Origin of the sequence: Robiginitalea marina, assembly GCF_024006985.1 — a bacterium.
Taxonomy (GTDB): Bacteria; Bacteroidota; Bacteroidia; order Flavobacteriales; family Flavobacteriaceae; genus Robiginitalea; species Robiginitalea marina.
Genome location: NZ_JAMXIB010000001.1, coordinates 57672 through 115342, shown reverse-complemented (window position 1 = coordinate 115342; position 57671 = coordinate 57672). Strand labels below are relative to the sequence as shown.

The following is a 57671-nucleotide window of genomic DNA, read 5'->3' as shown; positions in this document are numbered from 1 at the left end:
AACAATGGCTACTTTCATGGGCTAAAGGTACGGTTTTTAGCCCTTCCTACTGCCCCAGGGAATCAGAAATTGCCTGCTGGATACGCGACCGCAGGCTGCTGCGCACCAGGAGGTTGTTCGAGGAAGAGGGGTAGGTGCGGTTAGAAAGGAAGACGTAAAGCACCCCCGAATCGGGGTCGGCCCAGGCAAAGGTGCCGGTAAACCCGCTGTGCCCGAAACTCCGGGGCGAGACGCATCCACAGGTAGGCCCGGGCTCTTCGAGCTGGGGCTTGTCAAACCCCACCCCCCGGCGGACGTTTTCGTTGCAGAAATAGCACTTGTTGAACTTCTCCACGGTGCGGGAGCGCAGGTACCGCTTCCCCCCGTAGTACCCCCCCTGCAGGTAAAGCTGCATGATTTTGGCCACGTCGTTTGCGTTGCTGAACAACCCGGCGTGCCCCCCTACCCCGCCCTGCATGGCGGCCCCCATGTCGTGCACATAGCCCTGGACAACCTGGTACCGGTAGTAATTATCGATTTCCGTGGGGATAATCTCTTCCCTCGAAAACTGGTCCAGCGGGTTGTACCCGGTGCGGGTCGCCCCCAGGGGGGCATAGAAATACTCCCGGGCCAGGGCGTCGAGGGAACGGCCGAACTGTGTTTCAATGTATCGTTTAAATACATAATAAGCCACGTCGCTGTACCGGTACCGGTTCGATTTCAGGGATTGCCTGCCGATGCGGTTGTAGATGGAATCGGTATAGGCATCGGACAGGTAGAGGCGGTCTGCCACCCGGATGGAATACCCCTCGGCCGGATTGGCCCGGTAAAAATCGGGGGAAGGCTTGCGCTGCTTGTTCAGGGTGTCGAGGTAAAAGGCAATCCAGGCCGGCAGGCGGCCATAATGGCTCAGTGCCCGCAGCACGGTTACATCGCGCAGCTCGGTGTCGGCGTACTCGGGGTGGAGCTCCCCGAAGGTGGTGTCGAAACTGATCTGCCCATTCTCCTCCATCTGCATGAGCAGCGGCAGGGTGGCCAGGATCTTGGTCAGGGAGGCCAGGTCGTACAGGTCGGTAAGGGCTACCCCCCGCTCCGATTCATAGGTGGGCTTTCCAAAGGCCTTGTGGTACACCACCTGCCCGTGGCGGGCAATGAGTACCTGGGCGCCGGGATACATCAGGGAATCGAGGCCCCGCTGCACGAGGGTATCGACCATGGCGAGGCGGGTACGGTCCATCCCCACCCGCTCGGGAAAGGAATACCCCAGGCGGTTCAATGATGGGGTATCGAGGCCGCTGCCCCTGGGGAAGCTGGGGTGGCCCGATACCGGCAGCCTTCCCGAGGCAGGGAATGCACCGAAAAGCAGCTCGGCGGCCGTTTCCTGGGCGATCGGGCTGTTCTGATAGGCCATCACCACGGCATCCACACTCTCATAGGAAAGGATGTCAGAAAGGATGTAAGGCCGGGCAAAAAGGGTAAGGATGGTATTGGAGGTGCCCTGGCGGGCAATTTCCTCTAGCCAGAAAACTTCATTTTCACTGAAGGTATGGGCTTTCCAGGGGCTGTCGTTAGCCTGGTGCATGCCGATAATCACCAGGTTGTAGTCCCTTAGCTGGCGGTTGAGGGTGCCAATATCCTTAGCGGTAACCTCGGTAACCTCGGCATAGAGGCGGAGGCGGTCTAGGAAGGGCCGGTGGTCGGCCTCCCCGAATTTCACGTAGGCGATCTTTTTGTTTTCGAGGTTCTTAATACCAATCAGTTCGGCCCGGTTCTTCAACACCGTGAGGGCGCCCTCCATGGCCTCTTCGTAAAGGAGGTCGTTTTCTGGGGCATGGAGGTCCTGCTCGAGGCCTTCCAAAGGTACCGGCTCATAGCGATAGAGGCCTGCCCGGTATTTGGCCATCAGGATTTTTTTCACCGAACGTTCCAGGCGCCCCTCGCTGACCTCCCCGTTGCGGTAGGCCTGTAGCAATGCGGCGTGGTCCCTTTCCAGGTCTTCCGGCATCAGTAAAAGGTCGTTTCCGGCCAGGAAGGCCTCCAGGGAAGGGTTCCGCCCCGTGGCGTAGCCCGTAACCCCTTTCATGTTCAGGGCATCGGTGCAGACCAGCCCCCTGAAGCCCAGTTCTCCCTGCAGCACCCCTTCAATGAGCCGGGGCGAGAGGGAACTGGGCCGGCCCGCTTCCCTGGTCAGGGCCGGGACGTCCAGATGGGCCACCATTACGGCGGGCATCCCGTTCTCGATCAGGGCCCTGAATGGGGCCAGCTCCACGCTGTCGAGGCGTTCGCGCCCGAACAACAGCTGGGGCAGGGCTTTGTGGGAGTCCACGGAAGTATCCCCATGGCCCGGGAAATGTTTACCCGTGCCCAGCACCCCGGCCTGCTGCATCCCCTGCAGGAAGGCCGTGCCCTGGCGGGCCACCCAGGTGGGGTCCTCGCCGAAGGAACGGTTCCCGATAATAGGGTTCTCCGGGTTGGTATTGCTGTCCAGAACCGGGGCGAAGTTCAGGTGCACCCCGAGGCGAGCCGCATGGGTGCCCACCTGCTGCCCTACCCGGCGGACCAGGGACGTATCGGCAATGGCGCCCAGGGTGGTATTCCAGGGGAAGGCGTAAGTGGAATCGAGCCGCATGGCAAGGCCCCATTCGGCATCCATGGCCACCAGCAGGGGGAGCGGGGACGCCTCCTGCAGGGCATTGGTCATCCGTGCCTGGGTGCGGGGCCCGCCCCTGGAAAAGATCACCCCCCCAATGCCGTAGGTTTCAATCCACCTTTTGATTTTTTGGGTTTCCGCAGCTTCCTGCCCGGGCTGGGAAGCCGCCATGACCATAAAAAGCTGGCCGATGCGCGCCTCAGGGCTGAGTTGTGCATAACGGGCTTCCACCCATTGGGCCTGGGCCGTGCTGTCGGGGGCCAGCAGGGGATCGCGCTGGGCAAAACCCGTCCCAAGGCTTAAAAAAATTGCGAAGGTGCAAAAAATCCACTTCATAGTCTGCCTTTCCATCCAATCCGGCCATCGCGGCCGGCATGCATAATCCGCGTCCCGGGCTTCAGAAAAAGCGGCTGTGCCAGCTTTCCGCGGCGGGGACTTCCCAATTTTCGTCGTATTCCTTTTTGTTGGCCACCAGGTTGTTGAAGACGATGGTGTTTCCCGAAACAGAGCGGGCCCGGGCCATCTTCCGGAATTCCTCCAGGGACTTGTAGGTAATGTAGGGGCCCTGCTTGAAGGAGACGTTCATCCGGTCGAGGAGGGAAAGCTGGTATTGGGCTTCCAACTGCTGGATAAACCGGACTGAAGTATCGATAGAGCACCCTGAGGCCTGGGCCTGCTCCTGGTCGAGCCCGATGACGATAAACCGGTTATAAGGCATGTCGTACCCCGCCCTGAGGTCGGCCCCGTGGGCGGTCCACTGGGTGAGGAAAGCGTCCAGGGCCTCCCGGACCGCGGGCAATTCCGCCTCCGAGAACGGGCGGCTGGCCGGGTAGATCCAAATTCTTGCAGTTTCGGGAAGGGTATCAAAGGGGACGAGCATGCCGCTTTAGGGTTTTAAGTTATTATTCCGGATCGTCCTGGAGCAGTTCAGCGATGTCCAGGACCTGGATGTGGTGTTCTTTTTCTTTGTTCTTTACCCCGTCGGTCATCATGGTATTGCAAAAGGGGCAGGCCGCGGCAATCACTTCCGGCTGGGTCTCCAGGGCCTCCTCAGTCCGTTTGATGTTGACTTCTTTGGTTCCCTTTTCCGCTTCCTTGAACATCTGGGCGCCTCCCGCGCCGCAACACAGGCCGCGTTGCCGGCAGTTCTTCATCTCCACCAGGTCGGCGTCGAGCTCGCGGATGATTTCCCGGGGGGCTTCATAAACCCCATTGGCCCGGCCGAGGTAACAGGGGTCGTGGAAGGTGATCCGCTTGCCGCGGAACGACCCGCCCTCCACGCTAAGCCGGCCTTCACGGATCAAATCGCGCAGCAGCTGGGTATGGTGGACCACCTCATAGTCGCCCCCCAGCCCGGGGTATTCATTCTTCAGGGTATTAAAGCAGTGGGGGCAGGTGGCGACGATTTTGCGCACCCCATAGGCGTTGAGCACCTGGATGTTCGTGGCGGCCTGCATCTGGAACAGGAATTCGTTTCCCGCCCGCTTGGCCGGGTCGCCGGTGCAGCTTTCCTCCGTGCCGAGGACGGCAAAGGATACCCCTGCCTTTTGCAGGAGTTTTACAAAAGCCCTGGTGATTTTTTTGGCGCGGTCGTCGAAGCTCCCGGCACATCCCACCCAGAAGAGCACTTCGGGTTGTTTTCCGGCTGCGGCCATTTCGGCCATGGTGGGCACGCCCTGGCCCTGCCCTGTGGTCGATTCTTCCATTGACTATTCCTCCTTCCAGTTAAGGCGGTCCATCTGGTTAAAAGGCCAGGGGGCGCCGTTGTTTTCAATATTGCTCATCATCACATTCAGTTCCGAAGGGGCCGCAGACTGCTCCATGACCAGGTACCGGCGCAATTCCATGATAATCGACAGCGGGTCGATGCTCACCGGGCAGGCCTCCACGCAGGCATTGCACGAAGTACAGGCCCAGAGCTCTTCCCGGCTGATGTAGTCGTCGAGCAGCTGCTTGCCGTCCGGTTCCCAGGTGCCCTTGTGGGCATCGAGGTGCCGACCCACTTCCTCGAGGCGGTCGCGGGTGTCCATCATGATTTTCCGGGGGGAAAGTTTCTTTCCCGTCTGGTTGGCGGGGCATTCGCTCGTGCAGCGCCCGCACTCGGTACAGGTGTAGGCTGCCAGGAGCTGTACCTGGCTCAGGTCCATGACGTCGGACGCCCCGAACTTCGCCGGGGGACCCTCCTCCCCTGCCGGGGCCGCGGCAAACGGGTCGGCATTGGGGTCCATCATCAGGGCCACCTCCTGCTTTACCGATTCCAGGTTGCCCATGTCGCCTTTCGGGCGCAATTTGGCAAACCAGGTATTGGGGAAGGCCAGCAAAATATGCAGGTGCTTGGAGTAATACAGGTAGTTCAGGAAAAAGAGGATCCCCAAAATATGCAGCCACCAGGCCACCCGTTCCACAGCGATAAGGCTCGCCTCGGAGAGGCCCTGCATCCAGCCGGCAATCACCTGGCTCACCGGGAAGGCCCCGGCCAACGGGTAGTGCTCCGCCCCCAGGAGTTGCAGGCTATAGTCTGCCGCATTCATGGTCAGGAAGAGCGACATCAGGATAAGTTCGATATACAGGATCCAGTCGGCGTCCTTTTTGGGCCACCCTTTCATCTCCGGTTTCCAGAACCGTTGCAGGCGGAGGACGTTGCGTCGCAACCAGAACACCACCACCGCCACGATAACCCCCAACGCGAGGATTTCAAAAGCGCCAATCAGGAAATCATAGGGCCGACCCAGGAAGGCAAATACCCGGTGGGTGCCAAAGAGGCCATCGATAACGATCTCCAGAACCTCGATATTGATGATGACAAAGCCCACGTAAACGATAATGTGCATAAAGCCCGATACGGGGCGCACCACCATCTTCCCCTGTCCGAGGGCGATGCGGGCCATGTTCTTCCAGCGCTGCGAACGGGGCCCTTCCAGGGCTTCCTCCCTGCCCAGGCGGATATTTCGGATGAGCCTGCGGACATTGCGCGCAAAAAAACCAATCCCGGCCACCAGGGCCAGCAGAAAAAGGAGGTTGGGGAGGTATGCCATCAGTTTGGATCCTTGTTTTTGGCCGGGTCATCCTCCGGCACTGTATATTCCTTTTGTTTCTTCCCGAAAACGGACACATTCACGTACCGCTTCGGATTCAGGCGGAAGTCCTGCAGCAGCAGGTCGAGTTCCCGGGAGGCCTCCGCGAGGTTTTCATACAGGGCCTCATCCTTCATCAGGCGGCCCATGGTGCCTTCCCCGTTGGCGATCCGGCCCAGGAGGTCATCGAGGCGGGCCAGGGACGATTCCATATTCCGCACCGCCTGGCTCAGCCCGGCCTGTGCCAGGGAATCGGAGATTTTCGAAAAATTTGCCGTGATTTCGCTAATATTCCCGATGGCGCTGTCGAGTTGCGACTGGTTGGCCTCCAGGAAGCGGTCTAAACGGCCTGAGGTCGTTTGAAGGCTGGCGATCAGCTGGTTCAGGCCCTCTACGCTTTCCCGCAGGTTGCGTTTGGTCGGCTCGTCGAGCACCTGGTTGAAATTCGCCAGCAGGGAATCGGCATTAGTTACGGCATCCTCCACCTTGAGCTGCAGGGGGGAGAGTTTCTGCTGCACCAGTTCGGTAAGGCCGGGGCGGATCTGTGTGGGGAGGGTATCGCCGCTGCGGGCCATCTCGGCGCCGTCGAGGACGGGTACGATTTGTATCCCCTTACCCCCGATTATGCCGGTATCGTAAAGTTCCGCAATGCTGTTGCGGGAGAACTCAAAATCCTTGTCTACGGAGAAAGTAACCAGCAGCCGGCCTGTGGCATCCTGGAAGCGGATGTCCTGCACCTTGCCCACGGAAAACCCGTTAATGCTGACCTGGGTACCCGGCTGTAAACCCCCGATGTGGGTATACACCGCGTAGAAGGTTTTGCTGTTGTCGAAGAGGGGGGACGATTTGAGGTACGAAAACCCCAAGATAAATAAAAGGATCCCACCGATGACGATGATCCCTGTTTTGATTTCCCTGGAAAGTTTCAAAGGCTTCGTTTTGGGTTGTAAACAAAATTAGAAATAAATTCCGAAGGAACTCCCCTTAGTTGGCAAGGGATTGCAGGGCTTTTTCAACCGGGACGCGTTCCCCGTTCACATAGGCCACCACATACGCCTGGGCATACCCCTTCTGGCGGGCCACGGCCTGCAACCGGCGGGCTTCCTCATAGGAGGGGGTATCGCCGTACAGCACCCGGTGCATCTTGCCCACGGGTTCTTTGGACAGGGGGCTGAGGCCTTTGTAATTGGCCGGGGTCAGCGATACATCCCCGGTTACGGCCATCAGCTGGACCCTAAAGCGTACCCCGCCTTTTGCGGCTGCGCCTTCAGGGGTCCCCTTTTCTGGTGCCGCATCTGCCGGTTTGGCCGGGGTTTCCCCCGCGCCTCCTGCAGGCTGTCCTGTCCCCTGAGGAACCTCCTTTTCAGGGGCCTTCTCAGCTTCGGCTGCCGCCTGCTTTTGCTCAGGGACCAACCCTTCATCCTTAGGTTCCGGCTTCGTTTCCGCGGGTTTTTCCGGGGTTTGCTTTGGCAACCCGGCGGTAAGGGGCGTGCTGTTGCCCCTCACCTGGCGCTTGTAATCGAGGATGGCGTCTGCGATCGCCTGGCCCATTTCCTGTTGGCCTTTGGCTGAATTCAGGTACCGGCCTTCATCCCGGTTGGTCAAAAAGCCGGTTTCGATCAACACGCTGGGCATAAAGGTCTGGTGGAGTACGATAAACCCGGCCTGCTTTACCTTCCGGTCCTTTCGCTTCAACTGACCGGTAAACCGGTCCTGTACCAGTTTCCCGAGCAGGATGCTTTGGTCGAGGAACTCTTCCTGCATTATGGTGAGCCCAATAACGGATTCCGGGGAATTGATGTTGTAATCCGCATACCGGGTCTCGTAGTTGTCTTCGAGGTAGATGACGGAGTTCTCCTTTTTGGCCACCTCAAAATTCTGCTTGTTGGCGTGTAGGCCGAGTACAAAGGTGCCCGCTCCGTTAGCATCGGAGGAATGCGAATCGCAGTGGACCGAAACAAAGAGGTCGGCCTTTGCCTTGTTGGCGATTTCGCCCCGTTTAAAGAGGTCTACAAAGGTATCATCCTCGCGGGTATACAACACTTTGACCTCCCCGGTCCCTTTCAGGATTTTTCCGGCCTGCAATACGATTTTCAGGGCAATGTCCTTTTCCAGGAACCCGTTGCCGAGGTTCCCCGGGTCGTGCCCCCCGTGGCCTGCGTCGAGCACCACGGTAAATGGGGCTTCATCCGGGATACCTCCCCGCGCAGCCTGCGCCTGTAGTTCCACACAGGCCAACCCCATCAAACAGGCTGCCAGCCCCGCCAAATATCCATTCATTCCGCTCCGCTTTTCCAGTTCCATGCAGGGTTAATTTTGCCTAAAGGTACACGCCGCCGTGGGAAAAATATGTAAGTTTGATCCCTGAATTCCAAGCGGACTCCGGACAAAAATAGAATATATCGCCTTGCAATCAAAGATACATCGGGGACTTTTCCTGGGCTTGTTGCTATTGGGCATTGGGGCGATGTCGGCTCAGGAAGACCTGGCCATCCCCCTGCCCATAAAGGCGGTGGGCGATACGCTGAAAGCCCCCTTGCTCACTGACCTGCCGGGAAAACCCGATTCGGTACGCACCGATACCGTAGCCCCTGCCGGGGGGGCGCTCACCGACAAGATCAAGTACAAGGCGAAGGATTATGTGCGGATTGACCAGAAGGCGCAGAAGATCTACCTGTATGACGAGGCGGAAATCTATTACCAGGACACGGAACTGAAAGCCGGCATTATCGTCCTCGATTACGTGACCAATGAAGTGTATGCCGGGCGGATCCGCGATTCGCTGGGGAATTATTCCCAGTTGCCCTTTTTCAAGCAGGGCACCAATGAAGTCATCCCCGATTCCATCCGCTTTAATTTCGACACCCAGAAGGCCATCATCTGGAATTCCCGGACCGAGCAACAGGCCGGCCTGGGGCAGCTGGGCAGCGACGCCATGAAGGTGTATGCCCAGCGGACCAAAAAGGAGAATGACTCGGTCTACTTCCTGGGCGAAGGCAAGCTCACCACGTCAAAAGACACCCTGGACCCCGATTATTACATCCGCATCCGAAAGGCGAAGTTTGTGCCGGGAAAAAAGGTGATCGCGGGGTTTAGCAACCTCTACATCGTGGATGTGCCCACCCCCATTGCCCTGCCGTTTGCATACTTTCCGCTGACCACCGGGCGTACCGCGGGCATTATGATGCCCACCTTCGGGAACGACCCCAACCGGGGGTATTTTTTGCAAAACGGGGGCTATTACCTCCCCTTCAGCGACTACGCAGACCTCACGGTGACGGGGGATTTATACGCCAACGGGAGTTATGGGCTCAGGGCACAGTCGGTGTATGCCAAGCGATACAAATTCAGGGGGAACATCAACCTGCGGTACGAAAACCTGATCACCAGCCAGAAAGGGTTTGACGACTATACGCGCACCACCATCTACAACATCCAGATTTCGCACAACCAGGATGCCAAATCGAACCCGAATTCCCGGCTTTCGGCCTCCGTAAACCTTGGGAGCAGCCAGTTTTTCCGGAATTCCCTGGTGCAGCAAAACGTGCCGAATACCCAGGTAAACAACCTGTCTTCATCCGTTTCCTATTCCAAGACATTCCCGGCTTATCCCTCCGTGAACCTAAGCCTTACTGCCACCCACAACCAGAACACCAATACCGATGTGGTGGATGTAACCCTGCCCACCCTGCAGGCCAGCATGGAGCGGATCTTCCCCTTTGCCCGGCGCGACGGGATTAAAAAGGGTGCCTTCCAGAACATCAACTTCCAGTACGATGTAAACGGGCGGTACAGCGTGCGGACCACCACGGACGACTTCCTGACCGGGGCCATGTTCGACGATGCCCAGCTGGGGGCGCGCCACCGCATCCCGATCGCCACGAATTTCAAGGTGGCCAAATACTTCAGCGTAACCCTTGGGGGCACTTACGAGGACGTCTGGACCTGGGAAACCCGACAGCGGCGCTATGACCCGGAAACCGAGGCCATCGTGACCGATACCATCGCCGGCTTCGACCGGTTCAACCAGTACGGCTTCAGTGCCGGCCTGGGGACGACCCTCTATGGGACCTTCGCGTTCGGGGAAGACAAAAAGATCCAGGCCATCCGCCACGTCCTGCGGCCGAACATCACCTATGGGTTTGCCCCTTCCTTCGACCAGTACTATGAAGAAGTCTTAAATGAGGCTACCGGGCAGGTTGAGACCTATACCCGTTTCCAGAACAGCCTGTACGGCACCCCGCGCCTGGGGAAATCCAATGCGGTGAGCTTCTCCCTGGCCAACACCCTGGAGGCCAAGGTACGCGACCGCGACTCCACGGCCACCAAACCGAAAAAAATCATGCTGCTCAACAGTTTGAACCTGAACACGAGCTACAATTTTGAGGCCGACTCCCTGAAGCTCGCCCCGATCAACCTCACCGGGGGTACCAACCTGCTGAACAACAAGATGTCGGTGAACTTCGGGGCCAGCCTGGACCCCTATGCCCTCGACAATGCCGGACGGCGCGTCAATACCCTTAACATCAATGCCGGGGGCGGGCTGGTGCGCGTCACCAATGCCCGCGCCAACATTGGCTATTCCATATCAAGCCGGGACTTCCAGAAAGAGAAGGGGGAGGACGAAGTGGACCCTGACCCATACAGCGGGAGCAATTACGTGGCCTCCAGCGGGGGACGGACCGACGACCTGTTTGGCCGGGCCGACGATTTCAACCGCAGCGCTTTTGAAGGGCGGGACCCAGCTGACGTGGAAAACCCCACATTCGGGACAAAAATCCCCTGGGACCTTCGGCTGCAGTACGCAGTGACCTACAGCAACAACAACGGGCAGGGGGAGATCACCAACAATTCCCTGATGTTTTCGGGCAACGTGGAACTCACCCCCCGCTGGCGGGTGGGGGTTTCCTCGGGGTACGACATCGTCCGCAGGGGCTTTTCCCTCACGCAGTTCCGGTTTGAACGGGACCTGGACAGTTTTGTCCTGAAATTCGACTGGACCCCCTTCGGGCAATTCGAACGCTGGTATTTCTTTATCGGCATCAAGGCAAATATCCTCAAAGACCTGAAGTGGGAAAACCGGAGCCAGCCCCCCCAAATCCGCTAAAACAAACCCTCCTATGAAAAAAATCATCCAAACCGAACACGCCCCAGCCCCTATCGGGCCCTACAACCAGGCCGTCCTGGCCGGCAACACCCTGTATGTGTCCGGGCAAATCGCCCTGGACCCCGCCACCGGGGAACTGGTGCAGGGCAGCATTGAAGCGGAAACCGAACAGGTGCTGAAAAACCTGAAAGCCGTGCTGGAAGCAGCAGGCGCAGGCTTCCCCAACGTGGTGAAGACCAGTATTTTTGTGAAAGACATGGGCCAGTTTGGCCGCATCAATGCCGTGTACGGGCAGTATTTTGACCCCGAGTGGGCGCCGGCCCGGGAAACCGTGGAGGTGGCCAACCTACCGAAATATGTAAATGTGGAGATTTCCGCAATCGCCGTGGTAGGATAGCAGGCAGGTGCCGCGGTTCTTCCCCTTCCGGGGACAGGACAGGCTTTCAGGCTGCAAAGACGGGAGACTACACCCCTGGCCTTAAGCTTTTCCTAAATCGTCTGCTTGTGGAATTCCACCAGCCCTTCGATGGGCCGCTGGCGGATGACCCCCAGCACCATATCGTTGCGCTCAATGACTTCCTTGAGCTCCTCCCGGAGGTACCAGGCGATACTGCCCACAAAATGGATGGGCACCTTGGTCGCCAGTTCAAATTGCATGATGTGGTTGTTGACAAACTGCTGGAAGCCTTTGTCGATCACGCCATTGCAATACGGGTGGTCCTTGTGTTCGACAATGAAGCGGGCAAAGGTGGCCAGGTAGGTGTTGGGGTTGGGCTTCTTGTAAAGATTTTCCTTGATCACGTCTGCATCGAGGTTGTATTCCTTCTCGAATTCGATAGACAGGTCCTGGGGGATCTTATGGTAGAAATAATCGCGGATCAGCTTGCGGCCGAAGAAATTGCCGCTGCCGTCATCCATTAAGATGTAGCCCAGGGAGGTCACTTTCTGGATCAGTTGGTGGCCGTCGTAATAACTGCAGTTCGAGCCCGTCCCCAGGATGCAGACGATGCCCTGTTTCCCGACCTGGGTTGTCGAGTAAATGGCTGCATAGGTATCTTCCCTGACATCTATCTTGGCATTGGGGAAAAACCTGGCAAATATATTTTTAAGGAACTTGCGCATCCGCTCGGTACCGCACCCGGCCCCGTAGAAATGCAGCCGCTTTACTTTGGCGCTGTTGCGGGCCAGCTCGAAATTGTTGGCCAGTCGCTCTTCAATGACCTCACGGGTAAGCACTTCGGGGCTCAGGCCCAGGGTCTGGGTCATGAAGAGCTGTTCCCCTTTGGGGTCCAGGGCAATCCAGTCTGCCTTGGTCGCCCCGCTGTCTACGATCAATACCATTTGACTTCCAGTATTAAGAAAGGACCTTTCCATCGACACCCGGTGCCTGAAAGGTCCTTTCGGTTTTTACTCAGGGTCACCCCTGTTACAGGTTATGGACGTGTTGCGCCAGGTCTACCAGTTTATGGGAATACCCTGCTTCGTTGTCATACCAGGAAACGATCTTGAAAAACCGCGGGTTCAGCTCAATACCGGCATCCGCATCGAAAACGCTGGTGCGCGGCTCGCCCACGAAATCCTGTGAAACCACCAGTTCCTCAGTGTACCCCAAAATGCCTTTAAGTTCCCCTTCCGAGGCTGCCTTGAAGACTTTTTTGATTTCCTCGTAGGAGGTGTCCTTTTCGAGGCGGACGGTAAGATCCACTACGGAAACGTTGGCCGTGGGCACCCTGAAGGCCATCCCGGTGAGTTTGCCCTGCAGGGAGGGGATGACCTTGGTCACCGCCTTGGCTGCCCCGGTGGATGCCGGGATAATGTTCAGCAGGGCACTGCGTCCCCCGCGGAAATCTTTGCGCGACGGGCCGTCCACGGTCAGCTGGGTGGCCGTGGTGGCGTGTACGGTGGTCATCAGCCCCTCGGCAATCCCGAAATGGTCGTGCAGTACCTTGGCCACGGGTGCCAAACAGTTCGTCGTGCAGCTGGCATTGGATACGATGTTATCGGAAGCCCTGGCATCTTTGTGGTTCACCCCCATCACAAACATGGGCGCATCTTTGGACGGAGCCGAGATGACAACCTTTTTGGCCCCGCCATCCAAATGGCTCTGGGCCATATCGAGGGTCGTGAAGATCCCTGTGCACTCGGCCACGACATCGACCCCCACTTCATCCCATTTCAGGTTTTTGGGGTCGCGTTCCGCGGTCACCCGGATGGTCTTCCCGTTTACCAGCAGGTGGCCGTCCTTTACCTCTACGGTGCCGTTAAACCTTCCGTGCACAGAATCGTATTTCAACAGGTAGGCCAGGTGGTCCACTTCGAGCAAATCATTGATAGCCACCACTTCAACGCCTTCGCGTTCCGCAGCAGCCCTAAGCACAAGCCGGCCAATCCTTCCAAATCCGTTAATTCCCAATCGTAATGTTGCCATGGTATTTTGTTTTAAAGTTATATAGTCATAATATCGGAAACGCGGATCAGTTCCCGGTCTATTTTGGTGTGACCCTTGATGGCTTCGTCTATGGGGGTGAACACAATCTGGTTGTCCATGATGCCCACCATCAGGTTGGTCTTACCTTCCAGGATGCCCTCCACCGCCCTCACCCCCATGCGGGAAGCCAGGACGCGATCGAAAGCCGTGGGGACGCCCCCCCGCTGGATATGCCCCAGCACGGAAACCCGGACGTCGTATACCGGGAGGTTTTTCTCCACGTATTCCTTGAGTTCAAAGACGTTTTTTCCGGTCTTGTCCCCTTCGGCCACCACCACGATGCTGGAGGATTTCCCGGATTTCTTGCTCCTTTTAAGGGAGTCGAGCAACCGGTCGAGCCCCAGGTTTTCCTCCGGGATCAGAATTTCCTCGGCTCCGGCAGCCACCCCTGCATTCAGGGCAATATGCCCTACATCGCGGCCCATCACCTCCACAAAAAACAGCCGGCTGTGTGAACTGGCCGTGTCGCGGATCTTGTCGATGGCTTCCACCACGGTATTCAGGGCGGTGTCAAAACCCAGCGTATACTGGGTGCCGAAAATGTCGTTGTCGATGGTCCCGGGGATCCCGATGACCGGGGTGCCGAATTCCTTATGGAAAATGCTTGCCCCGCGGAAGCTTCCGTCGCCCCCGATGACCACAAAGCCGTCAATCCCGGCCCGGGTGAGCTGTTCATGCGCCTTTTTCCGGCCTTCCGGGGTGCGAAACTCCTGGCAGCGGGCCGACTTCAGGATGGTCCCCCCCTTGTTAATGATGTTGTTCACACTCCGGGCATTAAAGAGGACGAAATCCCCTTCAATCATCCCCTGGTAGCCCCGGTAGATGGCCATGACCTCCACATCCATGTAGGCACATGTCCGCACTACCGAGCGTATGGCGGCATTCATCCCGGGGGAATCGCCCCCGGAAGTCAAAACTGCGAGTTTCTTGATCGGGCTTTGCATGCTGAAAGTTCGAAAGCCAAAAGTAACAAACAAAACGCAGAAAAGGAATGGAGTTTGCCCTAAATCCGGGGATTTCCCTGCGAAATCGTTTTCGTTGAACCCGGGGTGCGAAGCCCGGTTGACCCTTTCAGAAGGGCTTTTGGTTTTTGGTGTAGAAGCGGATCAGGCTGTCCTGCCCCATCACCTGGGGGGGGGCGGCGCTTTGGTTTTCCCCTTTCGGTTCGGGAGCCTCCTTGTTGGTGAAAAGCTGCCGCAACAGGTCCCTGAAGCTGTTGAAATCGACTTCGTAGGACAGCCCGAACCCCTGGGTGTATCCCTGCCGGTCTGCCAGGAACTGCTGGATTTCATTCTGGCGGTTGAAGATCCGGGCGCTCAGGGTGCCCTCTTCGTTAAGCAGCAGCTGGATCTCGGCATCCCCGGCCACGGCCGATTCCTCCACCCCGCCCACCGGCACCCCGAATCGGCCGTTGAACAGGATGCGGTCGCTGATCCGGGTCGATACGGTAACCCCTATCCGGTCTTCAGTGGCAATATCGGCATTGGGGTCCTGATAGCCGCTTTCATAGGAAACCCCCAGGTTAAAGACATCGCTGCCCGTGCTGAGGACCTGGTTGAACAGGCTGGAGGCCGTCTGGTAGATATTCCCCGTTACCGCCTGCTGGTTCAGTCCTGTACGGTCGTTTACAAAGGTCCCCTGGGCCAGCAGGAAAAGGGCATTCCGCTCCTCTACGGTCGGGTCCTGCAACCGGTATTCCAGCTCCGATTTCACTACAGAACTGGTGCCGGGGAACTGAATGTCGAAATCGACGGTGGGCTGCTCCAGCTCCTCGCTGAGGCGGACGACCACCTCGGTGGGGATCCTCCGCGTATAGCCCGTGTTGTCGAGCAGGGGGGCGGGGTTCGCATTGAGCTCGTAAACGGCTTCCATGTTGAGCAGGGCCTGGAGGGGGTCCCCGTCCCAGTTGATGGTGCCCCCGGGCCGCACCTTGAAGGTCTTGTCGATGACGCCCCCGTACTTCAGCCGGTACTGGCCGGTGACCACCACAAAGTCGCCCCACATATTGAATTTGCCATCGGTGTTGATCTCCATGAAGATAATGCCTTCCCCCGTACCCTTAAGGGAGCTGCCGGTGCGTTGGTCGACAACGATCTCCACCTCGGCCTCCGGGGTCACCACCAGGTCAAACTTTAATTCCAGGGCCTCGTATTCCTTAAGCGTCCGCCCGGTTGCCACCGAACTGCCCTCCCCTTTCTCCATGAAATTGATAAAGGAATAATCGCCCAGGCTCGCCACGTCGCTGATGGGGATTTTCAGGGAGGTGCCCCGGGCAGAGGCCCCGTCGAATTCGATTTTAAGGGCCGTGGTGGGCCCGTAGATACGCCCTGTCCCCACCACGAAGGCCTGTCCGTAATAGAGGGCTTCTTCCTCAAATTCCGTGTTGAGGATCAGGAAACGGTCCTGGAGGGTTTCGATGTCGAGGTTCAGGGTCCAGTCGGCAAAATACTGGTGGCTGATGGTCCCGTTCAGGTTGGCCTGGGTCCCCGCGGCCGTATCGGTAAGCCGGAAATCCTGGAATTCAATATTCTGGTTGAACAGGCGCACCGCGGCATTGGAGTTCAGGTCGTAATTCACATTCAGGTAGGGGATCCCGAGGCCCGCCCGGTTCAGGTAAAGCATCCCGTTGAGGTCCGGGTTTCGCAAGTCGCCCTGAATGAGGGCAGAGCCGTTGACCTGCCCCCGTACCTCGGAAAGCACCCCTTCGGCCAGAGGGCCAAAGGGTTCCAGGGCAAAGTCCTGGAAACTGGCATTGAGGTTGGCCGTTGGGTACTCGCCCGTATTGAGGATGGTCCCGAACAGGCTGAAGCGTTCCCGCCCCTGGTCGGTGAGCTGGGTGTTTACAGAGAACTCCGAAAGGTCGCGGTTCCCGACGATGCCGATGTCGAGGTCTCCCAGGACCTGCTGGTTGAGCGCAAAATCGGAAATCTCCAGGTTCCCGATGGGCAGGTACACATTGTCTTCCTGCAGCACGTTCAGCACCCCGTTGATTTCCCCACCCAGGGCAAGCCCTTCGATGTCGGGGGTCACCTTCCCCAAAGACACGATCTTAAAGCGCAGCTCCAGGTCTTTGTACGTGGAATCGGCCAACTGGCCCCGCAAGAGGATTTCCTCCCGGTCTTCATTGTTCATGGCGATTTCCTCGATAACCACGCTATCGAGGCCCGGGCTGAGGATCACCTTGTTCCGCGAATTCCCTTCCCGGTTGAGCACCCAGGTATTGCCCTTGAAACTCACATCGGACCGCTTGAGGCCGATAACCGATTTATTCCCTTCTGTGAAGGTATGGTAGAAGTTCAGGTTATAGCGGTCATTATACTGGCTGCCGCCCTTGAATTCAGTTCGGAAAAACAGGGTATCGGCCAGGGTGGTGTTAATCAGCTGGAAGTCCTTGAGGTCGTAATACACCGTGGAGATGTCCTTAACGGAAATATAGGTGTTAAACAGGGGGTTTTTGTTGTCGACCCGCACGTCGATGGTGTCGAGCTCATTCCCATAGGCATATATTCCGGGGGATTTGAAATTCAGCTTGAAATCGCCCTCGTCTGCCACAATTTCGCCCCGGATAAAGGTGTTCGGCCCGAAAGAAACCTCGGGAAAAAACACCTCCACGATCTTGTTGTAAATCCGGAAGTTGAAACTCAATTCCTGGCCGGGGGAAATGGAGTCGGGCTGGTAGTTCGTATAAATGCTCCCCACGGAATTCTTCAGCAGCTTCCCGAGTTCCGCTATGCGGAAGCGCCCCATCACATAGCCCGTAATAATGTCGGGGGAATTGATGTCGATGGTACGGATGGAATCGGCTTCAAACCTGGAGGAAACCTTGAAGTCTTCGAAATAATAGGTGTTGTTGGCGTTCTGGAAACTGGTTTTGCTAAAGCGGATATCCCCTTCGATGTCGTCAAGGGTGTTGCCGATGATGTCCATGGTCACATCCCCTTTGAAGACGGAAATGCTGTCGTTTACAAAATTCAGGCGGTGCAGGTCGGCATAGGCGACGGAGGCGACGAAATTAAAGGTGTTCTGACGGCTGCCAAAATCGGCAAGCCCGGTGAAATTAAAAATAAAGTTGGGGTCGTTGCTGTTCAGGGACCCGTCGAACAACTGGTCCTTGAGGATGCCGGAAACCGCAACCTCGGTGTATTCATACCCGTTAAAGCCGAAAGAATACACCTGCCCGATGATTTCGGTATTCAGGTTTTCGGGGGAAAACCCCTGCCCCTCCACATTCACGTCCAGGGTGGCCTTCCCCAGGGAGGAATTCCCCGTGAAGCCCCCCAGGTCAAAATCTATCAGGGAGACAAAACCCGTATACTGAGCTTTATTCACATCGTCGAACCCGGTTAGCTGCAGGTCTGCATAGCTGCTGCCGATGGCACTTTGGATGTTCATCTGGGTATCGATGGAGTTTTCGGTCACCGTTGCCTGCCCCCTGAGGGTAAACTGGCCGAGGCGCCGGACGAAATCCGGGAGGGAATTCCCCAGTAACCGCGGCATCAGGCCGCGGAGCTGGTAATAGCTGGTGGTAATGTCACGGATGCCGGCCTCCATTCGGAAGGGCCTGGTGGAATCGAAGAGGTTTTCGAAATCAAAATTCCCCCGGATCCCCGTGTTATCGGTAACCAGGAGCAGGTTTTGAAGCTGCAGGCGGTTGAGCGTGCCCGATACCCCGGTGGAAAACAAGGCGGTTTTCCCCGTGCCAAAGCCGTCGTAAAACGGGTTGATCTCATCCAGCGATATGGTGGACTCCGCAAACTCCGCCGTCACGCGGACGCTGTCGGTAAACTCGGCGAGGTCTTCGCGCCGATAGTCGAACCGGAGCGACCCCTTAAGGCTGGACCCCGGGGTTTCAAGCACCAGGGAATCGAAGGTCATCTGCTCGGGGGAATAGGCAAACCCTGCAGACAATTGCCGCACGTCCACGCCCTGGGAGGTATGCATGGATAACCCCTCGATCCGGGTGCGCACCTCCGGGCCCAGGATGGTAAACTCGCCGGCATCGATGCGCAGGTCTGTAAAGTCGAGCACCCGGGGGGTTTCAAGGTTCTCGTCTACCAGGGCAAACCGGCTGTTGCGGAGTTTGATCTTCCCGGTATGGAAATAAAACGGGGGGGTACCCGGGGCCCGGGGTTGCCCGTCATCCAGCTTGCTGATGAAGATGCCCAGGTTCGTATCCGGGGCGTCACGGTAGGTCTTCATGTTGAGGTAAAGGCCATCTACCGAGATATCCCCAAATTCCAGGGTACCCCCGGCCAGGTCGCGAAGGCTGAGGATGGAGGTTTTCAGCTGGCGGATGTAGGCCAGGGTATCCTGCTGGTAGTCCTCGATGTAAATACCCCGCACGGAGGTATCCCAGGTGATCAGGGAGACCCGGATGCGGTCTATCTGTATGTTTGTGCCAAAGTCGCTGTTGATGCGTTCCACTGCCATACGGGCCAGTCGGCTCTGTACCGCGGGAATGGAAAGCACCACGGTCCCCAGTACGCAGAATACCAGCACCACCAGCAAGAGACGGATGACTATTTTTCGAAGTTTCCTGATACGGCGTATTGTTTACCTTTGTACAACCAAAATCTGTTCCAAAACCCTTGATTTCCCAAGACCTTTACATCCTGGCCATTGAATCTTCCTGTGACGACACCTCGGCGGCCGTTTTGCACCACCGCAGGACGCTGAGCAATGTAGTCGCCACACAGCGTATTCATGAGGAGTACGGCGGGGTGGTTCCCGAACTGGCCTCCAGGGCACACCAGCAAAATATCGTCCCCCTGGTGTACCGGGCCCTGGCCGAAGCAAATATCGATAAAAAACAGCTATCCGCCATAGCTTTTACGAGGGGTCCGGGCCTTCTGGGTTCCCTGCTGGTGGGAACTTCATTTGCCAAGTCCCTTTCCCTGGGCCTGGGCATCCCGCTGATCGAGGTAAACCACATGGAAGCGCACATCCTGTCGCACTTTATCGAGGCCCCCGGAAAAACCCCTCCCCCCTTTCCTTTCCTGGCCCTTACCATCAGCGGCGGCCACACCCAACTGGTGTTGGTAAAGGATTACTTCGACATGAAAATCCTTGGGGAAACCCTCGATGATGCCGTGGGCGAAGCCTTTGACAAAAGCGCCAAGCTGCTGGGCCTCCCCTATCCGGGCGGGCCCCTCATCGACCGGTACGCCTCGCAGGGTGACCCTGGCCGGTTTACCTTTCCCATCCCCAAAGTCCCGGGGCTGGATTTCAGTTTCAGCGGGCTGAAAACCAGTATTCTGTACTTCCTGCAACGGGAAAGCGCCCATGACCCGGAATTCGTGGAAAAGCAGCGCGACCATATCTGCGCCTCCATCCAGGCGACGATCGTGGAAATCCTGATGCGAAAACTCAAAAAGGCGGTCGCCCAAACCGGGGTCCACCATGTGGCCATTGCCGGGGGCGTAGCGGCGAATTCGGGGATCCGGAAAGCCCTTGCAGCAGCCGAAAAGGACCTCGGGTGGGTCACCTATGTGCCCCCCTTTGAGTACTGTACCGATAACGCGGGCATGATAGGAATTGTTGGTTATTTAAAGTATCTTGACGGACGTTTTACGGATTACCGCGTCAGTGCCAGGGCGCGGTATCAGATCGGAAGTTAATCCGTTACGAAACCTTTGAAGCGCCTACAATACAGCGATGAATTATTTTTTCCAACCCACCCTCGACCAGAGCGTTTCGCAGTTCTCGCTTTCCCCGGAGGAAAGCCGGCACATTGTTAAAGTTCTGCGTAAGAAAGAAGCGGATATACTACACGTTACCAACGGAAAAGGATATTTATTTACTGTGGAAATCACCGTAGCTGACCCGAAGGGTTGCAGGGGTCGGATCGTGGGCACCGAAAAAAAGATCCCACCCCGTTTCTCCTTGCACCTGGCAGTCGCCCCCACCAAAAGGCTGGAACGGTTTCAATGGTTTCTCGAAAAGGCCACCGAAATTGGCGTCAGTGAAATCACCCCGATCCTCTGCCATCGGTCCGAACGCCGGAAAGCCCCTGTGGAGCGGCTGCAGCGGGTCGTGCAGGAAGCCATGAAGCAAAGCCTGCGGACCTACCTCCCCCGTCTGAACCCGGAAGTCCGCTTTGCTGACTTCCTCACGCAGCAACACCCGCCCATGCGCTTTATCGCCCATTGCGAGGAAGATGAAAAAATGGACCTGAAACGGCGGGTCGCCCCCGACAAGGATGTGGTGGTGCTCATCGGGCCGGAAGGGGATTTTACCCGTGAAGAAATCGAGGCCGCCTACGCCCGGGGGTTCCTCCCGGTATCGCTGGGGGAAAGCCGCCTGAGGACAGAGACGGCTGCCCTGGTGGCCTGTTCCACCGTAAACCTGATCAATAGTGGCTAACCCTGGAAGACCCCAACACCCTGAGAGCCGCCCCGGCCGGCCATGGCATCGCCGACTCAGGCGCTATGGCTTTGCCGCATTACTGGCGCTGGCCTGTACCCTGCCCGTGCAGGGGCAGAAAATCGGGCTGCTCAAATACAGTGGGGGCGGCGACTGGTATGCCAACCCAACGGCCCTGCCAAACCTGATCCGGTATGCGAATGCGGAAATCGGGACTGCACTCGAAGGCAAGGCGGAAACTGTAGTTGCAGGAAGCACGGAACTTTTCCAGTATCCGTGGATCCACATGACCGGGCATGGAAACGTGGTGTTTTCGGAGTCCGAAGCAGCCAACCTGCGCACCTACCTCCTGGCCGGGGGGTTCCTGCATATCGATGACAATTACGGGATGGCGCCGTACCTCGAAAAGGAACTGCCCAAAATCTTCCCCGACAAGGAACTGGAAGAACTTGGGGCGGACCACCCGATTTTCGCGAAACCCTTTTCTTTCCCCGACGGCCTGCCCAAAATCCATGAGCACGATGGCAAACGCCCCCAGGCTTTCGGGTATTTCCACGAAGGCAGGCTGGTACTCCTGTTTACCTTTGAATCAGACCTGGGCGACGGGTGGGAAGACCCCGCTGTCCACAACGACCCGGAAGATGTCCGGGAAAAAGCCCTTAAAATGGGCGCAAATATCCTGTATTACGCCTTTAACCACTAAACGCCAATGGACTCCAAAACCATTTCCAACGGTATCCTCAGGGCCGTTTTCGCGCTCAGCGGCATAGCGCTGCTGGGGTATTTCCTTTACCTGACCCGTTCGGTAATCGCCTACCTGGTTGCCGCGGCCGTTATTGCCCTTATGGGCAGGCCGGTAGTCCTTTTCCTGAGGAAGCGGCTTAGGTTCCCCAATACCCTGGCCGTGGTGGTGGTCATGATCCTGTTTCTGGGGATCCTTTTCGGGATAGCTTCCCTGTTTATCCCCCTGATTGCCGAACAGGGCCATAACCTTTCCCTGCTCGATATCAAGGCTTTTGAAAAAGACCTTTGGCGCCTTTACGATGAAATCAACGGTTTCCTGGGCCGGACCCCCGTGCCGGCAAAAGACCTCATGGTCGGCAAGGACTGGGGAAAGGACCTGCTGCAGGGTCTGGAGATGGGGTTCATCCCGGATTTTCTGAACAGCCTGGTGGGCACCCTCAGCAACCTGGGCATTGGCCTGTTCTCTATACTATTTATTTCATTCTTCTTCCTTAAAGACAGTAAGATGTTCGAGAAAATCCTGCTGACCCTTGTCCCGGACAACAGGGAAGCGGGGATTGTCAACTCCCTGGAAAGCATCAAAGGACTGCTTTCCCGGTATTTTGTGGGGTTGCTGGCCCAGATTTTTGTCCTTTTTGTGATCTACACCATCACCCTGCTGCTGATCGGCATTGAGAATGCCGTGGTGATTGCCTTCCTGTGCGCCCTTTTTAACATCATCCCGTATATCGGTCCCGTAATCGGGGGTGCCATTATGGTGCTGCTCACCATGACCAGCAACCTGGGCGCAGATTTTACCGGGGTCATCCTGCCCAATGTGGGGTGGGTCCTTTTGGGGATTGCCATAGGCCAGCTGGTGGACAATTTTTTCTCCCAGCCCCTGATCTTCTCCAGCAGCGTAAAATCGCACCCCCTGGAAATATTCCTGGTGATCATCATCGCCGGGTTATTGTTCGGGGTCTTCGGGATGATTGTCGCCATCCCGGGATATACCGCTTTAAAGGTGGTTTTAAAGGAATTTTTTGCCGAAAACAAGATCGTAAAAAACCTTACGAAAAATTTATAGTAAAGGTTTGAATAAAGAATTACTAAATACTGGGGTACAGGAATTTATAAAAAATAATTTCAATACTGACACCTTGTCAGTTTCCCTGGGAAGAAGCCCTTTTCCGGGGATAACGCCCCAGGAGTTGGCCCAGCAGCTAAGCGGCTACCAAAAGGCCGCAAAAAAACTTCCCCTCTGGCATGGTACCCCGGGGATTTATTACCCCCCAACCCTGAACCTGGCCCAGGCCTCTTCGGAGCAAACGGCCCGTTATAAGGCCAGCCTGGTGGAAGGGGAAAGCCTGGTTGACCTGACCGGAGGTTTCGGGGCAGACACCTACTTTTTCAGCAAACGGGTAACCCGTGTGCATTACTGCGAGCAAAACGCCAGCCTGGCGGAAATCGCCACCCATAATTTCCAAAAGCTGGGGGCTGGAAATATCCGGATCCACCCGGGGGACGGGCTGTTGTCCCTCGGGCGGATCAAGGCTGAGGAGGGTCGTGCCGACTGGATTTACCTCGACCCTTCGCGCCGGCGGGAAGACCGGGGTCGGGTCTTTCTCCTGGAAGATTGCCAACCCCCGCTTCCGGACATCCTGCCTCAGCTCTTTCGTGCGGGCCGGAACCTCCTGTTGAAAACATCCCCCATGCTCGACCTTTCCGCCGGGGTCCGGCAGCTGGGAGGCGTACGGGAAATCCATATAGTAGCTATAAACAATGAAGTAAAGGAATTACTCTGGTGGCTGCAGGAAGGCTATGGCGGGGAGGCTACCCTGAAAGCCACAGACCTGGCGTACCCCCTACCCGCCCTGGTGTTTACCGCTTCGGGGGAAGCGTCTGCTTCCGCACCGTATGCCATGCCCCTGAAATACCTCTATGAGCCCAATGCGGCCATCCTGAAAGCCGGTGGGTTCAAAACCGCAGCCCTGGCCTACGGGCTGCTCAAACTCCATCCGCAGACCCACCTGTATACCTCAGACGCCCTGGCCCCCTTCCCCGGAAGGCGTTTTGAAATACGAAGCATTCAGACGTACAAACCCGGGAAGCTTCCCTTTAAAAAAGCCAATGTAAGCGCCCGGAACTTCCCGGAAACGGTGGCTCGGATCCGCCAGAGGAACCGCATTGCCGACGGGGGGGATACCTACCTGTTCTTTGTTCGCTGTATGGACGAGTCCCTGCAGGTGCTCGATGGGGTGCCCGTACCGGTGCAAGACCAGCCCTAAGGCGCACAGGGCCAACGGAAATCGGCCACCGGATATCGGGAGGCAACCCCCAGGTTGTAGTGCCACCATTCGGTACGGACCGGCAGGAACCCATGGCGCCCCAGGGTCTCCCTTAGCAGGGTGCGGTTTTCCAGGACCTCTTGCGGAAGCCCGGTAAAGTCGTGGTAGGCCCGCCTCCCAAAGAAATCAAAATCGGTCCCCATATCGAGGGGCTCGCCCTCCAGGGTTTCCAACGTAAGGTCCACCGCACCGCCCCGGTTGTGGATGGACCCTTTTACCGGGTTGGCCACGTACTGGGGGTTGGGGACTTTTTCCCACATCAGGTACTGCACCGAATTGGGGCGGTAGCAATCAAAAAAACGCAGGCGCAGGCCCTGTTGCAGGAATTCCCGGTTGGCTGCTATCAGGGCCTTTGCAGTCCGAACCCTGGTGTAGCACTCCGGGCATTCGTACACCCGGGCTTTCATGAAATTGTTTTCAGTGGCATAGCGCAGGTCGTAGGCAAATTCACTGCTGTAATCGGCCAGGCGCACAAAGGCAGTGTCGGGCAGGGTTTCCAGGGCCGGCAGGGTTTCCAGGGTGTCGTGTACAGGTTCCTCCGGGGGGGTCGGAAGTTTAGCTGGTTCTTCAGGGACCGGGTCGGGGGCCTGCCCGGGTTGCTCCCTGCAGGAGAAGGCCCCCAGGAGGGCCACACACAAAGCCAAAACCAAATGCCTCATAACGCCTTTTTTCCGTTGGGTCCGTTGCCCTAAATATAAGGATTTGGGGCGACCTTCGGGCCGTAAGGGCCAATGTGCGTATCTTTGGGAGGAACCCCTGAGCCCGGTACCCATGACACGCCTTTCCTTATTGCCCTTTCTTTTCTTTTTCGTGGCAGTGGTGCCCCTGCACGGGCAGGAGCCATGGCTGCTGGGCTTTGAAAAACCCAGCCAGAACCCCATCCTGACAGCCGATTCCACCTATGTGTTCCATTGCCCGGTACGGGATGAACCGGTACGCTGGCAGCGGGCCGACGTCTTCAACCCGGCGGCCGTGGTCCGCAACGATACCCTATTCCTCCTCTTCCGGGCCGAAGACAACCCCCAGGCCCGGCTGGGGGAACGCACCTCCCGCATCGGGCTGGCCTGGAGTACAGACGGCCTGAACTTCACCAAATACCCTGAGCCCGTCCTCTACCCGGATAAGGATGCCTTCCGGCAATGGGAATACCCCGGGGGGGTGGAAGACCCGCGGGTCGTGGAACTGGAAGACGGCACCTACCTGATGCTCTATACGGGCTGGAACCAGCAAACCGCCCGCCTTTGCAGCGCCACCTCCCCCGACCTGGTCCACTGGACCAAACACGGGCCCGTCTTTGAAACCGCCCACAGCGGGGCCTTCCTGGACCAGTGGAGCAAATCGGGCTCCGTGGTTACCGAACGAATTGGGGACCGGCTGATTGCCCGAAAGATCGATGGGAAGTACCATATGTACTGGGGTGAGCTGTTCGTGAACGTCGCCACCTCCCCGGACGGGAAGGACTGGATCCCGGCGGTAGACCCCAAGGGCAACCTCCTGCACGCCTTTACCCCCACCCGGGGCGATTTCGACAGCCACCTGGTGGAACCAGGTCCCCCGGCCCTGCTAACCGAAGCCGGGATCCTGCTGATCTACAATGGAAAAAACCTGAGCGGGGAAGGTGCCGGGAGCAGCACGCCGCAAGGCACCTACTGCGGGGGGCAGGTGCTTTTTGATGCCAAACAGCCCGGACGCTTCCTTGGCAGGCTGAATGTGCCCTTCATCTGCCCCAGCCTTCCCCATGAACGCACCGGGCAATACCAGGCGGGGACGACCTTTGCCGAAGGCCTGGTGGTTTACAAGGGCAACTGGTTCCTCTATTACGGGACGGCAGACTCGATGGTTGGGGTGGCGGTACGCCCGGACACCCCCTGAATTCAGGTCAACAGGTTGCCTTCTTCATCCCATTCGGCCAGTATCCCCCGCCGGCTCTGGTCGACGCATTTGGCCAGCCACTCCGGTTCGTAGGCCAGCCCGTGCCGGTCCAGCACCTCCTGGGGCACCCCATCCCAGACATTCGGCATGTTTCCCTGGTACCCCAGTTCCTCTATCCCAGGCTTTGAAGTATAATACCCGCAAACGGTCAGGTTGCGCACCAGGCTGAAAAACTGGATCTCCAAGGGGTGCTCTTCCAGGGGGATTTCGGGGTCGTAGAATGCGATTGCATCCAGGAGTTCCTTTTGCTGCGCTTCCTCCGCTGTTTTGAACTCCAGGCCGTATTCCGTATTGCTTTTGTGGTCAAGCCACATCAGGCCGCCCCTGAGGGTCACCTGGAAGGGTGGGTAATCCCGGGCCATGAAGTCGATGAAATCGGGGACCCCGGCATCGAGGGGCCCACCGTGCTTTTCGTCCGGGGGGAGGATAAGGTTGGCCAGCACGGCTATGGTTTCCCGCTCGTGTGGGTTGAAAAAAGGCTCTTCCTCCAGTTTCAGCTGCGCCTTGATTTCCTCCGGGGTACGGCCATACCCCAGGCCCGGCGCGATCTGCGCTTCCCGGGCCTCCGCGGCTTCTTTTGGCGAGCACCCGTGTACGGCCAGGCCCCCGGCTACGGTACCCAGCACGATGGATTTTAAACTTGCTCTGCGGTCCATATCAGATGTTTTGCTGTTTGAGTTGGTCGACGATATACTCCGACGCCCTCCAGGAAAGGGCCAGGATGGTCCAGGTGCAGTTCTTGTCGGCCTGGGAAACAAAAGGCCCCGCATCGGTAATAAAAACATTCTCTGCTTCGTGCAGCTGCTGGTACCGGTTGGTCACCGACGTTTTGGGGTCGTCCCCCATCCGGGTGGTTCCCACCTCGTGGATGATCCTTCCCGGGGTTTCCAGGCCATAGTCCTGTTCCGCCGTGGGGGTAGGCCCCAGGGGTTCGCCACCCATATTGTGGATGATCTCCTCGAAGGTCTCCTGCATGTGCCGCGCCTGCTTTCGCTCGTAGTCGGACCATTTGTAGTGGAAACGAAGCACAGGGATGCCGAATTCGTCAACGGTGGTGGGGTCGATCTCGCAATAATTGTCCTTTCGGGCAATGGCTTCCCCCCGGCCCCCGAAGCCCAGGACGGAACCGTAATATTTGCGCACGTCTTTGCGCAACTGTTCCCCGTACCCCCCGGTTTTCAGGCCGAAGAATTTGTTGAATTCATTTGGGTTGAAACCAAAGCCGTAGTTGGGCATGCCCATACCGCCCCAGACTTCGATATGGTACCCCCTGGGGAAATCCAGGGATTTGTTGTCGAGCCACCAGGGGGAATACACGTGCATGCCTCCCACCCCGTCTTCATTGTACAGTTCCCGGTTCATCAGGGACGGGACAAAGGCCGCCCGGCTGCTGCCCGTGGAATCGTGCAGGTACTTCCCGACCAGGTCGCTGCCGTTGCCCAGGCCATTGGGGTGTTGCGGACTTTTGGAATTCAACAGGATGCGTGCGGTGCTGCAGGCCGAGGCAGCCAGGATAACCACTTTGCCCCTGAGCTGGTATTCCTTCCGGTCTTCCCGGTTGATATAAGACACCCCCGTGGCCCGGCCTTCCTGGTCGGTGGTAACCTCCCGCACCATGCTATTCACAAAAAGGTCTACCTGCCCCCTGCTTTTTTGGGCGGGGAAGATCAGGCAGGTGCCGGCTGAAAAATCGGCATACACCTGGCAGGCCCGGTTGCATTGCCCGCAGTAAAAGCATACCCCCCGCTCATTGTTGATCTTCTTGGTGAGCATCGACATGCGGGAAGGGATCACCGGAATCCCGGCTTTGCGGGCCCCTTTGATGTAGTATAGCTCGTGCAGACGGGGTTTGGGTGGGGGGAGGAAAAAGCCGTCGGGTTCGTTGGGCAAATTTTCCCTGCTGCCAAAAACCCCGATAAGTTTATCGACCTTGTCGTAGTAGGGTTTTACGTCTTCATACCCGATGGGCCAGTTGTCGCCCAGGCCGTCGACGTCCTTGTGCTTGAAGTCCCTCGGGCCGAACCTCAGGGAGATCCTTCCCCAGTGGTTGGTCCGACCCCCCAGCATCTGAGAGCGGAACCAGTCGAATTTGGTGCCATCCTTGTGGGTATAGGGCTGCCCTTCGATCTCCCACCCGCCCCAGGCCGCGTCGAAGTCGCCAAAGGGCCGCACGGTGCCGGCGCCCCGCCTCGGGGATTCATAGGGCCATTTCAGCTGGGTCTGGTATTCGGGCAGGGCCGGGTCGAAATACGGGCCTGCTTCCACTACGGCCACCTTCAGGCCGGCATCGGCAAGGACCTTGGTAGCCATGCCCCCCCCTGCCCCGGAGCCCACAATAATGGCATCGTATACCGTGGGTTGTGCTTTGATCTGCATTTGGTTGGATTAATGTATTGCTAAATATACAAGGCCCCGGGATAAAAGCGCCGGGAAAATCGGATTTTTTCGGGAACCCTCTGCACGGGGGCCTTAAGGCAACCACGACGCCTCCCCCTGGATCTGGCCCAGGGCCTCTGCCACCGTGGGTACCGGCAGGCGGCAACTGTGGTCGCGGCAGACATAAAAGCGGGTCTGCGCCGGGTCGTAGCGCTGTTCAAACAAAGGGAGGGCACTGGGTTCCCCGGTTGCCACCAACAGGATGTTCGGAAGGAAGCGCCGCGCCATTTCGCTGCGTAACCGACCCGCGTCAGGCCCGGCAACGGCCACCTCGTAAAAGGGCGCCTGCTGACGAAGCAGGATCCGGCCCCAACCCGCATAGTTCTCGGGAAGTTCCATAAAGCGGCCCTGAAGGGTACGGGCCATTTCCCGGCTTTGATCGAGGTCTGCAGGGCGGTAGTAAAAATGCCCCAGCTGGAAAAGGAGGTCGGCCACCACGGTATTCGGGGAGGGCATTACCCCGTCATCGGTCTTGACGATGGGGGCCATCAGGTCGGAAACCTCCCGGTAGCGGAACAGGGGCGACGCTTCGTCCCGAAAACGGCTTTGGATATGCCCCAAAAATTCGTCTGCCCGCTCCAGATAGGCCCTGTCCAGACTGACCTGATAAAGGCGGAAGGCCGCCTGTGCCATAAAGGCATAGTCTTCCAGGAAGCCTTCGGCCTGCGGGGCACCTTTTTTATAGCTGTGCCCCAGTTTGCCGTCGCGGTAGGCATGTGCCATCAGGAAGTCAAAAAGGCTCCGGGCTTCTTCAAGGTAAACCGCATCCCCCAGGGCGTCATAAGCGTCCGCAAGGGAAGCGACCAGCATGGCGTTCCAGGAGGTTAGGATCTTGTCATCCTCGCCCGGGAAGGAACGCAGGGCCCGCCTTTCCATCAATTTTTTGTGCCATCCGGCCTTTAGGGCGGCAAGTTCTGAAGGGGGCATGGGGTGCTGCAGGAGGAACTCCGGGTCTGAATCCACGCGAAACAGCACATACTGCCCGCCTTCCCAGGCGTTTTCAGGATGAACCTGGTAATACTCCGCAAAAAGGTTATAATCAGGGCCCAGGACCTGCCGGAGTTCCGCCTCCCCCCAGAGGTAAAACTTACCCTCCTCCCCCTCGGAGTCCGCATCCAGGGCTGCATAGTAGCCGCCTCCGGGCCCCTTGAGGTCCCGCTGCAAAAAGGCAAAGGTGCGCTCCACCACCCCGCGATAGTGCGGATCGCCGTAAAATGAATATGCCCGGGCATAGACCCCCAGCAGTTGGGCGTTGTCGTACAGCATTTTCTCAAAATGCGGGATGTGCCACCTGGGGTCGGTACTGTAGCGGTAGAAGCCCCCGCCCAGCTGGTCGAAGACACCGCCCAACGCCATGCGGTCGAGGGTGCGTTTCAGGTGGTCCTTTACCCCGCTGTCGCCCGTGGCATGGGCATACTCCATCAGGAAATCCAGGTTTGGGGGCAGCATGAATTTCTGCTCCCCGGCATTGCCGCCCCATTCGGGGTCCCAGCGGGTGGCCCAGCCGGACACAGCTGCCCCCAGGGCAGCAGCCTCCAGGTCGGGCCCTGAATTCCCGGGAAAGAGGTTTACGCTGGCAACCCCCTGCGAGACCCGGTCGGCGTATTCGGCGGCTTTCTCAGGGTCTTTCCGGTACAGGCCGTTTACCTCCCCAAGCACCTTCATCCACTGCTCCCGGGTATGGTAGGTGCCCCCGTAGATGGGCTTTCCGTCGGGAAGGGCCAGCACATTCAGCGGCCAGCCCCCGGAGCCCGTCATCAGTTGCACCGCGGTCATATAGACCTGGTCTACATCGGGGCGCTCTTCCCGGTCTACCTTTACGTTGATAAAGTTCGCATTCATGAAGGCCGCCACGGAATCGTCTTCAAAGGTTTCTTCCTCCATCACATGGCACCAGTGGCAGGAGGAATACCCGATACTAATTAGTACCAGTTTGTTTTCCGCCTTCGCCATTTCCCAAACCTCATCGCTCCAGGGCTGCCAGTGAACGGGGTTCTGCGCATGCTGCAGCAGGTAGGGGCTGGTCTGTTCGCCCAGGACGTTCTTGCGGGTGGCGGGCGCTTCCATGCACGAAATACCGAGGCAGCACAACAGGCCCATAAGGGTCAGGGATATTGCAGGATGTTTCATGCCCGGGTGCTTTTTGGGGGGTTCTGCCCAAAAGTACGAATCGCCGCGGATTTGAAGGCAAAAGGATTCCGCATGGGGGTCACGACGCCGGGGCGCTCACCTGGAAAATTGCAAAAACCAGTCGTAGAGGCCCTCTTCCAGGTAGGCCCGCTCCCAGGCATTATGACCCACGCCTTCATAGGCCGTAAAGGTGACCTCATAGCCCAGGCTGCGCAGCCTGGCGACCATTTCCTCCGATTCCGAAAAGGGGATCACCTCGTCTTCAGTGCCGTGAAACACCCTGATGCCCATCTCCCGGTCGATCCAGTGGGCATAGGGTGCCGGGGCCATCCCGCAGACCACGGCCATGGCGGCAAAAGTACCAGGGTACTGGGTGGCCAGTTCCCAGCACGCACTGCCCCCGCGGCTCAGCCCGGTGAGGTAGAGGCGGTTGCGGTCGACCCGGTTTTCTGCAATGACCTGTTCCAGTAGTTCCATAACGGCCCTTGTGTTCCACCATTGCTTTTTATAGGGGTTTTGGGGGGCCAGGATCAGGAAGGGAAAGTCATTGCCTTCGGCAAGGAGCCTGGGCGGGCCACTTTCGCGGAGCATCTCCAGGGTGCCCCCTGCATCCCCTCCCCCATGCAAAAATAACAGGAGGGGGTACTCGCTTTCACCCCCATCCCGGTAACCCGGCGGATAGTACAGGTAGTAATTGAAGGTTTCGGCCGTCAACACCCTGGCTTGTTTCGGCTCCAGGCGCGACTGGGCGGTGCATCCCTGCATTAGCAGGAGGGAAAAGAAGAAGAGAAAACAGGAATTCCTAATTGTCATTGGCTACTGAATTGGCGCCTGCCAACCGGCCGGCCCCATAAAGGTATCGCATTGTATGTGAACCGCCGTTTGTTCCCGCATCCATTTTCACCTGGCTCAATAGCCCAAAGGCCAGCCGTCAGGGAATAACCGCGAAGCCGGGACAGAACTGTGGGATGAGCAAGAAGACGAACAACAGGAAGAGGATAGCCCATAGGACCCACATCCACATGGGGTAAACTATGATGTTGCCCTTGAATTTTGGATGCAGGGAATGGGCAATGAGCCCGTGCACCCCAAAACTGAACAGGAGGAAAGCAAGGCTGGAGGCAACTATGGAAAATACCGCGGTATGGGCCTCCCTGCTGAGATAAAGGTAAATGGCTATGGCTATGGCCACCGCCATGACGATTCTGAAGATTCTTCTGGCCATGGGTCTGGGTTTAGGAGGTTACTGGAAATTTTTTTCGTGGAAGGCCATCAGGGGGATCCTCCCGTAGGATTCCATCTTTTTTACCCTGTCGCGATGGAAGATTGGTTCGAGGAACCCTTTCCTCTTGCGCTCCAGCATCACCACCAGGTCAGCGTTGTGGTCGCCCAGGTAAACCCTGAGGGCCTCGAAAGCGTGCTCTGAAACCTCCTGCTCGAAGGTGATTTTGGCTTCAGGAAGCTCCTTTTTGAGTGCCTCCTGGAACCATTCCCTGCGCTGCAGGTTGGCATATTCCTTGTCCGAGGCGATGTGGACAGCCCTGATACGGGCCTGAAAAGCCGCTGCCACGGGTGCGAGTTCCCTGAGCACGGCTATGTCTTCTTCCTCGAAATCGGTGGCATATACGATCGTCTCCAAGCCATTGAATGAAGCATCCCCAGGGATCGACAAGACCGGGCAGGGTGCTTCTTCGATAAGCTTTTTGGTGGTGTTGCCCATCAACAGTTCCCGCAGGGCACTGCCGCCCTTCATGCCGACCACCAGCAGGGAAGCCCCTTCCTCGAGGGCCTTGCCTGCAATTGCCTCCCTGACATTTTTATGTTCGAGGGCTTCGATTTCCACTTTGGCGCCTTCGCCAAGGTGGGACCTGCAAAAATCCTTCAGCCTCCGGGTATGCGCTTTAAAGGCGTCTTCTTCCAGGTGGGGAAAAGGTTCCTGTACTTCGGTCTGAAGGATGGTGGGATAGTCAAAAACGTGGATGGCCAGCAGGCGTGCGTTCAGCACCTTGCTGATCCGATAGGCAAACTGCAGGGCAGGGGCGGAATTCTCCGAGTAATCGGTGGCGTAAAGGATGGTCTTCAAGGCTTCAGGATTTTTTACCCCCTAAAGGTAAAGGGTAGCTCAATGGGATAAAATGACCTGGGTCAGCGGGGCTGTCCCGGCAAAGTGACCCCGGTCATTTTCCTTTAGCCATGTGCTCGCTACCTTCGTTGTTGGATCCCAAAAACCAGCTGTCATGAAGGATATGAAAACCCTGCTGGAGGACATTACCCTGCTGACCAGCAACATCGAGACCAATTACCCGGAGCTCTACCAGTATCTGGGGGAGAACCCGATTACCCTCCCGGTCAGCGAACACCCACAAATTGACACCCGTGTCCTCCAGGAATACCTCACCTCCCTGAAGCAGTTGCTTTGGCACCACCTTGAAACACATCAAAAAGGGGATTAACCCTCCGAAAATCGATTGACCATGGGAGAAATTGCCACCTCAGACCGAATGATCACCCTGTATTACAATTCGAATTCCAGCCGGGCCAGACAAACTATTGCCTATGCCCGGGCAGAGGGCCTTCCGGTACAGGAAATCGACCTCCTGAAAACCCCCCTGACGGGTACCCAAATCAGCGAACTGGCGGGAAGGCTCGGCCTGGAAGTGAGGGACCTGGTCAACCAGGAACACCCCACCTATAAAAATCACTTCGAGCCCCATGAGTTTTCCTCGGAAGACTGGATCAAAATGATCAAAAAACACCCCGAGATCATGAAACAACCAATTGCGCTACGGGGAGACCTGACTATTTTGGTGGAAACCCCGACGGACATCATTAAAATCTGAAATCCCAAGTGTTCACATTTCGTTAACACTTGGCCAGACGCTAAAATTGTAATTTCGCCCCTATGAGTACCCGGTGGTTCCATTATTTTTCTTCCATCTTCCTCCTTTTGGCCTTTCTCGGGGCCAAAAGCATGGAATCGCATGGACTCCTGCATGCCGATGAAGAAAACGGCCCCGCCTGCGAGTGGTGCGAATATGCGCTGGTCCTGGAATCAACCCCTTTCCACCCTCCCCTGGCCCAGGCCATCGAAGTAAGGGTTGAGGCTCCCCTGCCCGGGCATCCCGCCGAGGCACCCCTGCCCGCCCTTTGCCCCGTCCACCTTGAAGGCGCCCTGTTTTGCCGCCCACCCCCTGTCTACGCCTTGGAACTGGTTTAACCACCGTCCTGTTCTATGTCCCCGCCCAGGGGCCCCCGCGTATTACCACCCTTAAATCCGCATATGAGAATTCCCATAGCCCTCGTGCTACTTGTACTATTCCAAATTCCGGCTATCGCCCAGCAGTGTCAGGCCACCCTCTCGGGCAGGGTCCTGGATTTCCACGACCAGACCCCCCTGGCCGGGGCCACGGTACTGGTTCTCGGGCAGCAGAAAGCCGCCCTTACGGATTTGGACGGCCGGTACCGCATTGAAGGCCTTTGCGAAGGGGATTTTGAAGTAGAGCTTTCCCACCCCCAGTGCCTCACCCTGCTATACAACCTTGAAATCAAGGGGGAAACCCGAAAGGATTTTGAAATGGAGCACCACCTGGAGGAGCTGGAAGAGGTGCAGGTATTCGGCGACATCCTTGCAGACCAGTCCAAAACGGGGCAGGAACAGCGTCTTTCCACCCGGACCCTGGAAGACTACAGTTCGGCCAGCCTGGGCGACGCCCTGCGCACCCTTAGCGGGGTTTCTTCCCTGAATACGGGTAGCAATATTGTAAAACCCGCCATAGGCGGGCTTACCGGCAGCAGGGTGCTGATCCTGAATGACGGCGTGCGCATGCAGGACATGGAATGGGGGGATGAGCACGCCCCGAACATCGACATCAATTCCGCTGACCAGGTTTCGGTGGTGAAAGGGGCCGCCGCCCTGAAATACGCCGGGGACGCCATCGGAGGCCTGGTGATTATCGAACGTGAACGGATTGCGGTGAAGGATTCCCTGTACGGGAAAACCCTCCTGAATTATGTATCCAACGGACGCGGTGGGTCGGCCAGTACCGAACTAACCCGGACCTTTGCCTCCGGCTGGTACCTCAATGGGCAGGCTTCCTATAAAAAGCTGGGCGACCGGGAGGCGCCGGACTACATCCTGTCCAACACGGGCATGCAGGAGGTAGGCCTTTCGCTCCACACCGGGAAACGGTTGCTCAACCAGGGCTGGGACCTGGACTATTCCTTTTACCGGGCCGACATAGCGGTACTGCGGGCTTCCCACATCGGGAACATCGACGACCTTATCGGGAGTATCAATTCCGGGGAACCCTCCGTTGTGGAACCCTTTACCTATGACCTTGGGGTCCCCCGGCAGGAAGTTACCCACCACCTGGCCAAGGCAGGCTATTACCTTAGGATCAAAGGACTCGGGAAATGGACGGCCCAGTATGACTTCCAGAATAACCGGAGGTTTGAATACGACGTACGGGTGGGGGCCGACCGCAACAAGCCCGCCATAGACCTGGAGCTGACCACCCACACCCTGATGACCGATTTTACGTGGGATTCCTCCCGCGACCTGAAGGTGATGGCCGGCGTGCTCGGCCGCTTCCAGGACAACTTTGCCAATCCCGATACCGGGGTGCGCCGCCTGATTCCGGATTACCAGAAATACGACCTAGGCGGGTTCCTGACCGGGGAATACCGGTTTGGGCCCGACTGGTTGGTGGAAGCCGGGTTGCGCTATGACTATAACCGCATCGATGCGCAAAAGTTCTATCGCACCTCGCGGTGGGAAGAGCGCGGATACGACGAGGATTTTGCCGACATCGTGGTAGAGGACCTGGGCACCCAGCTGCTGACCAACCCGGTGCTGGACTTCCACAACCTTTCAGCCACAGCCGGGGCACGCCGCCAATTGGATGCCCATTCAGAGCTCCGCGCCAATTACGCCTTTGCCCAGCGGCCACCCAACCCGGCAGAGCTTTTCAGCGACGGGTTGCACCATTCGGCAGCGCGTATTGAACTCGGCGATCTGCGAATCGGGAACGAGACCTCCCACCGGGTTTCCCTGGCCTATGAGCGGGAAGGCGACCGCTGGGGACTGACCCTGGAGCCCTATTTGAACCATATCCAGGACTTTATTTTGCTGGAACCCACCGGGGTGGAGTTCACCATCCGCGGGGCCTTCCCGGTCTGGAGCTACCGCCAAACCGATGCGCGCCTGCTGGGTTTTGATGCCTCCGGGTATTACCGGTGGTCGGCCCATTGGGAATCGCAACACCGGTTTTCCCTGGTCAGGGGAAAGGAACTCGACCAGGACGTGGCCCTGATCAATATGCCGGCGCCCATTACCCGGAACACCCTGATCTACCGGAATCCTTCCTGGAAGGGCCTGGAAGTGGGCCTGGAGAGCACCTATGTGTTCCGGCAGAACGAGTTCCCCCCCAACATCAGCGTCTTCTCCCCTTCCCAACAGGAAGAAGTGGTGCTGGAAATCAACACCCCCCCGGATGCGTACCACTTGCTGGGGCTCAGGGCGGGGATGCAATTCCCGCTGGGCAAAGGGCTGAACCTGAGTTCGGTCCTGACGGTGGAAAACCTGCTCAATACCCGCTACCGCGAATACCTGAACCGGCAGCGGTATTTTGCCGATGACCTTGGACGAAATATTATCCTTCAATTGAAACTCAACTATTAATCCTTTAAACCTTAATTAACACTTGCCTTATGAAAACACGTAAATTTTTAGCATTCCTCGCGTTCTCCGGAATCCTGCTGGCCTCCTGCTCCGACGATGACGATCCGGACCCGGTCAACGAAGAAGAAGTCATCACCACCATGACGGTTACCCTCACCCCCCAGGGCGGTGGCACTGCCATTACCCTGCAAACGCGGGACCTGGACGGGGACGGCCCCAATGCCCCGGTGGTCACGGTCTCAGGGGAACTCTCCGCCAACACCACTTATAACGGCGTGATCGTTTTGCTGAACGAAACGGAAACCCCGGCGGAAAACATTACCGAAGAGGTGGAAGAGGAAGATGACGAACACCAGTTCTTCTTTACGGTGGGCGGGGGCCTGAACGCCAGCATTGCCTATGCCAACTTCGATGGCAATAACAACCCGCTGGGGACCGAGTTCACCCTTACGGCCAACGATGCCAGTACCGGGACCCTGGCCATTACCCTGAGGCACGATTTGAAGAAGCCGAATGACGGGAGCCTGGCCGATGCCGGGGGCGAAACGGATATCGCGCAGACCTTTAATGTGGTGATCCTGCCGTAATTGAATTGACTGCCCGAATAGCCCGCTTTGGGGCCAAATAAGGAAAACCCGCCTTCTGTGGCGGGTTTTTTTTGTGTGCTGCGGAGTTATTCGCTGAGGACCTCTGCAGCCGGCCGCCGGAAGGAATACGGCATAGGTTCGGAATACCCGAAACGCACCAACAACAGGGGGTGTCCCCGGTCGAGTCCCAGGGCTGCCGCCAGCTTTTTGCGCACGGCAGGTTCCTCGCAGGGCATGTTCACATGGGCGTGTTGGATCCCAAGTCGCGTAGCGGTAAGGCCAAACCGCTGAAAGGCCCTGCCTACTTTCACCCAGTGGGCGATATCGTCCTTTTCGGCGATGAAAACCGCCAACCCCGCCGAGGCGCGCAGGAGCCCTTTCCAGCGTTTCGCTTCGCTTTTGGCAGACACGAACTTTTTCATAATCAATTCCCCGAGGCACCTTCCCGTGGCGGGCATACCCATACTGGCATGCCAGATACCATCCTGCTTTTTACGGGCCTCCCCTTTGGAAAACCGGATCCAGGACACCAGTTCCCCGACAAAATCTTCATTCTCAAACTGCAAGTTACTCCCTTCAATGATCAGGGGCTCCATGGCCTCTATCTTTTCCGCTGAGGTAAGGGTGCGGACTTCCACACCATCCATTCGGGAGGCGTCGACCAGTTCCTTCAGGTCCCTGGCGGGGACAGCCCGGTCTTCGTATGCATTGCGGGCCACCTGCCTCGATTCGACAAATTCCAGCAGGGGGTCGTAGCGTATCGGGTCTGCTTCTGACAGGCGGATGTGGATAAATACAACCCCTGCCGAATCCTTTTCAAGGGATAGTTCGGGCCGGAGTCCTTCCCCCCTGGCAGCAAGGATTATGTTTTCTGCAGCACAGCCCAGGCTGATATAGAGCGCGTGGTTATCGGGGTCTACTATCGGCAGGGAACGGCTGAAATCGGGGTGGATCTGCAGGCTGTTTTCCCCGCACACAAACGTCCATGGCTGGGTATTGTGGCCGGAAGGGGCCATGCCCCCGAAGGCGACCAGTTTTTGGCAATTCCATTCTAGTTTCATGGAAAGATGTTTACAGGTGTCCGTAAAAGTAGTCCTGTGGAGGGAATTCACCTATGACATTGATCAGTATAAACCACTAAATGTCAACGAAATATCACCTGGGGTCACCGCCCTGGCCGAGTCTATGGGAGCCCTGGGTTTTTCAACGGCCTTTAGGATTCCTCCCCCTGGTTTTCCCTGAAAACCGGTGTGGTCGCCGAATGGCAAACCCCGATCCCTACACGGGACGTTATCCCTTCAGGATCTTGCGGGGGGAGGTGATGCCGGCTTTCAGCTTTTCCGCAACCTTCAGGGCCCGTTCAATGCGTTTGTCAGTCGATTTCACCTGGGCCACCAGGTACATCAGGCTGCGTTGGTTCCCTGCCGACAACGCATGAAAGCGCTGGTCGGCTTCAGGGTCAGACCGAAGTACTTCCCTGAGTTCCTCGGGCATTTCGAATTGATATTCCGAAACATCTTCCGAAAAAACGGCCGACACCCTCGAGCCTTCTTTTATCCTTAACTTCTTGCAGTGGGTGGTGCCGATGTTTACAAAGTATCCGCCTTCTTTTTTGGGCATAAGGGCACAGTGGAATGAAACCTGGCCATTCAGGGTGCACAGGGCCCTGTTGTTCCCATTTTTCGTTAGGGCGACTGCGGTCGTTTCATCGACCCGGATGAAGTGCATGCCGCTATCGAATTTCTCGACTACATATTCCGTTGGCATAACCTGACTCCAAATTCACTTTTTCGCTTTTCATTGAGCGGTTTGAAAACGCTTCCGGTAACAGCGTCTGACCGCAACCCCCGCCTGCCCCTTATTTGAGCTCCATCTTCAACGCGCCTTCCCAACTCTCATACACCCCATCATTCATATACTGCTGGGAATTCTGGAAATAAATTCGTGAGGCAAGGTCGTCGGGGTTCACAGAAAGCACTTCATTAAACCGGGCCATGGCTTCTGAAAAGTCCTTTTTGAAGTACAACTCCAGCCCGGCTTCAAACCCCCTTTTGGTAAAGGTCTTCAGCTCCCTGACCGCTTCGGGCAGGCCGTCCATGATTTCATATATTTTCAGGGCATCCTGCTTTCCCTTCACCGTTACCTTGCCCAGGAAGCGATACTCAAATTGCGACAGGTCGGTGATTTGCATCAGGGCCGGCTCGCTTACAATGATCTGTGCCCCGAAAAACTTTGTTAACCCTTCAAGGCGCGAGGCGGTATTTACGGTATCGGAGATGACACTGGGCGTAAGCCGCCGGTCCGTGCCCATCATGCCGAGGATTAAAGGGCCGGTGTGGATCCCGATACCGGTTTGGATGGGGGCCTTGAGCTCGAATCCACCAAGGGTGCGGACCTCCGACATCCCGACCTGTATCTGGACCGCCGCCTGTACCGCATTTACCGGGTTTTTCGTAAAGAGGGCCAGCACCCCATCCCCCAGGTACTGGTTTACCAACCCCCCTTTGGAGTGGATAAAATCGACCACATGACCCAGGTAATCATTGATAAAGGCAAAGTTGGTCTTCGGGGACATAGACTCCGACAGGGACGTAAAGGATCGGATATCGGAGAAAAACACCGTCATTTCCCGCTGCACACTGTCGCCGAGTTCCACATCCAGGATGGATTTCTTGTTCAGGTAAGACAGGTATTCATCCGGCACAAAACGGCTGAAGGAGGTATTGGTGTTGATCAGGTCCTCGGTGAGGTTCTCGACGTTCTGGAAGGAATTCGTGAATTTCACGGCCAAAAGCAGGGATTGGCTGAAGATAAAGAGGAAAAAACCGGCCCCTGCCAGATAGACGCTCTGGATAAGCCTGGCATCAATGGCCAGGTCATGACCCACCGTGAGCATAAAGCACACAATACCGGCCAGGATCAGCTGGGCCCCCTCTTTCTTCCTGATGACCGCACGATAAATCCCTCTCAGGATCAGCAGAATGACCACGCCGCTGACGATCCAAAAGCCAAACATGAGCGCGCTGTAAACCGGGGAAGGAAAAACCAGGGTCACCGCGATCCCCAACCCGCAAAGGACCAGGAGGGATTTGCTAACGACCCGGGGGAAGTCATTTTCGAACAATTCCCGTAGGAAGAGCCAGAGCAGGGCCACACTGGCAAAAATCGAGATGTGGATGAGTTTCAGCCCGATTTCGTAGGAGGCACCAGGCCACAGGGTATAGAAAAAAACAACCCCGGTGAACAGGTTTTTGACGGACAAAAAGAAACAGAGCAGGCCAAAATACAGGTTGGACCGTATTCCCGGGCGCATGAAAAACAGGGCAATGTGGTAAATGCTCATCAAGAACAACCCGCCGATGGTAAACAGGTCAAAGGCGAGTTGCCGGTCGTAGTGCTTCTGCACCATCTCCCGCGTACCCATACGAAGGCTTTGCCAGACCCCCCCCATCGAATAGGCAAAATTGGCCACCTGCAGGGTGACCTTGAGCGTATCGCCCTGGGGCGTGAAGGGGATGATCTGCGTGCGCGCACTGGGGGTATATTCCCCCGGGGAACGCCCCACAGTGCCATCGGAGGCCACAAGCTGGTCTTGCAGATAGAGGGCGTATGAGGAATGGATGAAGGGGATATAAAGGGCCATGCTGCCATCCTTCCCACCGGGTTGCATGGCGACCTCCAGCTGGTAAGTGCCATACCCGTGGGCAGGCAGCTCATCATCCCCATAGGTGAAGCCATTCCAGATGCGGGGCAACGTCATGACTTCTGCCTGGCCTGTGGGAAAGGATTCCGGGCTGTGGAGGGCATTCCAGGCAAATTTCCATTCCCCGTCCAGGGGCACGGCTTCGTTTTGAAGCTTCTGTCCCGACAGGGAAAGCTGACCGGCCACGGCATAAAGGCCGCCGGGAAATTTGTGGACGGATTTCCACACCATAAAAATCGCCACGCCGATCAGGGCGACCATGAAGATCCTCAGCAGGCGGCGGTTGGAGATTTGGGGGTCCCGGGTCATTCTTTCACCTGTAATTCAAGGAGTAAATTTTCGCCCAACATTTCATTGTCGCGCAGGGGCAGGCGTCCTTTAATAGAAAAATCCTTGGGCCAGTAATAGTCGGGCGGATGCTGGGTGGAGAGCAACCCCATCTTCTGGTAGGTGTAGGCGATCAGTTCTGAACAGAAGAAGGTCGGTTGCCGGACTTCCCGGTTGAAGATCCTTCCGATGATCCCCTTGATAAAAAACCATTTGTCTGTCGGGAAGGTGTCGGGATAGGCGTGCTGGATGGCCCCTTTAAGGGGTCGGAAATTTACATCCTGCAAGGGACGCGACAACTGCCTGAAGACAAACCTGAAAAACATGCCCCGCTCCACCTCCTGGTTGATGCGGGTTTCCAGATCCACCAGGGTAGGGCCCGCCTTGGGCCGGTGTAATTCCTGGTCTTCGGTAATGGCGTAGGGCGTGGATTCCCAGAGCATGATCGGCGCCATGGATGGAGGCCCACCCAGGTCTTTGCTGAGAACCACCATAGCCATATGGTTATAGGGGCTGCCGGTAAGTGCATCGATAACCTCCTGGAACTGGCTGTCTCCGTGGAACAGAACGATGTCCCCGGTCTTCAGCAGGGGCGCGAGTTCCTCATAAGTAACATTTTTTCCTGTAATGCTCATTGTCTATTCTTTTGTAGGGGTTGAACCGGAGGTGTTCCAGGCGGCCCTGGAAAGTGACCACACAAAGTCGGATTGCTTCATTTTCTGACCATCCTTCAGCCTGAACAGTGTGCTGTCAGGGGTCCCGACATAGCCCTTACCGCCGAACATGACCCCGTCGACCGTAAAGGGGGGCTGGGGAAGGAAGTCGATACGGTGCATTTGGATGGTATCGTTTTGGGTGTACGTTGGGCCAATGGTGGCCAGGGAATGGCAGGTAATGCAGGAAGAGGATAACTGAAAGCCCCGTTCCACATTGGAATTAGCCAGGAGGGAAGGCCGCTGGTCCTCATCCAGGTAGTCGGTCTGGGTTCCCCTCAACAGGAAATATTCCCACTTGGTTCCCTCAAGCCCAATGTTTACGGGTGCGCGCTCGCAGTCATAAGGGGGGTCGTAACAGGCAAACCGGTCTTTGGAAGGCAGCAGCCAGCCATCATCGCCCTCGTGTTTCTGGCTCCGGCTGTCTACATGCTCAAAGGTGGCCCAGAGCCATTTTTTGAGTACCCGGCTGGTGATGTGGATGGCCACCAGCCCATAGAGCTCCTTTCGGGTACGGCCGCTGTCCATTACGGTGATGTACTGCCAGTGGTAGCGCGCCTTGTCGTAATTCCGGTCGGCAATACGACGCCATTTCACTTTGATTTCCAGGGCTTCCCTTGGGAATGCCATGGCCTCATCCGAATTGTACAATTCCAGCTGGCCATTGAGGTTGTAGAGTTCCTTTGCCACCACATATTCAAACGCCGGTTTGTTCATGGCCACTTCTTCGAGGCCGTAGGTTGGGTCCTGGGTAATGTCGGGCAGTTTTTCCTTGATGGAAAAGGGGGAAAAATCCTCCAACGTGCGGGCCTCAAAGTTTTGTTCATTCCAGGCCCCGGGCTTGCTGCCGTCGGGAAGGTAGATCTGTGGCGCCGTTTTCCAGGTCTGCCACACGACCAGGCCCGGATCGCCCAGGTGTTTTGTGGTGTCAGCAGCGAGCCGAACGGTGTCCGCAGGCCAGTTCACCGCACGGAACAGGTCCCACGCATACCGGTCAGGGTAACGCAGGGCATACAGGGAATCGATCGAATAGTCCCAGGGCTTCAGGACGGGAACTTCAGCATCCTTAACGGACGCAACCCGGGGCGGGTCGCACCCGTAATTCACACTTAAAATCAGGGCGGCGAGGCCGGTAAAAAGGCTCGCCCTTAACACAACAGGGGTTTTCATAATAGTTTTTGGTCGGTTTGGTCGCTTGCGCGGGTTGGCTTCATTTACGGTACAACATTAGGGCTTAAGCAGGAAAGGTGCAATGCCATAGCTTCCTTTCGGAATACCTGTTTACCTCCCTGAACGCCCCGCATGCGGGTGTTTTGAAAATTTGTTGACGGACCAAATCGCCGCGAATATTGCCCTGTCAACCGGAAGGGACCCCGGGACGGTTCAGCCTGAACCCCACGCAGCCCCTTGTGCCATGGGAAGATAGTAAAATAAAGGATGCGGGAGCACGGCCAGTGGGGAATCCTTCAACTCATCCGTCGGCCTTCCGCCCCGATCTCGGACAAAAGGGCCTGGTCAGCTTCCCTGTATATGCCTGCATTCCTTATTTCAGGGGATTCCGGCCGAAAAAGCCTGTTTATTTGATCCGCAAGTCTGGCAAACCAACACTTTCCAGCCATTCACAACAAATTATTGTAATACTTTACATACAATTCTATTTTTACCCGCACCTGTGTTTGCCTACAACTAATGAAGTTTTTCAACGTTTTAGTATTTGTTTTCTTAATCCTTTTTTTAAACCCTTCCAGGGCTCAGGAGACCTTCCAGGACACCTTTGGAACCGTATCCTATTCCAACAATGACGGCACCCAAAACTGGTCCACGGCCTGGGTGGAATCCAATGACGACAATTCGCCATCAAGCGGGTATATACGAATTACAGGAAATGAATTGAGGTTCCAATACCTATGGGCAGAGAACATCGAACGCTCTGCCGATTTAAGTGCATACACGGCCGCAACCCTTACCTTTGATTGGCGTACCTCGAGCCTGGAACCTGGTGAAACCCTGGTCATCGAGGTGTCCGCTGACGGCGTTTCCTATACGACTTTGGATACCTTCGATGGAAATCAAAGTGGTTCCTTTAGTCAGGATATCTCTGCCTACCTATCCGCCGCGACCACCATAAGATTCCAAAAAGGTGGCGGGAACTGGTCGGGCAATAACGACCGGGCGTTTATCGACAATGTGCTGATTAGCGCTACCTCCATACCCCTGTTGGATTCCGATGGGGATGGTATTGGCGATGCGGCGGACCTGGATGACGACAATGACGGGATTACCGATGAAGAAGAATACTGCACCACGGCAAATGCCGCCTTTTTGGTTTCGGCCAATGTAGGGGAACGGTCCGTGGTGGTAAACCATACGGATACCGGGTATTTACGGCTGGACTTCTCGTCCATGGACAACTCATTTCAATTGGAGGTCAATGGCGTTCCCGTTCATCCTTCCATTTTGGAGTTTGAAAGTGGCGCCCTGGAAGTGGGTGAGGAATATTTTGTGTTCCAGTCTGACAACAGTTTTATCAGCTCCCCATGGGTGGCCAATTCCAATGGGTTGCCAAGGCTTCGCCTGATTATCAATGAAACCGGGGCGGTCGGTTTATACGGGACCAGGACCACAGGTTCCACTTCGCTGGAGCCGATGCAGGCCCAGGCTGCAACCGCTTTTAACACCGTAACCTGGATTCCGGGCAATTCGAATACGTTCACCATCATCAATCAGGCGGGACCGGGACCCGAGGGGTTTACGGGAAATTTATTCGCCAGTTCCCTGTGTGACACCGATGGGGATGGCATCAGGAATGAATTGGACCTGGATTCGGACAATGATGGAATCTACGATATTGTGGAGTCGGCGGTGTTGAATGAAAGCGGGGTTTCCGATAGCAATGCCGATGGAAGGATAGATGGGGCCCCCACCGGTTCCGGAAGCAACGGCCTATTCGACATCATTGAGGATAATGACACCCCATATGCAAATCTGCTCTATGCTGTTTTAGACTCGGACTCCGACGGGACAACCGATCCGTACGAACCCGACGCCGATGGTGATGGGTGTAACGATGTTACAGAAGCCGGTTTCACCGATGACAACGATGACGGGTACTTGGGCCCTTTACCGGTAATTATTGATCCCAATGGGTTAGTAACCAGTGGTTCCGACGGGTATACCCTGCCCAACGACAATGATGCCAATACCGTGTTCGATTTTCGGGAATCAGGAGCCGCGCCCGGCATAAGCGTTCAGCCCGGGAATGCGACTACGTGTCCCGGCTGTGTCGCCAGCCTTTCCGTGGCTTCCGTTGGCGATCAGTACCAATGGCAGGTATTCGATAGCGGGAACTGGACAGACCTCACGGATTCAGGCATCTATTCCGGTACAAATTCCAATACCCTGGTGATAACCCATCCAACAGCCAGTGATAACAACAATCAATATCGGGTGGTCATATCGAATACGGGATACGCCTGCGGGTTAACCACTTCAGATACGGCCATATTAACCCTTCGCGTTAACGGGGTTATCTCAAATCGCAGGATTACCTACCGCGTCAATAAGAATTAGACCCATAAGCAGCCAGGGAAATGTTTAATCTGACCCGACCTCTTCCATAAAATGGGCATGCGCTTTTTCCAGTCGTTCCCGGGCGGCTTCTGAAAGCCCGTGACCCAGCTCAAAGTCCTCCCCGCTGATGCCAAGCAGTTGGGTTTGCGGCCTTTGCCCGTACAATTGGTGGCACAACTGCAGCACTGCCTCCGGGTGCAGGGAATGGGTGGTAAAGGAGAATTGCCCCTGTCCCCGTAGCCGTTCACTTGAAAAACCATTCCTGACTGCCTTGTGGGAGGCGTCGACAAACCACACCTGTTTATACCGGGAAATCAGTTCAGCATCCTCTACCTGAAGCTGGTAGCGCCGTACAACCTCAAAGCGTTCGTCTTCCAGGAGCCGGTCTGCAAAGGCCCAGCCGAGACCGTCATCGCCACGGCCCGTATTCCCTATCCCGACCAGGAGAATAGACTTCATGAGGAGGATACCGTTTTCAGCAATTCATTTCCCGGCCCGTACAACTCTACCTGAAGCGGCATTTTGCCAAGGGCCTGGGTGGCACAGCTCAGGCAGGGGTCATAGGCCCTGATAGCTACCTCCACCTGGTTTAGCATACCTTCCGTGATGGTGCCCTGCTCGGAGATTACCTCCCCGGCCACCCGGTTCACGGTACGGTTCATAGCCTCGTTGTTGTGGGTGGTGGAAACAATCAGGTTGCAACGTGTGATCATGCCGTTGTCGTCCACTTCGTAATGGTGGATCAGGGTGCCCCTGGGCGCTTCCAGGATGCCGATACCCTCCTTCCTGGGGGTCCCTTCCCGGACCAGGTTGGTGCCGAGGATTTCCGGGTTGTGCAGGAGGTCCTTGATGAGCTCGGCACAGTGAAGCAGCTCAATCAGGCGTGCCCAGTGGGTATACATGGTATGGTTGTTTACCGATACTCCGCTAAGGGCGAAAAACAAGTGTCGTTCGCGCTCTGCCAGAGGGGTGGGGATCCGGTCGCAGATATTGATCCGCGCCAGTGGCCCCACACGGTTCCATCCCTTCTCAAGCCCCAGGTGTTTCAGGTATGGGAACTTCATATAGGACCAGCGTTCCACGTGCTCCGAAAAATAGTCCTGGTAGGAGTCTGTGGATACGTCCTTCAGGGTGACCCTTCCCTCGGCGTCAATCGCCCGCATCACCCCGTGGTACAATTCCAGGTCCCCTTTTTCGGAAACCATGCCCAGGTGTCCGGAAGGCAGGCTGGCGAAGTGGTCCATAAACGACTGGTGCTTGGCGTGATACTCTTTGATGAAATCGAGGATCTCCAGGGACCAGGCGATCATGGTGTCCACGTCCGGGATGGATTTTCCATCCAGGAAATAGGTTATTTCCTCCAGGGTGAGGGCTTTGTGTACCCCCCCGGGCAGGCAGGTGAGGCCGTGTATCTTCTTACCCGCTATGGCCTGTATCAATTCCTGCCCGAATTTTCGCATCAGGATCCCTTTTCGCGCCAGTTCCTTGTTGTCCATGGCCACGGCCATGACGTTGCGCTTCAATTCGGGGGCATCCACCCCATAGAGCAGGTCGGGGGAGGCCAGGTAAAAGAAATGCAGCGCATGGGACTGGAAGATCTGTGCATAGTGCAGCAGCCTCCTCAGGGCATTGGCCGGCCCCGGCAACGCTTCCGGGTCTATGCCCGCAAGCTGGTCGATGGCCTTGGATGCCGCCAGGTGGTGGCTCACCGGGCAGATGCCGCAAAGCCGCTGAACCAGTACGGGCACTTCCCAGTAGGGGTGTCCCTGGATAAAACGTTCGAAGCCCCTGAATTCAACGATGTGAAAGTAGGTCTTTTCCACCTTGCCGGCATCGTCCAGGTGTATGGTAACCCGGCCGTGTCCTTCCACACGGGTAACCGGGTCTATAATGATTTTTTTGCTCATGGTTCAGGTTCTAATCATATTTGAACTCGTGGTAAAGGACCGAAAACTCCTCTCCCCAGAGGATATTGCGGATCACCTTCCAAAGGTGGCTCGCCGAGGGCGGGCAGCCGGGGATGAGGTAATCGATCTTGACGATCTCGTTGCAGGCATAAACGCGGTTCAATAGTTTGGGCAGGTCCTCGTGATAAGGCACCCGTCCCTCCCCCTCATCGTTGGTCTGGGCATTGATGAATGCCTCCTCCAGGCATTCCCCCAGGGGGATTGTATTCCGCATGGCGGGCAGCCCGCCCCAGATGGCGCATTCCCCAACGGCAACCAGGATGTCGCAATTCTCCCTAAACTCCCTTAGGGTTTCGATGTTCTCGGTATTGCAGCATCCCCCTTCCACAATGCCAAGGTCGCACCGCTGGGTGAACCGCTTGATGTCGGTCAGGGGGGATTTGTGGAATTCGACCAGGTCAACCAGGTCCAGGATTTCCTCATCGATATCCAACAGGGACATGTGGCAGCCAAAACAGCCGGCCAGGGAAACCGTAGCTACCATCTTTTTCTCGCGGGGACTGCGGTCGCCGTTTGCAGACCAGCGGATGCCGTAGTCCTCCTGTTCGGACTGCTGGTCAAAGCTCCTGAGGCCAAAAGGCTTCGCCACGCGTTTTCCCCTGACCACAATGGCCCCGGTAGGGCACAGGTTCATGGCCGCCTCGGCCTGGGCTTCCGTCAGCAGGGCTTCCTGCTCGTGGTCGATCCCCACCAGGGTTTCTATCCCCCGGTTCTGGTACATGAACACCCTTTTGCCCTGGTCCGTGAAGACCTCCTCCACGCACCTGCGACACTTGATGCAACGGTTGTTCTCAAGTACCATGCGGCGGGACTGGTAGTCGGTGTGCCGGTCCCTGAACAGGTGGGGGAACCGCATATGGGTGATCCCGAGTTCATACCCCATGTGCTGCAGGTCGCAATTCCCGCTTTTCACACAGGAGGGGCAGAAGTGGTTACCCTCCGCAAACATCATTTCCACCAGGGCCTTACGGATATCGATAAGTTCCGGGGTGTTCACCTCCACGGCCATGCCTTCCTCCACCCGCTGCATACAGGCCGGTACGTTGCGGCCGTTTACCTTGCAGGTACAGGCCCTGCAGGTACCCAGGGGGGGGTCCAAGTGTTTGAAGTAGCATAGGGAAGGGATAAATACCCCCGCCTCCTTGGCCGCGTCTACCAGGTTCCGGCCTTCCGCCGCCTGATAGGGCTTCCCGTCTATGGTGATCGTAACCCGCTTTTCAGACCTTGTATTTTTCATAGTCACTGATCGCTTCGTCCATGTTAAATTTCAGGTTCATGCCATTTCCCGCACCTTCCAGTTTTTCGCTGAAATAGTCCGAAAATTCATTTATGGCCATAAGGGGGGTGTTATAGGCCGTTTTGCCCAGTCCGCAACGGCTGGTTTCCTTCATGATGTGGCACCACTGGCGCATTTCCTCTACATCCGCCTGGGTGGCCAGGCCATTAGCCATCTTTTGCAGCTTTTTGTGGATGATGTAATTCCCGGCACGGCACGGGGTACATATCCCGCAGGACTCCTTCAGGAAAAACTCGGAGAAATTCAAAAGAATCGTCATAATGTCGCGGTGCCGGTTCAGCACCATAAAGGACCCTCCACATCGGATATCCTGGGTGGACAGGAGGTCGCGCATGGAGATCCTGCGGTGTTTCTGGTTCATGCTGACACACTCCCCGGAGGGTCCGCTCAGCTGAATGTAAGCCGGGTCCTCCGCCCCGGCGTGTCCGAGGAGCTCGGCGATGGTCATCCCCCACTCGATCTCGTAGATGCCCGGTTTCCGCACATCCCCGGAAAGACTGATGAGTTTGGTACCCGGAGAGCCCGGGATACCCCGGTTCAAATAGTTGTTGATCCCCATTTCCATCATCCGGGCCACGGCCGCAAAGGTCTCCACATTGTTGATGATGGTCGGCTTTTGCAGGTAACCCCGTTCCACGGGAAAGTACCACTTGGTGCGGGGTTCGCCCCTTTTGCCTTCCATGGATTCCAGGAGCGCGGTTTCCTCGCCACAAACATAGGAGCCGGCCCCAAGCTGTATGCGGATGTCAAAATCGAAGTCAGGGTTTCCCCGGATGGCGCGTCCCAACAGGCCCTGGTCGTAAAATTGCTGGATGGTGGCCTCCAGTTTCCTGAGCAACCACCGGTATTCCGCCCGCAAGTAGATGATGCCGTATTTCGCGCCAATGGCATAGCCGGCAATGATCATGCCCTCCAGCACGGAGCCCGGTTCCCTGTCCAGCAATACCCGGTCTTTGAAGGTCCCGGGTTCCCCCTCGTCCGCATTGCAGACCACATACTTGGGGGTGGCTTTTTGTTTCCTGCAGCCGTCCCACTTGATCCAGGTCGGGTAAAACGCCCCACCCCTGCCCGAGAGTTCCGAGGTCTTTACAATCTTTATCACTTCCCCGGGACTGAGGACCATGGCCCTGCCGAGGCCTTCCCCGGCCGTATAGGGCCTGAAGAAAATGGTATGGTTGTTCGGGGGCAGGTACCGGATGTGGTCAGCGGGCTGGTCACAGATATCTGCGGCTTCCTTCCCGTCCTTCAGGGCAGCGATTATTTCGCGCACTTTCATCACATTCAGGTTGGTGAAAGGGTGGAAGTCGATGAGGGCAGCGGGTTCCTGGTCGCTAAGGCCAATGCAGGGAGTCTCGAACAGGGCAAATGTATCGGTGCGATCCTTGGTGTTGAACCGTGAGCCGGTTTCCCGCTCCAGGGCCTCCCGGATCCTTTCGTATCCCTTGATTTTGGAAATAATGCTGTTGTTAAGGTAGATGACGTGCCTGGCCGTGGGACGGGTATGGAAGAAATGGTAGAACGAAACCACACCCTGTATTTCGATCAGGGAGATGTCCAGGTCCCTGGACAATGCTTCCATGGTCTGTTCGGTAATGTGGCCGTCGCGCTGCTGCGCTTTCCATAATTCATTCACCAGCTGGTTTCGCCGGGGTTCATGTCGGAAAAAAGTAGTGGAGGGACTGATCATGCCAGGAAAGATCAAGAATTGACATGCAAGTTCCCGAATTCTTCCAGAAAGTCCTATGACCAAAATCATAAATGGTCCTGGAACCGCGGGTCTTATCTCCCCAAAACACCTTTGGCCTTGCAGCTTTTTGCTTTCCCGCGATCCGCTCAAGCGAGCTTCAACCAGGATTACCTTCGGTGATCCTGAAAGCAATCCCGCCTGAAAATGCATAGCCCGCAAGGCCCTGGGGCCTTGCGGCTTTTTGCTTCTTCAAACCCTCGCAAAAGCAAGCTTAAACCAGGATTACCTTCGGTGATCCTGAAGGCAATCCCGCCTGAAAATGCATAGCCCGCAAGGCCCTGGGGCCTTGCGGCTTTTTGCTTCCCTTCGAACCTTGCGAGCAAGCTCGCGGTTCTTTGGAAAGCAAAAAGCCCCGCAACACTGGTTGCGGGGCTATGCGCTTTAAGTGATCGCGCCAGGATTCGAACCTGGGACCGTCTGCTTAGAAGGCAGATGCTCTATCCAGCTGAGCTACGCGACCAACATTTTAAATGCTTCACCCGAACCTGGGACCGTCCCGCCAAAGGCGGGATGCGCTATCCAGCTGAGCTACGCGACCAATATTTAAATGTTTAACTCGAACCCGGGACCGTCCCGCCAAAGGCGGGATGCGCTATCCAGCTGAGCTACGCGACCTTATGTTGTGCCAGGGCCCCTGGTCGGGAACTCACCAGCCTAAGGGCCCAGTGCGTGCAAAGGCGGGGCAAATATACGATTAACCTAAAAATCAGGCCTAAAATTCTTCAGGCAAACGCCAGGGGACTTTAAATTTCGAAGCGCGGGCATACCAAGAGGGATCGGTATGCGTTAGTGCAGGATATAAACATGTATTCCATGAAACACCTAATATCGGCCGCGTTATTCTTAATTGGCTTTGCCCCCTTAAGCGCGCAGCAGGAACCGGAAAACGAGGTCAAAGTCCAAATCTTTACCCAGGAGGAAAAAGACAACCTGCAGCTTTGGTATCATGAAGGCCTTCAAAAAATGGGGCTTTCCGAGGAAACCGAGGCGCGGTACCAGAGTATCCTGACATACTATGCGGTAAAAATGGCCCGTCTTGACGACAGGGACCAGGAATGGACCCCCGAACAGTTCAAAGGCAAATTAAAGGAATACCTTACCAAACAGGAATCGGAAATCCGGAAAATCCTGACCCCTGAGCAATATACCATGCACGAGGAAATCTATGGGGAATTCCTGCGGTCCGTTTACCGGCGCTGGAATATTGACCCCTGAGCCTGAAACCCCTTAAACCTAAAGGCTTTCGTCCATGATCTCCTGCACGACCTCCGGGTTGAGCAGGGTGCTGATGTCGCCCAGGTCGGCGGTATCCCTGCAGGCGATTTTGCGCAGGATCCGGCGCATGATTTTCCCGCTCCGGGTTTTTGGCAGGCCCGGCACGAACTGGATTTTATCGAGTTTGGCAATAGGGCCGATCTGTTCGGTGATCTGCTGGTTGATCTCGCGGCGCAGGTTTTCGCGGTCCCTCCCCTCCCCGGTTTCCTTCAAAATCACAAAACCGTACAACGCGTTTCCCTTGATCTCGTGGGGGAAGCCAACAATGGCCGACTCGGCCACGGCCGGGTGTTCGTTGATGGAATCCTCTATGGGTGCCGTGCCCAGGTTATGGCCCGAAACGATGATGACGTCATCTACCCGCCCGGTAATCCGGTAGTATCCCACGGCATCCCGCAGGGCGCCGTCACCGGTGAAATAATTGTTTTTGAAGGTGGAAAAATACGTGTCGTGGTACCGCTGGTGGTCGCCCCAGATGGTACGGGCCATGGAAGGCCAGGGGAATTTGATGCATAGCCGCCCGGAAACCTGATTGCCCTTTATTTCATTGCCCTCATCGTCCATCAGGGCAGGCTGCACCCCGATAAAGGGCAGGGTGGCGTAGGTAGGCGTGGTTGGGGTCACAAACGGGATGGGGCTGATCATGATCCCCCCGGTTTCCGTCTGCCACCAGGTATCCACGATGGGGCTCTTCCCCTTGCCCACGTTGTTGTTGTACCAGTGCCAGGCCTCCTCGTTGATGGGCTCCCCCACCGACCCGAGGACCTTCAGGGAAGAAAGGTCGTACTGCTCCACATATTCGAGGCTTTCACGGGCCAGGGCCCGGATGGCCGTTGGGGCCGTATAGAACTGGGTGACCCGGTGCTTTTCCACCACCTTCCAAAACCGCCCGTGGTCCGGGTAGGTGGGCACCCCTTCGAAAAGGACGGTGGTGGCCCCGTTGGCCAGGGGGCCATAGACGATGTAGGAGTGGCCGGTAATCCAGCCGATGTCGGCCGTGCACCAATAGACATCCCCATCGCGATACTGGAAGATATTTTTAAACGTATAGGCGGTGTATACCATATAGCCGCCACAGGTATGGACCATCCCCTTGGGTTTGCCGGTGGAGCCCGAGGTATACAGGATAAAGAGGGGGTCTTCCGCGTCCATGACCTCCGCTTCGCAGGCCGGGGAAGCCCCGTCCAGCAGGGGTTGCAGCCAGGTATCCCTTCCGGGGACCAGGGTAACCTCCCCCCCTGTGCGTTTTACCAGAAGCACCCTTTCGACCCCGGGGCAACTTTCCAGGGCTGCATCTACAATCGCCTTCAGGTCGAGGGTTTTTGACCCGCGGATTGAGCCATCGGAGGTAATAACCATTTTACACTGGCAATCGTTGATCCGCGTGGCCAGGGCGTTGGAAGAGAACCCGGCAAAGACCACCGAGTGAATGGCCCCCAGGCGTGCACAGGCCAGCACTGCCACGGCCAGCTCAGGGATCATGGGCAAATAGATGCACACCCGGTCTCCTTTGGAAATACCCTGCTCCTTCAAGACATTGGCCATGCGGCACACCCGCTCATGGAGCTGCCGGTAGGTGATATGTTGCGCCTGTTCCCCTGGGTCGTTGGGTTCGAACAAAATGGCGGTCTTTTCCCCCTGTGTCGCCAGGTGACGGTCCAGGCAGTTCTCGGTGATGTTCAGCCGGGCCCCTTCAAACCAGGCCACTTCGGGTTTGCTGAAATCCCACCGAAGGACGCGGTCCCATTTCTTCCTCCAGCTGAAATGCTCTTCCGCGATTTCTTCCCAAAACGCCTCGGGGTCGCGGACCGATTTGCGGTAAACCTGGAAGTATTCCTCCAGGTGCTTGATGTGGTAATTGCTCATAGGGTTTCCGTCAATTTCTTTTGCCAGGACCCTGCCCGGCTGCTCGGGGAACTAAATATAGGAAAAGAAAAAGAACCCCGGGCACCCCCTTTTCCGGGATCCCGCTGACGCAGGTCAGTGCATTTGTGCCGACTTCTTCTGAAATTTATACAATTTACAAGACGCACCACCATGACCGCAAGGCTTGCACATACCACCGATGTTGCCATTTGGGCTGAAGGATACAGCCTGCAGGAACTTTTTCGCGCTGCCCTTCGGGAAATGAACGAAGTGCTGTTGCCGGGCTCTTGCACAGGGGTAACCCACTACGACTGCAACATGCGCATCCGGCTGCAGGCAGCGGACGCCACTGCCCTGCTGATCGATTTCTTATCCGAAGCCCTGGCCCTCACCTATATCCAGAAGGCTATTTTTTGCTATGTGTATTTTGAGCGGCTGACGGAACGGGAGGTCGCGGCCAACCTGTATGGGGCCTGGTTCGGCGAGGTTGAAAATGAAATCAAGGCAGTGACCTGGCACGAAGCCCGGGTGCAACAGGTGGAGGGGAAATGGCAGACCCCGGTTTTATTCGACCTTTAAATGAAAAAGATCCGAAAAACAGATATTATCGCCCTTTCTCCCTATTGGTGGGAAATCCCCGCCAGCTTCAGGGCTGATATGCACGTGCCGGCCCAGATCATCGCGGAGGAATCCCTGCTCGACGAAATCCTGGACGACCGGTCGCTCCAGCAACTGGTAAACGTCACCACCCTTCCCGGCATCCTCAAGGCCGCCTTTGTAATGCCCGATGTGCACGAAGGCTATGGTTTCCCCATCGGCGGGGTGGCCGCCACTGCCTACCCCAACGGGGCCATATCACCGGGCGGGATCGGCTATGATATCAATTGTGGGGTACGCCTTTTAAGAACCCCTTCTCCAGTTGCAGATATTCGACCCTTCGTACCGCAACTGGTTAGCGAACTCAACCGGCAAATCCCCTCTGGTATGGGTACGCCCGGCCGTTTCACTCTTAGCGAGGAGGAAATGGACGAAGTGCTGCTGACCGGGGCCGAATGGGCCGTGAAACAAGGGTACGGCACCCAGGAAGACCTGGAATTTACCGAAAGCCATGGGCGCCTCCCCGGGGCTACCCCGGCAAAAGTGTCTGTAAGGGCCCGACAACGCGGAAGGGACCAGCTGGGCACCCTCGGCTCGGGAAACCACTTTGTGGAAGTGGGGTACGTGGAAGAAATCTTTGAAGCGGAACTGGCTGCCGGGTACGGCCTTTTCGAGGGGCAGGTGACGGTGTTGATCCACACCGGCTCCCGGGGGCTTGGCCACCAGGTGGCCACGGACGCCATCCGGAACATGGTAGAGGCCATGCCCCGTTACGGGATTTCCCTCCCCGATCGGGAACTCGCCTGCGTGCCCTTTGATTCCCCGGAAGGCCAGGAGTATTTCCAGGCCATGTGCGCCGCAGCCAACTTTGCCTGGTGCAACCGGCAGGTCATTGCCTGGGAGGTACGGGAAGCCTGGAAGGCGGTATTTGGCGAAGGGGCAGCCCTCCCGGAGCTCCTTTACGATGTGGCCCACAACATCGCCAAGGTGGAAACCCACGAAATTGAGGGAGAGACCCGGAAAGTTATCGTACACCGAAAGGGAGCCACCAGGGCCTTTGGCCCGGGGCATGGGGAAATCCCGGAGGCACACAGGGCCTGTGGACAGGCCGTACTGATCCCCGGGAGCATGGGCACGAGTTCTTACGTGCTGGCGGGCACGGCGCAAAGTTCCGGTATTGCCTTCGGGTCCTGTTGCCACGGGGCGGGAAGGCGGCTCTCCCGGACCGCTGCGAAAAAACAGGTGAATGCCCCGGTACTCAAACGGGAACTCGAGGCCGCAGGGATCTACCTGGAAGCTTCCTACCGGCGTATCGCTGAGGAGGCCCCGATCGCCTACAAAGATGTAGACCTGGTGGTGCAGTCCGTTACTGCTGCGGGAATTGTGAAGCCCGTGGCCCGGTTGCGGCCCCTCGCGGCCATCAAGGGGTAGCAGAAAATTAAAAACCTCCTTACCTTTCGGTTAAATCTGCTGTTCCATGGACGAAAAAAGCCAAAAAACCCCACCGGCCTACAAACTGGACTATTCCCTAAGTGCGGAAAAGCCATTCCTGCAAGGACCACGGACGCGTTTAAATGAACTTTGGTTTACCCTAAAGGTGGGCTACCATTTTATCAGGGCCTTTCGGAAAATGCACTTTGTCGGCCCCTGCGTCACCGTATTCGGGTCGGCCCGGTTTTCCCCAGACAACCCCTACTACCAAATGGCGGAAGCTGTGGGGAAAACCCTGGCGGAAATGGGGTTCACCGTTATGACCGGGGGTGGGCCCGGCATCATGGAAGCCGCCAACAAGGGGGCCTTTGAAAACCATGGGTATTCCATCGGGTGCAACATTATTTTACCCAGGGAGCAGCAACCCAACCCCTACCTGCATAAATGGGTGAACATCCCTTATTTCTTTGTCCGCAAATTCATCCTCCTGAAATATTCCTATGCCTTTGTAGTGATGCCGGGCGGCATCGGCACCCTCGATGAGCTTTTTGAATCCCTTACCCTGATCCAGACCCGCATGATCGAGGACTTCCCGGTGGTGATCATGGGCAAGGAATACCACAAGGAACTTTTCGAACATGCCCTGGTGATGGCGGAAAATGAAAGCATCGCCCCGGAAGACATGGAACTGGTCTTTATGACGGATTCCGTGGAAGCGATGCGGGACCACCTCCAAAAATATGCGGTGGAGCGTTTTGGACTGGTCCGCAAACCGATCAGAACCCGCTGGTGGCTGGGGGAGCAAAACCGGAAAGCCCGGGACTGAGCAGGCGCCATGGATGGCAAACCCTGGTCCGCACGGCCCGGCCGGGCATGGAATACAACATGGTGGAGCACGATATGGCCATTGACGGCATGGAAACCCTGGAAGGGCTCCAGATCGGCTTCAGGAACCTGTAAACCAAGGGGTTGCGACAGGTTCAGGGCACCTCAATTCCCAAGCCTTCCCAGGCCAGGGCGGCCGGCCCCAAAACCGCCTCTTCACTTCGGTGGCGGGAAAGCAGGACCCTGACCTTTTCCCGGTAGGCGGTAAACAGGCGGGATTCCATGCTTTGGCGCACCGGTTCAAGCAGGAGGTCCCCGGCCTGGCTCAGGCCACCGGAAATGATGAAGGCCTCAGGGTCGAGGTGGGCTGCAGTATCCGCCATTTTGAGGCCCAGGATCTTCCCCGTGTAGGCAAAGGCCTCCAGGGCTACCGGATCCCCGTCCAGGGCGGCCCGGGAGATGGTTTTGCCGTCGAGGGCCTCAAAGGAGTATTTGGAAAGTACAGAATGGGTACCCCCGCGGGCAATCAGCTCGAAAACCGTGCGCCGGATCCCGGTAACCGAGGCGTAGGTTTCGAGGCATCCCTTCAGCCCGCAGTTGCACTGCCTGCCGTCCGGGTAGACATTGATATGGCCGATTTCCCCCGCCATCCCGTGGCTTCCGGTGAGCAACCGCCCGTGGCTGATGATCCCGCTCCCCAGGCCGGTGCCCAGGGTCAGGGTGACAAAATCCCGCATCCCCCGGCCCACGCCATAATGCAATTCCCCCAGGGCGGCGGCATTGGCGTCATTGGTAAGGAAGGCGGGCAAGTCCCAGAGCCTGCACAGGGATTCCCTCAGGGGTACATGGGGGCCCCACCGGAAATTGGGCGGGGTTTCCATGGTACCCGTCTGGTGGCTGGCGTTGGGGGCCCCGATCCCCATTGCCAGGGGCTGGTATTGCCCTCCGGCCCGCCAGGAGTCGAATACGCTTCCTACCTGCCCTAGGAAATGGGTGAAATCTTCGGTAGCCCCGGTGGGGAAAACCGCGGTTTGTAGGACGTCGCCCCTTTGGGTTACCATCCCGATCTTGGTAAGGGTACCCCCGATATCCAGGGCCAGGACATGGTGTTGTTCGTGATTGTGACCTTTTTCTTTCATGCTCCAAAGTCTGTGGTGTTGGTCCCCGGTCGGGTTTTCCGGCCTCCGCACGGGGACTGACCAGGGGATTCGGATCCTCCGCCGGTAAGGGGGTCCCGGCAGCACCCCGGAAGATCAGGCATCCCGGGCGAGGGTTTTGCCGAATTCGGGAGCCCTGACTCCAAAAGGTACCCCGAAAATATTTTTCAGAAACTGACGCAGGTCATTTCCCCAGGCCTTGTAAAGGGGTATATTTGTCCTGTAAGATTCGCGTAAAGCCTATCTTGCCGGAAATGTCGGCCTTAGGTGGCCGGTATTTCTGAAATCAAGGCTTATCAACCCTTAGGGGTTCATGGGCCGTTTGAAAATCACAAGGCTACAATTGCTGCCATCACTAAACCGGCAGGGTTTTAGCGATAGACCCCTAAAGGAAAAGGGATGATGTCAAGAGTGTATTGATGGTTTTCATAGGAAACAGGAGGCGAAAGCCTCCTGTTTTCGTTTTGGGAATCCGCCAGTTTGCCTTAAAGACCTGGCGAAGGGGGGCTTAAGGCTGCGGCCGGCTGTGCGATCAGCTATCGAGGTGCAATCCGATCGGACAATGATCGGAGCCTTCGAAGCCTGCGTGGATACTGGCATCCTTTACCCGGTCCTGCAGGGCCCTACTGACCAGGAAGTAATCGATCCGCCAGCCGATATTGCGCTCCCGTGCATTGAAGCGGTAGCTCCAATAGGAATA

At 56.9% G+C, this 57671-nt stretch carries 49 protein-coding genes and 1 tRNA gene (2 of these 50 cut by a window edge); 19 read left to right on the top strand and 31 right to left on the bottom strand.

Features of this window, described 5'->3' with window-relative positions; translation table 11 throughout:
• From bshA to NG653_RS00440, 7 genes are all read right to left on the bottom strand, one after another.
• A protein-coding gene (gene bshA / locus NG653_RS00470; protein WP_252739687.1) for an N-acetyl-alpha-D-glucosaminyl L-malate synthase BshA crosses the window boundary here: on the bottom strand, window positions 1-18 show its 5' end (the start). 1128 nt of this gene lie to the left of the window's left edge; 18 of the gene's 1146 nt are visible here — the first part of the coding sequence; it begins with the start codon at window positions 16-18; its stop codon lies beyond the left edge, outside the window.
• A gap of 28 nt (window positions 19-46) precedes the next feature.
• Window positions 47-2965: a serine hydrolase domain-containing protein gene (locus NG653_RS00465; RefSeq protein WP_252739686.1), complete on the bottom strand. Its 2919-nt coding sequence runs from the start codon at window positions 2963-2965 to the stop codon at window positions 47-49.
• A 61-nt stretch (window positions 2966-3026) separates the two neighbouring features.
• A complete protein-coding gene (locus tag NG653_RS00460) occupies window positions 3027-3509 on the bottom strand; it encodes an ABC transporter ATPase (protein ID WP_252739685.1) in 483 nt (160 codons plus the stop codon).
• Between the two features lie 22 nt (window positions 3510-3531).
• On the bottom strand, window positions 3532-4335 hold the full coding sequence (locus tag NG653_RS00455; protein ID WP_252739684.1) for a (Fe-S)-binding protein: 804 nt from the start codon (window positions 4333-4335) through the stop codon (window positions 3532-3534).
• 3 nt (window positions 4336-4338) lie between these two features.
• Entirely contained in the window at window positions 4339-5664 is a 1326-nt protein-coding gene (locus NG653_RS00450) for a 4Fe-4S dicluster domain-containing protein (protein WP_252739683.1), read from the bottom strand.
• Window positions 5664-6632 carry an MlaD family protein gene (locus NG653_RS00445; RefSeq protein ID WP_252739682.1) on the bottom strand — a complete coding sequence of 323 codons (969 nt, stop codon included), beginning with the start codon at window positions 6630-6632 and terminating at the stop codon, window positions 5664-5666. The genes NG653_RS00450 and NG653_RS00445 overlap by 1 nt, the downstream gene beginning before the upstream one ends.
• A gap of 55 nt (window positions 6633-6687) precedes the next feature.
• Window positions 6688-7983, bottom strand: coding sequence for an N-acetylmuramoyl-L-alanine amidase family protein (locus NG653_RS00440; protein ID WP_370281060.1), 1296 nt, complete (start codon window positions 7981-7983; stop codon window positions 6688-6690).
• 187 nt (window positions 7984-8170) lie between these two features.
• Here NG653_RS00440 and NG653_RS00435 point away from each other — a divergent pair, with 187 nt between their 5' ends.
• Together NG653_RS00435 and NG653_RS00430 are read left to right on the top strand one after the other, a co-directional pair.
• Window positions 8171-10810 carry a putative LPS assembly protein LptD gene (locus tag NG653_RS00435; RefSeq protein WP_252740136.1) on the top strand — a complete coding sequence of 880 codons (2640 nt, stop codon included), beginning with the start codon at window positions 8171-8173 and terminating at the stop codon, window positions 10808-10810.
• Between the two features lie 13 nt (window positions 10811-10823).
• A complete protein-coding gene (locus tag NG653_RS00430; RefSeq protein ID WP_252739681.1) occupies window positions 10824-11207 on the top strand; it encodes a RidA family protein in 384 nt (127 codons plus the stop codon).
• 92 nt (window positions 11208-11299) lie between these two features.
• Here NG653_RS00430 and NG653_RS00425 read toward each other — a convergent pair whose 3' ends face one another.
• The 4 genes from NG653_RS00425 to NG653_RS00410 form a co-directional block, all read right to left on the bottom strand.
• Window positions 11300-12151: an N-acetylglucosamine kinase gene (locus NG653_RS00425; protein WP_252739680.1), complete on the bottom strand. Its 852-nt coding sequence runs from the start codon at window positions 12149-12151 to the stop codon at window positions 11300-11302.
• Between the two features lie 85 nt (window positions 12152-12236).
• A complete protein-coding gene (gap, locus tag NG653_RS00420; RefSeq protein ID WP_252739679.1) occupies window positions 12237-13238 on the bottom strand; it encodes a type I glyceraldehyde-3-phosphate dehydrogenase in 1002 nt (333 codons plus the stop codon).
• A gap of 17 nt (window positions 13239-13255) precedes the next feature.
• Window positions 13256-14242 carry a 6-phosphofructokinase gene (gene pfkA / locus NG653_RS00415; RefSeq protein WP_252739678.1) on the bottom strand — a complete coding sequence of 329 codons (987 nt, stop codon included), beginning with the start codon at window positions 14240-14242 and terminating at the stop codon, window positions 13256-13258.
• 127 nt (window positions 14243-14369) lie between these two features.
• Window positions 14370-18800, bottom strand: coding sequence for a translocation/assembly module TamB domain-containing protein (locus NG653_RS00410; RefSeq protein WP_370281063.1), 4431 nt, complete (start codon window positions 18798-18800; stop codon window positions 14370-14372).
• Between the two features lie 86 nt (window positions 18801-18886).
• On the opposite strand from NG653_RS00410, the gene tsaD reads away from it, so the two are divergent.
• From tsaD to NG653_RS00385, 5 genes are all read left to right on the top strand, one after another.
• Window positions 18887-19915 carry a tRNA (adenosine(37)-N6)-threonylcarbamoyltransferase complex transferase subunit TsaD gene (gene tsaD, locus NG653_RS00405; protein ID WP_252739676.1) on the top strand — a complete coding sequence of 343 codons (1029 nt, stop codon included), beginning with the start codon at window positions 18887-18889 and terminating at the stop codon, window positions 19913-19915.
• A gap of 37 nt (window positions 19916-19952) precedes the next feature.
• Complete coding sequence (locus tag NG653_RS00400) at window positions 19953-20660, top strand: 16S rRNA (uracil(1498)-N(3))-methyltransferase (protein WP_252739675.1); 708 nt, start codon at window positions 19953-19955, stop codon at window positions 20658-20660.
• A gap of 82 nt (window positions 20661-20742) precedes the next feature.
• Window positions 20743-21363 (top strand): DUF4159 domain-containing protein, encoded by a 621-nt coding sequence (locus tag NG653_RS00395; RefSeq protein WP_252740135.1) that lies wholly within the window; start codon window positions 20743-20745, stop codon window positions 21361-21363.
• A gap of 6 nt (window positions 21364-21369) precedes the next feature.
• Window positions 21370-22470, top strand: coding sequence for an AI-2E family transporter (locus NG653_RS00390; RefSeq protein ID WP_252739674.1), 1101 nt, complete (start codon window positions 21370-21372; stop codon window positions 22468-22470).
• A 73-nt stretch (window positions 22471-22543) separates the two neighbouring features.
• Window positions 22544-23671, top strand: coding sequence for a THUMP-like domain-containing protein (locus NG653_RS00385; protein ID WP_252739673.1), 1128 nt, complete (start codon window positions 22544-22546; stop codon window positions 23669-23671).
• On the opposite strand, the gene NG653_RS00380 is transcribed toward NG653_RS00385, so the two are convergent.
• Entirely contained in the window at window positions 23668-24390 is a 723-nt protein-coding gene (locus tag NG653_RS00380; RefSeq protein WP_252739672.1) for a M15 family metallopeptidase, read from the bottom strand. The two genes, NG653_RS00385 and NG653_RS00380, sit on opposite strands and share 4 nt — an antisense overlap.
• Window positions 24391-24502: 112 nt before the next feature.
• Between NG653_RS00380 and NG653_RS00375 the strand changes: the two genes are divergently transcribed.
• Complete coding sequence (locus tag NG653_RS00375; protein WP_252739671.1) at window positions 24503-25603, top strand: glycoside hydrolase family 130 protein; 1101 nt, start codon at window positions 24503-24505, stop codon at window positions 25601-25603.
• A 2-nt stretch (window positions 25604-25605) separates the two neighbouring features.
• Here the strand turns inward: NG653_RS00375 and NG653_RS00370 are convergent, their stop codons facing one another.
• The 6 genes from NG653_RS00370 to NG653_RS00345 all read right to left on the bottom strand — a co-directional run bounded on the left by NG653_RS00370 (window position 25606) and on the right by NG653_RS00345 (window position 32312).
• Window positions 25606-26319, bottom strand: a complete 714-nt coding sequence (locus NG653_RS00370; protein ID WP_252739670.1) for a gluconate 2-dehydrogenase subunit 3 family protein — start codon at window positions 26317-26319, stop codon at window positions 25606-25608.
• Between the two features lies 1 nt (window position 26320).
• On the bottom strand, window positions 26321-28039 hold the full coding sequence (locus tag NG653_RS00365) for a GMC family oxidoreductase (RefSeq protein WP_252739669.1): 1719 nt from the start codon (window positions 28037-28039) through the stop codon (window positions 26321-26323).
• Window positions 28040-28132: 93 nt separating this feature from the next.
• The gene (locus NG653_RS00360) at window positions 28133-30229 is read right to left on the bottom strand and encodes a thioredoxin domain-containing protein (RefSeq protein WP_252739668.1); all 2097 of its coding nucleotides are present in this window, start codon (window positions 30227-30229) and stop codon (window positions 28133-28135) included.
• A gap of 96 nt (window positions 30230-30325) precedes the next feature.
• Window positions 30326-31042, bottom strand: coding sequence for a carboxylesterase family protein (locus NG653_RS00355; protein WP_252739667.1), 717 nt, complete (start codon window positions 31040-31042; stop codon window positions 30326-30328).
• Window positions 31043-31160: 118 nt separating this feature from the next.
• Window positions 31161-31454, bottom strand: a complete 294-nt coding sequence (locus NG653_RS00350) for a hypothetical protein (RefSeq protein ID WP_252739666.1) — start codon at window positions 31452-31454, stop codon at window positions 31161-31163.
• Between the two features lie 18 nt (window positions 31455-31472).
• The gene (locus NG653_RS00345) at window positions 31473-32312 is read right to left on the bottom strand and encodes a universal stress protein (protein WP_252739665.1); all 840 of its coding nucleotides are present in this window, start codon (window positions 32310-32312) and stop codon (window positions 31473-31475) included.
• 154 nt (window positions 32313-32466) lie between these two features.
• On the opposite strand from NG653_RS00345, the gene NG653_RS00340 reads away from it, so the two are divergent.
• From NG653_RS00340 to NG653_RS00320, 5 genes are all read left to right on the top strand, one after another.
• On the top strand, window positions 32467-32682 hold the full coding sequence (locus tag NG653_RS00340) for a hypothetical protein (protein ID WP_252739664.1): 216 nt from the start codon (window positions 32467-32469) through the stop codon (window positions 32680-32682).
• 21 nt (window positions 32683-32703) lie between these two features.
• Window positions 32704-33069 (top strand): arsenate reductase family protein, encoded by a 366-nt coding sequence (locus NG653_RS00335; RefSeq protein ID WP_252739663.1) that lies wholly within the window; start codon window positions 32704-32706, stop codon window positions 33067-33069.
• 62 nt (window positions 33070-33131) lie between these two features.
• Window positions 33132-33446, top strand: a complete 315-nt coding sequence (locus NG653_RS00330) for a hypothetical protein (RefSeq protein ID WP_252739662.1) — start codon at window positions 33132-33134, stop codon at window positions 33444-33446.
• Between the two features lie 63 nt (window positions 33447-33509).
• A complete protein-coding gene (locus NG653_RS00325) occupies window positions 33510-35909 on the top strand; it encodes a TonB-dependent receptor (RefSeq protein ID WP_252739661.1) in 2400 nt (799 codons plus the stop codon).
• 29 nt (window positions 35910-35938) lie between these two features.
• Window positions 35939-36496, top strand: a complete 558-nt coding sequence (locus NG653_RS00320; protein ID WP_252739660.1) for a type 1 periplasmic binding fold superfamily protein — start codon at window positions 35939-35941, stop codon at window positions 36494-36496.
• Between the two features lie 86 nt (window positions 36497-36582).
• Here the strand turns inward: NG653_RS00320 and NG653_RS00315 are convergent, their stop codons facing one another.
• The 5 genes from NG653_RS00315 to NG653_RS00295 form a co-directional block, all read right to left on the bottom strand.
• Complete coding sequence (locus NG653_RS00315; RefSeq protein ID WP_252739659.1) at window positions 36583-37557, bottom strand: Acg family FMN-binding oxidoreductase; 975 nt, start codon at window positions 37555-37557, stop codon at window positions 36583-36585.
• 229 nt (window positions 37558-37786) lie between these two features.
• A complete protein-coding gene (locus NG653_RS00310; RefSeq protein ID WP_252739658.1) occupies window positions 37787-38263 on the bottom strand; it encodes a YdeI/OmpD-associated family protein in 477 nt (158 codons plus the stop codon).
• Window positions 38264-38354: 91 nt separating this feature from the next.
• The gene (locus NG653_RS00305; protein ID WP_252739657.1) at window positions 38355-40508 is read right to left on the bottom strand and encodes an adenylate/guanylate cyclase domain-containing protein; all 2154 of its coding nucleotides are present in this window, start codon (window positions 40506-40508) and stop codon (window positions 38355-38357) included.
• Window positions 40505-41161, bottom strand: coding sequence for a hypothetical protein (locus NG653_RS00300; protein ID WP_252739656.1), 657 nt, complete (start codon window positions 41159-41161; stop codon window positions 40505-40507). The genes NG653_RS00305 and NG653_RS00300 overlap by 4 nt, the downstream gene beginning before the upstream one ends.
• Before the next feature lie 3 nt (window positions 41162-41164).
• A complete protein-coding gene (locus NG653_RS00295) occupies window positions 41165-42409 on the bottom strand; it encodes a hypothetical protein (protein ID WP_252739655.1) in 1245 nt (414 codons plus the stop codon).
• A gap of 519 nt (window positions 42410-42928) precedes the next feature.
• On the opposite strand from NG653_RS00295, the gene NG653_RS00290 reads away from it, so the two are divergent.
• Window positions 42929-44809 (top strand): immunoglobulin domain-containing protein, encoded by a 1881-nt coding sequence (locus tag NG653_RS00290; RefSeq protein WP_252739654.1) that lies wholly within the window; start codon window positions 42929-42931, stop codon window positions 44807-44809.
• Window positions 44810-44833: 24 nt separating this feature from the next.
• On the opposite strand, the gene NG653_RS00285 is transcribed toward NG653_RS00290, so the two are convergent.
• The 5 genes from NG653_RS00285 to NG653_RS00265 form a co-directional block, all read right to left on the bottom strand.
• Window positions 44834-45268, bottom strand: a complete 435-nt coding sequence (locus tag NG653_RS00285) for a hydrogenase maturation protease (protein WP_252739653.1) — start codon at window positions 45266-45268, stop codon at window positions 44834-44836.
• A complete protein-coding gene (locus tag NG653_RS00280; protein WP_252739652.1) occupies window positions 45265-46716 on the bottom strand; it encodes a Ni/Fe hydrogenase subunit alpha in 1452 nt (483 codons plus the stop codon). Before NG653_RS00280 ends, NG653_RS00285 begins: the two co-directional genes overlap by 4 nt.
• Window positions 46717-46726: 10 nt before the next feature.
• Window positions 46727-48013, bottom strand: a complete 1287-nt coding sequence (locus tag NG653_RS00275) for an NADH-quinone oxidoreductase subunit B family protein (protein WP_252739651.1) — start codon at window positions 48011-48013, stop codon at window positions 46727-46729.
• On the bottom strand, window positions 47994-49760 hold the full coding sequence (locus tag NG653_RS00270; protein WP_252739650.1) for an NAD(P)H-dependent oxidoreductase subunit E: 1767 nt from the start codon (window positions 49758-49760) through the stop codon (window positions 47994-47996). Before NG653_RS00270 ends, NG653_RS00275 begins: the two co-directional genes overlap by 20 nt.
• Window positions 49761-50206: 446 nt before the next feature.
• Window positions 50207-50280, bottom strand: a tRNA-Arg gene (locus NG653_RS00265).
• 353 nt (window positions 50281-50633) lie between these two features.
• On the opposite strand from NG653_RS00265, the gene NG653_RS00260 reads away from it, so the two are divergent.
• Complete coding sequence (locus NG653_RS00260) at window positions 50634-51035, top strand: hypothetical protein (RefSeq protein ID WP_252739649.1); 402 nt, start codon at window positions 50634-50636, stop codon at window positions 51033-51035.
• An 18-nt stretch (window positions 51036-51053) separates the two neighbouring features.
• On the opposite strand, the gene acs is transcribed toward NG653_RS00260, so the two are convergent.
• Window positions 51054-52961, bottom strand: a complete 1908-nt coding sequence (gene acs, locus NG653_RS00255; RefSeq protein WP_252739648.1) for an acetate--CoA ligase — start codon at window positions 52959-52961, stop codon at window positions 51054-51056.
• A gap of 171 nt (window positions 52962-53132) precedes the next feature.
• Here acs and NG653_RS00250 point away from each other — a divergent pair, with 171 nt between their 5' ends.
• The 4 genes from NG653_RS00250 to NG653_RS00235 are packed head-to-tail and all read left to right on the top strand — an operon-like array spanning window position 53133 to window position 55949.
• A complete protein-coding gene (locus NG653_RS00250; RefSeq protein WP_252739647.1) occupies window positions 53133-53540 on the top strand; it encodes an archease in 408 nt (135 codons plus the stop codon).
• Entirely contained in the window at window positions 53541-54989 is a 1449-nt protein-coding gene (locus NG653_RS00245) for an RtcB family protein (RefSeq protein ID WP_252739646.1), read from the top strand. It begins immediately after the preceding gene.
• Window positions 54990-55035: 46 nt separating this feature from the next.
• On the top strand, window positions 55036-55815 hold the full coding sequence (locus tag NG653_RS00240) for an LOG family protein (protein ID WP_252739645.1): 780 nt from the start codon (window positions 55036-55038) through the stop codon (window positions 55813-55815).
• Window positions 55779-55949: a hypothetical protein gene (locus NG653_RS00235; protein ID WP_252739644.1), complete on the top strand. Its 171-nt coding sequence runs from the start codon at window positions 55779-55781 to the stop codon at window positions 55947-55949. The genes NG653_RS00240 and NG653_RS00235 overlap by 37 nt, the downstream gene beginning before the upstream one ends.
• Window positions 55950-55969: 20 nt before the next feature.
• Here the strand turns inward: NG653_RS00235 and NG653_RS00230 are convergent, their stop codons facing one another.
• Both NG653_RS00230 and NG653_RS00225 read right to left on the bottom strand, forming a co-directional pair.
• A complete protein-coding gene (locus tag NG653_RS00230; protein WP_252739643.1) occupies window positions 55970-56953 on the bottom strand; it encodes an ROK family protein in 984 nt (327 codons plus the stop codon).
• A gap of 550 nt (window positions 56954-57503) precedes the next feature.
• A protein-coding gene (locus tag NG653_RS00225) for an exodeoxyribonuclease III (RefSeq protein WP_252739642.1) crosses the window boundary here: on the bottom strand, window positions 57504-57671 show its 3' portion. The gene runs 597 nt beyond the window's last position; 168 of the gene's 765 nt are visible here — the last part of the coding sequence; its start codon lies off the right edge, out of view — the gene reads right to left on this strand; the stop codon is at window positions 57504-57506.

Coding starts and splice junctions, on each gene's coding strand:
- NG653_RS00465 (WP_252739686.1), bottom strand. CDS start 2,965: ATGAAGTGGATTTTTTGCACCTTCGCAATTTTTTTAAGCCTTGGGACG.
- NG653_RS00460 (WP_252739685.1), bottom strand. CDS start 3,509: ATGCTCGTCCCCTTTGATACCCTTCCCGAAACTGCAAGAATTTGGATC.
- NG653_RS00455 (WP_252739684.1), bottom strand. CDS start 4,335: ATGGAAGAATCGACCACAGGGCAGGGCCAGGGCGTGCCCACCATGGCC.
- NG653_RS00450 (WP_252739683.1), bottom strand. CDS start 5,664: ATGGCATACCTCCCCAACCTCCTTTTTCTGCTGGCCCTGGTGGCCGGG.
- NG653_RS00440 (WP_370281060.1), bottom strand. CDS start 7,983: ATGAATGGATATTTGGCGGGGCTGGCAGCCTGTTTGATGGGGTTGGCC.
- NG653_RS00435 (WP_252740136.1), top strand. CDS start 8,171: ATGTCGGCTCAGGAAGACCTGGCCATCCCCCTGCCCATAAAGGCGGTG.
- NG653_RS00430 (WP_252739681.1), top strand. CDS start 10,824: ATGAAAAAAATCATCCAAACCGAACACGCCCCAGCCCCTATCGGGCCC.
- NG653_RS00425 (WP_252739680.1), bottom strand. CDS start 12,151: ATGGTATTGATCGTAGACAGCGGGGCGACCAAGGCAGACTGGATTGCC.
- gap (WP_252739679.1), bottom strand. CDS start 13,238: ATGGCAACATTACGATTGGGAATTAACGGATTTGGAAGGATTGGCCGG.
- pfkA (WP_252739678.1), bottom strand. CDS start 14,242: ATGCAAAGCCCGATCAAGAAACTCGCAGTTTTGACTTCCGGGGGCGAT.
- NG653_RS00400 (WP_252739675.1), top strand. CDS start 19,953: ATGAATTATTTTTTCCAACCCACCCTCGACCAGAGCGTTTCGCAGTTC.
- NG653_RS00390 (WP_252739674.1), top strand. CDS start 21,370: ATGGACTCCAAAACCATTTCCAACGGTATCCTCAGGGCCGTTTTCGCG.
- NG653_RS00380 (WP_252739672.1), bottom strand. CDS start 24,390: ATGAGGCATTTGGTTTTGGCTTTGTGTGTGGCCCTCCTGGGGGCCTTC.
- NG653_RS00375 (WP_252739671.1), top strand. CDS start 24,503: ATGACACGCCTTTCCTTATTGCCCTTTCTTTTCTTTTTCGTGGCAGTG.
- NG653_RS00370 (WP_252739670.1), bottom strand. CDS start 26,319: ATGGACCGCAGAGCAAGTTTAAAATCCATCGTGCTGGGTACCGTAGCC.
- NG653_RS00365 (WP_252739669.1), bottom strand. CDS start 28,039: ATGCAGATCAAAGCACAACCCACGGTATACGATGCCATTATTGTGGGC.
- NG653_RS00360 (WP_252739668.1), bottom strand. CDS start 30,229: ATGAAACATCCTGCAATATCCCTGACCCTTATGGGCCTGTTGTGCTGC.
- NG653_RS00355 (WP_252739667.1), bottom strand. CDS start 31,042: ATGACAATTAGGAATTCCTGTTTTCTCTTCTTCTTTTCCCTCCTGCTA.
- NG653_RS00350 (WP_252739666.1), bottom strand. CDS start 31,454: ATGGCCAGAAGAATCTTCAGAATCGTCATGGCGGTGGCCATAGCCATA.
- NG653_RS00340 (WP_252739664.1), top strand. CDS start 32,467: ATGAAGGATATGAAAACCCTGCTGGAGGACATTACCCTGCTGACCAGC.
- NG653_RS00335 (WP_252739663.1), top strand. CDS start 32,704: ATGGGAGAAATTGCCACCTCAGACCGAATGATCACCCTGTATTACAAT.
- NG653_RS00330 (WP_252739662.1), top strand. CDS start 33,132: ATGAGTACCCGGTGGTTCCATTATTTTTCTTCCATCTTCCTCCTTTTG.
- NG653_RS00325 (WP_252739661.1), top strand. CDS start 33,510: ATGAGAATTCCCATAGCCCTCGTGCTACTTGTACTATTCCAAATTCCG.
- NG653_RS00320 (WP_252739660.1), top strand. CDS start 35,939: ATGAAAACACGTAAATTTTTAGCATTCCTCGCGTTCTCCGGAATCCTG.
- NG653_RS00315 (WP_252739659.1), bottom strand. CDS start 37,557: ATGAAACTAGAATGGAATTGCCAAAAACTGGTCGCCTTCGGGGGCATG.
- NG653_RS00310 (WP_252739658.1), bottom strand. CDS start 38,263: ATGCCAACGGAATATGTAGTCGAGAAATTCGATAGCGGCATGCACTTC.
- NG653_RS00305 (WP_252739657.1), bottom strand. CDS start 40,508: ATGACCCGGGACCCCCAAATCTCCAACCGCCGCCTGCTGAGGATCTTC.
- NG653_RS00300 (WP_252739656.1), bottom strand. CDS start 41,161: ATGAGCATTACAGGAAAAAATGTTACTTATGAGGAACTCGCGCCCCTG.
- NG653_RS00295 (WP_252739655.1), bottom strand. CDS start 42,409: ATGAAAACCCCTGTTGTGTTAAGGGCGAGCCTTTTTACCGGCCTCGCC.
- NG653_RS00290 (WP_252739654.1), top strand. CDS start 42,929: ATGAAGTTTTTCAACGTTTTAGTATTTGTTTTCTTAATCCTTTTTTTA.
- NG653_RS00285 (WP_252739653.1), bottom strand. CDS start 45,268: ATGAAGTCTATTCTCCTGGTCGGGATAGGGAATACGGGCCGTGGCGAT.
- NG653_RS00280 (WP_252739652.1), bottom strand. CDS start 46,716: ATGAGCAAAAAAATCATTATAGACCCGGTTACCCGTGTGGAAGGACAC.
- NG653_RS00275 (WP_252739651.1), bottom strand. CDS start 48,013: ATGAAAAATACAAGGTCTGAAAAGCGGGTTACGATCACCATAGACGGG.
- NG653_RS00270 (WP_252739650.1), bottom strand. CDS start 49,760: ATGATCAGTCCCTCCACTACTTTTTTCCGACATGAACCCCGGCGAAAC.
- NG653_RS00260 (WP_252739649.1), top strand. CDS start 50,634: ATGAAACACCTAATATCGGCCGCGTTATTCTTAATTGGCTTTGCCCCC.
- acs (WP_252739648.1), bottom strand. CDS start 52,961: ATGAGCAATTACCACATCAAGCACCTGGAGGAATACTTCCAGGTTTAC.
- NG653_RS00250 (WP_252739647.1), top strand. CDS start 53,133: ATGACCGCAAGGCTTGCACATACCACCGATGTTGCCATTTGGGCTGAA.
- NG653_RS00245 (WP_252739646.1), top strand. CDS start 53,541: ATGAAAAAGATCCGAAAAACAGATATTATCGCCCTTTCTCCCTATTGG.
- NG653_RS00240 (WP_252739645.1), top strand. CDS start 55,036: ATGGACGAAAAAAGCCAAAAAACCCCACCGGCCTACAAACTGGACTAT.
- NG653_RS00230 (WP_252739643.1), bottom strand. CDS start 56,953: ATGAAAGAAAAAGGTCACAATCACGAACAACACCATGTCCTGGCCCTG.